We start from the raw sequence: 57,671 nt of genomic DNA on the forward strand, positions 1-57,671 counted from the left end.
TCGGCGAGGCGTGGCCCGCTGGCCGCGGGCTTTTGCGGTTTCGTGGTCACCGCCTCGTCGACCCGCCGGGCGAGCTCCTCGATCGTCGGTGCCTCGAAGATGGTCTTGATCGGCAGCGAGACCCCGAGCGCACGGGCCACGCGCGCCATGGCTTGGCCCGCGAGCAGCGAATGGCCGCCGAGGTCGAAGAAATTGTCGGTGACGCCGAGGCTCTCGATCTTCAGCAGATCGATCCAGATGTCGGACAGCACCTTTTCGGTGAAGCGGCGGGCCGGCACGGCGGCTTCCGTCGCCGCACTCTCCTGTTGCGCGGGCGCCGGCAGGGCGGAGCGATCGAGCTTGCCGTGGGCATTGAGCGGAATCTGATCCAGGAACAGGAAGGCCGACGGGATCGCATGCACAGGCAGCCGACTCTTGAGGAAGTCGCGCAGCTCGCTGGCGTTGATCCGGCTGCCCGATTTGGCTACGACATGGGCGATCAGCCTGACGTCGCCATTGGCGTCGCGGCGCGGCTCGACGATGCCGGCGCGCACGCCTGCGTGGTCGCCAAGCGCAGCCTCGATCTCCTTGAGCTCGATGCGATAGCCGCGGACCTTGACCTGAAGGTCGGCGCGGCCGAGGCATTCGATGGTCCCGTCGGCGCGGCGGCGGGCGAGGTCGCCGGTGCGGTACAGCCGGCTGCCTTGCGCGCGTGCGAACGGATCGGGGATGAAGCGCTGCCGGCTCTGGGCGGGATCGTTGATATAGCCGCGGCCGACGCCGGCGCCGCCGATGCAGAGCTCGCCGACCACGCCGACCGGCTGCGGCTCCAGATTGGGATCGAGCACATAGAGCTGGGTGTTGGGCAGCGGCGCGCCGATCGGGACATTGGTCGTCGCGGTGTCCGGCGCCCTGGTCAGCCGGTGCAGGGAGACGTCATCAGAACATTCCGAGGCGCCGTAGGCGTTGATCAGCGGCACCTTCGGGCAGCGGGCGAACCAGGCGCGGCAGAGCTCGACCGGCAGCGGCTCGCCGGTCGAGATCAGCAGCCGCAGTTTCGCAAAGGCGCGCAGCATCGGCGCCTCGTCCATCCGTTCGAGGATGACGCGGAGCAGCGAGGGGACGATCTCGAGCACCGTGATGCCCTCTCGTTCGATCTCCCGCGCCAGCAGCATCGGGTCCTGGACGACCGAATTGCCGCAGACATGGACGCGTGCGCCGACCATGGGAGCGGCGAGGAACTGCCAGACCGAGATCACAAAGCTCTGCGGTGCGGTCTGCGCGATCACGTCCTTGCTCGTGAGGCCGAGTTCGGCGATCAGCGACGCCAGATGGTTCGACAGCCCGCGCTGCTCGATCATGACGCCCTTCGGCGCACCGGAAGAGCCGGACGTATAGATGAGATAGGCAAGGCCTGCGCTTGCGCGCCGTGCTGCGCTGGCCGGCTTGGTCGATTCCAGCGCGATGGCGTCCTCGAGCTCGGCGACTTGGATGCGCGCGACCAGCGGCTCGAGCAGCGCGTCGACCATGGCGGACCGCGCCCGCGCCGTCAGCAGCACGCTTGCGCAGCTCGATCCGAGGATGGTTGCGAGCCTCGCCGTTGGCTGCTCGGGATCGAGGTTCAGGAAGGCCGCGCCCGCGCGTTGCACCGCGATCATCGCCGCGAGCAGGTCGGGCCCGCGATCGGCAAGCAGCGCGACCACGGTCTCGGTGCCGACGCCCTCGCGGGCAAGCCAGCGCGCGATCGCCTGGCTGCGGCGCGCCAGTTCGCGATAGCTCAGGGACAGAACTCCGTCGGATATCGCCACGGCGTTCGGCGTCTTCTTTGACTGCCGCTCGAAGCGTTCGCAGAGATTTCCGCGCGTGGCGAAATTGGCAGGCCGGCCTTTCGTCGGCAACAGCCGGCGTTCGGCGTCGGTGAGCAGCGGCAGACGCGAGATGCGCTGCTCGGGATTGGTGATGGCGGCCTTGAGCAGGGTCTTGAACTGACCCGCCATGCCCTCGATCGTACCTGCGTCGAACAGATCGGTGGCGTATTCGAAGAAGCCGGTGAAGCGGCCCTCGGCCTCGACCAGCTCGAGCGTGATATCGAAGCGCGCGACTTCCGGGTCGATCTCCAGCCGCCGCGTCGACAGGCCGGGGAAGCGCGCCGCCTCGATCGACGCATTCTGGAGGATGAACATGATCCGGAACAGCGGATTGCCGTCGCTCCTTCGCGCGATCTGCAACGCGCGCAGGACTTCCTCGATCGGAAGATCCTGGTTGCGATAGGCATCGAGCGTGACCCGGCGCACCCGCCGCAGCATCTCGCCAAAGGTCGGGTCGCCGCCGAAATCGTTGCGCAGGATCAGCGTACTGGCAAACAGCCCGATCAGCCGTTCGCTTTCGATCTGGTTGCGGTTCGCGATCAGCGAGCCCGTCGCGACATCCTCATGTCCGGTATGGCGGAACAGCAGGCACTGGAATACCGCGAGCAGCGCCATGAAGGGCGTCACGCCCTGGTCCTGGCTCAGTGCGCGAATGTCGGCCGAAAGGGTTCTTGAGAATTCGAAATAGTGACGGGCGCCGTGTCCGTTCCAGACTTCCGGCCGCGGCCGGTCGGTCCGCAGCGGCAGCGTGGTGACGCCGTCGAGCTGGGTTCGCCAGTAATCGAGCTGCTCCTTCGCCATCAGTGTCTGCGCCCAGCTCAGCTGCCAGCGCGCAAAGTCGCGATATTGGAAGCCGGGCGAGGGCAGCATCGTCGTGCTCCCTTTGCGAGCGGGGGAATATCCGGCGGCGAGCGCCTCCCAGAACAGCCGCTGTGACCAGCCATCGGTGACGAGGTGATGGACATTGACCACCAGCGCATGGCTGGATTTGTCGAACGAAAGCAGCGTGACCTTCAGTGGTGGCTCGCGGGCGAGGTCAAACGGATATTGCGCCAGCTTGAGCGCCTCGCGCCTGACGACCTCAGCCCGCCGGTGCGGAGGGCAGGGTCTCAGCTTGATCCGCTCGAACCGCGGCGGTGCGTCAAGCACGCGCTGCACGGGCTCGCCCTCGCGTTCGACGAAGACCGAGCGCAGTGCCTCGTGGCGCGCGCAAATCGCACCGAGGCTCGCCTGGAGCGCAGCGATATCGACCTGCCCCTTGAGCAGCGCGACCTCGACCACGTTATAATTGTAGCGCGTCGGATCGAGCCGCGAGAGCACATACATCCGCTGCTGCTGGAACGACAGCGGCGCATCTCCTTCAGAAGCCGCCGGGCGCCAAGCCGGCAGCGTCGCATCGCGATGCGCCGTGGTCTCGAGCCGGGCTGCAAGAGCGCCGACCGTGGCGCAATCGAAAATGTCCTCGAACGAGAAGTCGACGTTGAAGCGCTCGCGCAGGCGCGAGCGCATCTGCGTGACCGCGAGCGAGTCTGCGCCGAGCGCAAAGACATCCTGATCGACGCCTACTTTCGGAAGCTCCAGAAGATTGGCCCAGATCTCTGCGAGCTGGGTCTCCAGCGCGTTGCGCGGCAGCTGCGTCTCGTCGTCATCATGGGACGCCGAAATCAGGTCGGCCAGCGCGTTGCGCTTGACCTTGCCGCTGGCGCCTTTCGGCAGCGCCGCCACGCTGCGGATCAGGCTTGGCACCTTGTAGGCGGCGAGACGTTTGCGCGCGAACTGGCGCAACTGGTCGGAGGTCGCCTCGGAATTGTCCCGCAGCACCACGACGGCGGCGACGTTCTCGCCGAGTTTTGCGTGGGGAACGGCAAAGACGCCAGCTTCCAGCACCGCCGGATGGGCCAGCAGCACCTCTTCCACCTCAAGCGGCGAGACCTTCTGGCCGCCGCGGTTGATGACGTCCTTGATGCGGCCGACGATGAAGAGATAGCCGTCGGCATCGAGATAGCCGAGATCGCCGGTCCGGAACCAGCCGTCGCGAAATGCAGCTTGCGTCGCGGCCTCGTCATTATAATAGCCGCGGCTCATGTTCGCTCCGCGCAACATGATCTCGCCACGCTCGCCGCTTGCAAGCGCGCGGCCTGTCTCGTCCATGATGGCGATCTCAGGACCTGCGGCACGGCCGACCGATCCGATCTTGCGCAGCTCGAACGGATTGGCGGCAATCTGCGAGGCCGCTTCAGTCATGCCGTAGGTTTCCAGCACGGGCACGCCGAACATCGTCTCCAGCCCGTTCAGGATCGCGGGCGCAAGCGAGGACGAGGCCGAGCGGATTACGCGCAGCGATGACGCGCGGGCGCGCTCCGGGTTGGCTTCCGCGGCCGTCAGCAGGGCGCGGTGAATGGTCGGCACCGCCGTGTACCAGGTCGGTTGCAGGTCCCGCATCCAGCCGAAGAAGGACGGTGCGTCGAAACCGCCGGTCGCGATCACGCTGGAGCCCGCGGCGAGCGCGGTCAGGAGACCGGAGATCAGGCCATGGGCGTGAAACAGCGGCAAGGCATTCAGCAGGCGATCGTGCGATGTGAGCGACAGCACGCGGCCGGCATTTTGCGCCGAGAGACACACATTGCGATGCGTGAGCGGTACCATTTTGGGCCGCGCTGCTGTGCCTGACGTCAGCAGGATGAAGGCATCATCCTCGGCACTCGCGGCGCCGTTCGCGCAGGCCGGACCGATCGTCGGTCCGATGAACGCACAGCCGCCGAGATCCGTCTCAGGTCCCGGAACGAAGTCGATCATCGCGATATCAAGCGCCCTGGCGACGTCGCGACTCGGCGAGTTCATATCGGCCCGGGTGACCAGCGCCGTCAGCTTCAATTCGCTGAAATAACGTTGCAGCTCGTCCGCCGTCAGGTCCGGGTTGACGGGGACGCAGGCACAGCCTGATGCGACCGCGATGAGAGCCAGCGCGCTGTCGGCCCCGCGCGGCAGCGCAACGGCAATCCGGTCGCCAGGTGCAACGCCGAGCCCGCGCAGCGTTTGGACGAGATGCGCGATCCTGGCGCCGAGCGCGCCATAATTCAGAGGCGGCCGGCCAGGGGCGAGCAGGGCGGGCGCCGCCGGCATCGTTCGCGCATGAAAGGCGAGAAGGCCGCCGATATGGGCAAACGTATTGGTTTCGGCGCCCGCGTCTGCCGATCCCTCTCCCACCCCGGATGCAATCTCCGACAATGCCATTCCCTTTTGATCTGATTGGGCTATTCTTCCCAAGAGTTAGGGAACGCGTCCAGTCCGAGGTGAAGTTTTGGTCCCAAAATCTGTGGTTGAGGGACCTTAAGCCTTTCGGCGGGGGGAGTGTCGGGCGGGATCACCATGCTGGAGAAAGAGCCGGGGACGGATGTCGGGTTGAAGCGCTGGCTCGAAGGCATCGGTCTCGGCCACTACACCGATCTGTTCGCGCAACACCGCCTCGATCTCGATGTCATGGGGGACCTGACCGAGGCTGATCTTGCCGAGCTCGGATTGCCGCTTGGCGATCGCAAGCGGCTGCGGCGGGCGACCGCGTCGCTGTTCCAGGCCGAGGCGGCGGAGGCGCCGGTCGCGCCGACGTACCCGCCGACCCGAGCAGAGGTCGGCGCCGAGCGGCGTCAGCTCACCACCATGTTCTGCGACATGGTCGATTCCACCGCGCTCTCCGCCCAGTTCGATCCGGAAGACGTGCGCGACATGATCGCAAGCTTTCGCGAGACCTGCGTGCGCGTGGTCAAGCATTACGAGGGCTTTGCTGCCCGCTTCGTCGGCGACGGCATTCTGGTCTATTTCGGCTATCCAACCGCACATGAGGACGACGCCGAGCGCTCGGTGCGCGCCGGGCTCGAGATCGTGCGGGTGCTGTCGACGGCGCGCGCGATCGAGCCGCGCGGCGCGCTCAGCCACGCGCCCGCCGTCCGCATCGGGATCGCGACCGGCCTCGTCGTGGTCGGTGACCTCGTCGGCCAGGGCACCGAGGAGCGCGATTCCGCGGTCGGCGAAACCGTCAATCTGGCCGCGCGCCTGCAGGCGCTGGCGCCGCCCAACGGCGTGGTGATCTCCTCCTCGACGCAGTCGTTGCTGAAGGGGAAGTTCGATTACCGCAATCTCGGCGCCCACGCGCTGAAGGGCATCTCGGAGAAGACCCAGGCCTGGCACGTCGTGCGCGCCACGCGGGTGGAGACCCGCTTTGCGGCCGCCATGGGCACGCGCCTGACCCCGCTCGTCAACCGCGAGGAGGAAATCGCGCTGCTCATGGGACGCTGGCAGCAGGTCAAGGAGGGCGACGGCCAGGTCGTCGTCAAGTTCGGCGAGCCCGGCATCGGCAAGTCGCGCATCATCCAGGAGATTTTTGAGCGGATCGCGGGCGACCGCCACGGACAGGTTTCGTTCCAGTGCTCGCCTTATTACACCTCCACCGCCTTCTATCCGTTCGTCGAGCAGCTCAAGTTTTCCCTCGGCCTCGATCGCGAGGATGTGTCCGCGCTGTCGCTGGCAAGCCTGGAGAATGCAATTGCCGCCGCGCACGGCAATATCGAGCAGGTCGCTCCGCTGTTTGCCGCGCTACTGTCGATCCCGACCGGCGAGCGCTATCCGCCGCTCGACCTGTCGCCGCAGCAGCAGAAGGACGCGACCGTCGCGGCACTGGTCAATCACTTCCTGGGCCTCGCGCGCGAGATGCCGCTGGTGATGGCCTTTGAGGATCTGCACTGGATCGATCCGACCTCCCGCGAGGTGGTCGACCTCGTCGTCGACCGGGTGCAGAACCGGCCGATCCTAGCGATCATCACCGCGCGCTCCGAATTCCAGCCGAGCTGGAACGCGCATTCGCACATTACCACCCTCGTGCTGAACCGGCTCAGCCGGCCGTTGCGCGCGACGCTGGTCGAGCGTGTCGCCGGGCGCGAGCTGCCCAAGGAGGTCATCGAGGAGATCATCGTCAAGACCGACGGCGTGCCGCTGTTCCTGGAGGAGCTGACCAAGACGGTTCTCGAGTCCGATCTCCTGACCGAGCGGCATGGCCGCTACGTTCTGTCGGGCCCGTGGCGGCAACTCGCGATCCCGGCGACGCTGACGGACTCGCTGATGGCGCGTCTCGACCGGATGGGGCCGTTCAAGCGGATCGCGCAGATCGGCGCCACGATCGGCCGCGAGTTCTCCTACGAGACCCTGCATGCGGTCGCCAACACGCCTGCGGAGCAGATCGAGGCGGCGCTGACGCATCTGGAGGAGGCGGGCCTGATCATGCGGCGCGGCCATCCGCCGGACGCGCTCTACTCCTTCAAGCACGTGATGATCCAGAACGCGGCGCATGCCAGCCTCTTGCACAGCGAGCGGCGCAAGCTGCATGCCAGCATCGCCCAGGTGCTCGCCGAGATGTATCCGGAGAAGACCGAGCGCGAGCCGGAGCTGCTGGCCCACCATCTCACCGAGTCCGGCCAGAGCGAGGGCGCGGCGAGCTTCTGGCTCAAGGCCGGCAAGCAGGCGGCCAAGAGCGGCGCCAATCTCGAGGCCATCGGCCATCTGCGCCGCGGCTTGAGCGTGGTGCAGGCCAATGCCCGCATGCAGGGCGCCGACGAGATGGAGCTCGAGGTGCGCATCGCGCTCGGCAACGCGCTGATCGCCGCCAAGGGCTACGCGGTGCAAGAGGTCGAGGAGAACTACATCCGCGCCCTCGAGCTCGGCCAGCAGCTCGATGACGACGAGAAGGCTTTTGCCGCCACCCGCGGGCTCTGGGTCTGCCATTTCATCCGCGCCGATCTCACCCGCGCGCATGATCTCAGCGTCGAGCTGTTGAAATTCGCCAAGCGCGAGCGGCTCAACGAACGGGCGCAGCCGGCGCAGCAGACCGGCTATCTGATCGAGGCGCACCGGTCGATCGCGATGACCATGCTCTATCGCGGGCGCTTCGCCGCCGCGCAGCATCATCTGCACCGCTGCATCAATCTCTACAGCCCCGATTTGCACTCCGACCTAATGGAGCGGCACGGCACCGATCCCGGCGTCGTCTCGCTGTCCTACCTCGGCTATCTCCTGTGGTTCCTCGGCCAGCCTGACGCGGCGCGGCAGCACAGCGAGCAGGCGATCCTGCATGCGGAGAAGATCCGCCATCCCTTCTCGCTCGCCTTTGCGTTGGTGTTCGGCGCCTATCTCTGCCAGCATCTGCGCGATATCGAGGGCACGCGCGACCACGCCAACCGCGCCATGATCATCGCCACCGAGCACAATTTCCTGCACTGGAAGCAGCAGGCCACGATCCTGCGCGGCTGGGCGCTGGCGCAGCTCGGCGAGGCCGACGAGGGCATCAGCCAGATGCGGTTCGGCCTCGACGAATACGAGGCGATGGATTCCTGGCTCGCCGGCTGCTGGTTCCGCTGCCTGCTGGCGGAGGCCTATGCCAAGGTCGGCATGCGCGATGCCGCCTTGCGCGCGCTGGACGGTGCGCTTGCGACCGCAAGACGGACCGGCGATCACTCCTATCTGGCGGAAGTCTATCGCCTGCAAGGCGAGATCACCCTGTCGGACGGCAATCCGACTTCGGTGCAGGAGGCCGAAGATTTGTTCGAACTGTCGCTCGAGACCGCGCGCAAGCAGGGCGCGTTGTCCTGGGAGCTCAGAACTGCCGTCAGCCTCGCACGGCTGTCGCACGACGCCGGCAAGCGCGAACACGCCAGTCTGTTGCTCGTGCCGATCGTCGGCAAGTTCAACGAGGGATTCCTGACGCCGGACCTGAAGCTGGCCATGCAGCTCGTGCACGAGATCGGTGGCGACACACCGGCTCGTCAGGCCGATCCGGTGAAATGAGCGATCTGCCCGCCGCCCGTGCGCGCTACGTCGAGCTGATTGCGAAGCGGGAACGACTCTCCTCGCCGCGCCTGCTTGCAGCCCTGGCGGCGGTGCCGCGCGAAAATTTTCTGGCGAAGGGGCCCTGGCGCATCAAGAGCGAGGCGGCGCGCAAATACCGACTGACGCCCGACGCCGACCCCGTCCATCTCTACGACAATGTGCTGGTTGCGATCGACGCGCGCCGCAAGCTCGACACCGGACTGCCGAGCCTGTGGGCGCACTTCATCGATTTGCTCGGCGTCGGGGAGAAGGACCGCGTGGTCCAGATCGGTTGCGGGCTCGGCTATTTCTCGGCGATCCTCTCAGAGATCGTTGGCCCGAACGGCAGGGTGCATGCGATCGAGTGTGACGAGCGGCTCGCGGTGCGTGCCGCGGCCTGTCTTCGCGCCTATCGAAATGTCAGGGTTGTCAACGGCGACGGCTGCCGCAACATCGGCGAGGCCGCTGACGTCATCATTGTGCATGCCGGCTTCTCGCATCCGCAACCGCTCTGGCTTCAATCGCTGCGCCCGCGCGGCCGCCTGCTGGTGCCGCTGACGCAGCGGGACCGCGAAGGCGCCGCCCTCAAGATCACGCGCAAAGGCAAGGGATTCGAGGCCGAGGCTGTGCAGCAGATCCGGATCTTTCCCGGCCGGGGCCGGGGGGCGACGGCGCTTGACGATCGCGTCGCCGATTGGTGGCAGCGCGCATCGTCGCTGGCGCCGCTGCGCTTTCGCGGCATCGCGCAGGGGCTGCCGTCGGATGGCTAACGATTCGTTTCATTTTACCTTGATTACGAATCGAAGTTTCCAACGTCTCCCGTCGCTTGTATGAGTGTGTTTCGATGGCCATTTGAGCACGTATCATGCATTCCGTTGCCCTGCTGACTGCTAGCTATGCCAAGGATATCGAGCGCTTCTCGCTGCTGAGCGAGAGCATCGACACCTGGTTGACGGGTTACACGCGGCATTATGTTCTCGTTAACGATGAGGACGTGCCGCTGTTCGAGCGGTTTGCGTCCGACAAGCGCGTCATCGTTCCGGCCTCGCGTTACCTGCCGAAATGGCTGTGGGCGCTGCCGCCGTCGCTCCAGTTCATCAGCAATCGCCGTGTCTGGCTGTCGCTGCTGTCATCGCCTGTCCATGGCTGGCACATCCAGCAGATCCTGAAGATCGCCGGCGTGCTCAATGGACCCGAGCAGCGCGTCTGTATTCTTGACTCGGACAATCTGTTCTTCCGCGAGTTCGACGTCGGCCAATATGCCGGTGCGGAGAAAACGCCGCTGTTCGTCACGCGCAAGGGAATCGACGCCGACCATCCCCTGCATGTGCTGTGGCTCCGCACCGTCGATCAGCTTCTCGGTATCAAGGAGCGCGCCTTCCCGGCGGACGATTATGTCGGCAACGCGCTGGTCTGGGACAAGGACGCCGCGCGCGCGATGACCGGCGCCATCAAGTCGGCGACGGGCCTCAGCTGGGCCTTGGCGCTGTGCCGGAAGAAGAAATTCTCCGAGTACCTGCTGTATGGAAACTTCGTCGCGAACTCGCCGGAACATCTGGCGGCACACCGGGTGAGCGAAGACAGTATCGCCGTCTCGCACTGGGACGACACCCGCCTCGATCGCGCGGCGATCGAAGCCTTGATGGCCGCCGCATCGCCAGAGCAGGTCGCGCTCTGCATCCAGTCCTATTCGTCGACCTCGATCGACGACATCCGCGACGTCTTCCGCCTGAATTCGCGCGACCGCCGCGGTCCCAGCCTGTCTCCCGACCACATGGGCGACACGACCGCTTTCGAGACGCCCAAAACAGGCTAAAGCATGATCCGGAAAAGTGTGCAGCGGTTTTCCGAAAAGATCATGCTTAGGCAAAGCCTCACAGGTCCTTCGTGAACTTGCTGATGACGTCCATGAACGGCTTCGGCTTGAACTCGCCGTCGAGCGGCAGCGGGCGGTTCGGCTGCTTGTCGCTGCGGGCGAAGGTGCCGTTGATCCAGCTGTAACGATCGGAGATGCCCCAGGTCAGGATCGAGCGTGCCGGTCCGCTGGTCGCAATTGCCGTCAGCAGATCGTCGACACGCTTGGCGACGATGGCATCGCGCTCCGAAGCACTTCCCGTCAGCTTCTGATCGTCGACGTCGAGCTCGGTGACGTAGACCTCCAGGCCCCACGCGCGGAGCTCGGTGACAAACTCGGCGAGCCCATGGGTGTCGATCTCGAGCTCGGCATGCAGATGCGATTGCAGTCCGACCGCGTGCAGGGGCGCGCCCTGGTCGAGCAGATTCATGATGAGGTTGCGGTAGGCGGCGCGCTTGGCGATGAACGAGTCCTTCGCCGACTCGATATCGTATTCGTTGATCGCGAGCTTGACGTAGGGATCGGCCGCGGCCGCGGCGCGGAAGGCGAGCGGAATCCAGCGGTCGCCGAGATGCTGCGTCCAGAACGTGTTGCGCCGGTCGGTGACGCTTTTGGGATTGTCAGGGATGGGCTCGTTGACGACGTCCCACGAGGTCAGCTTGTCCTTGTAGTAGGAGACGACGGTGTTGATGTGATCGACATAGGCGCGCTCGACGCCTTTCGAATCCTTGATCTGCTTGGTCCAGTCCGGAATGTCGTGATACCAGGCGAGCGCGTGGCCGCGCATGGTCAGGTCGTTCTTCTGGGCGAAATCATAGATGGCGTCGGCACGCTCGAAGGCGAACGTGTGCGCGTCCGGCCGCAGCATCGGCCATTTCAGTTCGAGCACCGGCACCACCTGCGTACAATAGGTGCTGATGGCCTCGCCGAGCCGCGGATCAGCCTGCAGGTCCCAGAGCGTGGCGGCGGCGCCATAGCCCGGACGGCGCTGCGCAAGTTTCGACACCGGAAGTGCTGACGCCGATACGCCCGCTGCGAGCGTTGCGGCGCTGCCGAGGAGAAATTCGCGTCTGTCGAGCTTCATCACGTGGCGGCCGCCCTTTCGGAACCAACGCGCCAATGTACCAAGCGGCACCTTGCGACGCCGCGGTTTCCTGTTGTTGGGTTAACTTTCGCGAACGGTCTTGTCAGCGCGCCTGACGCTGCACCGCCTCAGCGATCCCGTAATAGTGAAGCGCGCCCTTTTCGAGTGTCAGATTGTCCATCACATAATCGCGAGGTGCGAAGTCGGCCGCGCTGACCTGCGACCAGAAGCCGCTCCAGCCGGCGACGAAACCGTTCGCGTCGATGAACGTGCGGCCGCAACGTGCGTCGAAATAGGGCACCGAGGACACGCCGCCTTCGTATCTCACCTTGTCCGGAAAATACTCCGGATCCTGCCACGGCCCGCCGCGATTCCACGCGAACACGGGCACGCCGCTCGACAGCGCCTGCTGACAGGCGATGCCCTGGCTCTCATGCTCGCAGAGGAACACCATGCTGCGGCAGCGCGCCAGCGCCGCCTTGTAGTCGTCTTCCTTGTAGTGACCGTAGCGGATCACCTCGACCGAGCGGCCGCTGGCTTCGAGATGCCGGCGGATCGGTTCGATCAGCTCGCTCCCGTAGCGCTCGTGCTCCCAGCGCACCTTGTCATAGAGCAGCACATCGACGCTCTTCTGCTCGGCGGCGGTCTCGGTCCACACATCGGTTTCGATGCCGACCGGCCAGACCTCGACATGCGGCCAGTACGGCCGGCACATCTCCGCGTACCAGTCGCAGGGCACCAAAATCGTCTTCTTGTGCAAGTCTTTCAGATGCTCCGGTGCATCCACGGGGTGGTTGTACATGGCGACCCCCAGCAAAAGCGGGTTTTGCCAGGCGAACCAGTCGAGCACGAAGGGACGCCCGATGATGCAGGCGAGCTCGCCCGGATGCTTGCGGATGTAGCCGTAGTCGTTGACGCGATAGCGGATCCCGACCCGGTCGAGCCCGGCACAGAGATTGAGGAACACGCGCCGCTGGCCGCTGATCCAGGACTTGCCGAGCAGCATCCGCCGCAGCAGCGGCCGGATGTGGCGGTCGCCCGGAAACCAGCGGTCGTCCCGCTCCTCGAAGAACAGGTTGAGCGTCATCCGCTCGTCCCGGTCGGCGGGGGCGGCCGGGACCAGAGACGCATCCGTCCCGCCATGGGGCACGGAGGCGGGGTTTGCCCGCACACGCTCGGCAACGTCCATGTCAGTCACGTCCATACTAAGAGAAAGCCGGGCGACGCCTTGAAATCATGGTTTCTTTTCGGTGATCAGGTCGGTCCGTACAAGGACAGGGCAAATTTAACGCTAACGCGCGAAACCGGGGAGGCCACCCCATTCGGCGGCCGTTCTGCAGACTTAAATGACTATCCTGGGAGATGCTGCGGCGCAGTCCGATCGTCAAGCCTTCGATCGTCAAGCCAAAGTCCAACTGATTAACGGCCGCTCGATTTCAAGGCCGCCGGTCCCGTGCACGCATGCTGAATCGCCATTTCTCCATCTATCTCGTTGCCTACATCCTGCCCGCGGCGGTGGGCTTCTTCGCGGTCACCGCCTACACGCGGCTGCTGACGCCGGCGGAGTACGGCGTCTATGTCGTCGGCATCAGCATTGCCGGCATTCTGGGGGCGATCTTCTTCGCCTGGATCAAGCTGTCGGTGTCACGCTACCAGGCGATGTCGTCGGAGGTTGATTTTCGCGGCACGGCGATGGTCGCATTCGCGCTGACGGTCGTTGCCATGTGCGCCGCGACCCCATTGGTGTTCCTGTTCCGTAGCGATGTCAGTGTCGAGCTGGTGCTCGCCAGCATGTTCGTCGCGATCATGTCGAATGCGGTCGATGTCGGCCAGGAGTTCGAGCGTGCCAAATTGCGCCCCTATCGCTTCGCGGCGATCTCGATCGTGCGCAGCGTGTCGAGCGTGGGCTTCGGCCTGCTCGGGATCTGGCTTGGCTGGGGCGGCATGGGCCTGCTCGCGGCGTTCGGCCTGGGCTCGCTGACCGGCATCATTCTCAACCTCGTTGGCGATCGCACGAAGATCGCGCGCTTTCAGCGCAGCCAGTTCATGCAGCTGGCGCGCTACGGCCTGCCGCTAACGCTGGCCGGGCTCTCGGTTGCGCTCTACTCGACCAGCGACCGGCTCATCGTCGCCTGGCTGCTCGGCAGGGACGCCGCCGGTATTTTTGGCGTCGCCGCCGATCTGCCGCGCCAGTTCATGGTCATGATCGCCTCCAGCGTCGCCGCAGCCACCGTGCCACTGGTGTTTCGTTCGTTGTCGGAAAAGAACAACGAGACGACGCGGGAGCGCTTGACCGAGAGTCTCGAGCTGCTGCTCGTCGTCGTCGCACCCGTCGCGGTCTGGCTTGCGCTCGCATCCGACCAGGTCGCGGGCACGCTCGTCGGCGTCGATTTCCGCGCCGGCGTGTCGGCACTGTTGCCGACGCTGGTGCTCGCCCGCTTCTTCGGCATCGCCAACCAATTCTACGTGCAGATCAGCTTCCAGCTCGCCGAGCGGCCGTTCATGCTGGCGGCGCAGTCGTTCCTCACCTTGGTTGTGAGTGTGGCGTTGATGATCGCACTGGTAGCGGGCTACGGCCTCTACGGTGCGGCGCTGGCGACGCTGGCGACCGAGGCAATCGGCTTCGTTGTCGCTGTCACGCTGATGCACCGCGCCCATCCCGTGCCGTTCGACCTCAACCGGCTTGCCGGCGTCGCGGCATCGGCAGCAGTGATGGCGGCTGCGATCCTCATCGCACGCGCACAGGTCGGCGGCACCGGCCTCGTGTCGCTGATCGTCGTGAGTGTTGCGGGCGGCCTCGCCTACACCGCCGCCGCGTGGCTGCTGAATGTCGCGAATGTGCGGACGTTGTCGCTCCAGTGCCTGCGGACGTTCAACCGGAAGGCGCTCGGCGTCTAGCCGCGGGCCGACGCCGCCCGCCCGCATCGTCGGAACAGGAGGGTAGCCCGCATCTGATTGCAATCGCGGTGGGCCGTACTGTCCCGGGAAATTCGGGGGTGGATGTTGGATATTGGATTGTGCAATACTGCTCGGCAGGACATTCGCGCTCGAATCAATAAGAGAGTGTTTGGAAGCGCGACCTCAGAGCCACTGCCGAAGGCGTTCGTGCGCGGGAAGCGTGCCGTCCTGGGCGGGCATTTTCAGAAAGCAGACTAGATATGGCTCAAAGGATGCCGGAAATCCGTGCATTGGCGCAACTGCTCGGCCGTTATCGCGAGCCCGACAGTACGCGCGGCGTCCTCGAACTGGCAGTCACGGCAGTGCCGTTGCTGGTCATCTGGGCCCTGACCTGGAATGCTTTTGACAATGGCTATTGGCTTGGCTTGCTGCTCGAGGTGCCCGCAGCCGGCTTGCTCGTCCGCCTCTTCATGATCCAGCACGATTGCGGACACGGCTCGTTCTTCCGCAGCCGGGTCGTGAACGACTGGGTCGGCCGGGCCATCGGTGTCGTGACACTGACGCCTTATGATTATTGGCGGCATAATCATGCGCACCATCATGCGAGCTCCGGCAATCTCGATCACAGGGGTCTTGGCGACATCGATACGTTGACCGTACGCGAGTTTCTCGCGCAATCTCGATGGCGTCGGATGCTCTATCGTCTCTACCGGCATCCCATGGTGATGTTTGGCGTCGGTCCCTCATATTTGTTCATCCTGAAGCACCGATTGCCGGTCGGGAGGATGCGCGGCGGCTGGAAGCCCTGGTTGAGCACGATGGGCACAAATGCTGCCATCGCGGTTCTCGTCGCCGCGATGATCCGCCTGGTGGGCTATGGGCCGTTCCTGCTTGTGCATCTGCCGATCATAATTCTGGCGGCGTCGATCGGTGTCTGGCTGTTCTACGTTCAGCACCAGTTCGAGGACACGTACTGGTCCCATGACGAAGGCTGGAGTTTTCACGAGGCTGCGCTGCATGGCAGTTCCCACTACCATTTGCCGACTGTCTTGCGATGGTTCACGGCCAATATCGGCATCCACCACATCCACCATCTCAGCAGCAGAATTCCCTGCTATCGACTGCCGGATGTGTTGCGGGATCATCCGCAGCTCGCTGGCGTCGGACGAATGACCCTGCTCCAGAGTCTGCGGTCTGTGCCGCTGGTCTTATGGGATGAGGAGCGCCTGCGGCTCGTCTCCTTTGCGGAGGTAAGAGCCCGGTCCATGCCCGATCTGCCCGTGATCGCGGACTGTTGTAACCTGTAGCCGGCACCCACCGGCGTTGCCGCGCGGTGCCTATTTCTCGTCACGGAAATTTCTGCAAACGCGATAAGCCACCGGCTTTTACATTTTGCGGTAGCGGCAGCCGGAGCCATGCCTTGCCGAGCTTGTCAATCAAAGCCCGTTCTGCTCAGTAGGAGTTTGAAATTGCGCAGCAATATGCGCATGCATCTATCGACTAAAGTCGAAATTCAGCGAGGAAACAAACAATGCGCAAGCTCACTTTGGCCATTGCCGTGATCGTCCCGATGCTTGGTCATGCAGCGTCGGCCGAGGACAGCCTCAAGATCGGCTACATCGATCCGCTCTCCGGCGGCGGCGCCAGTGTCGGCGAAGGTGGCTTGAAGACATTCCAGTATCTGGCCGACGAGCTCAACGTGAAGGGCGGCATCCTCGGCCACAAGATCGAGATCGTCCCGCTCGACAACAAGACCAATCCGCAAGAGAGCCTGGTTCAGGCCCAGAAGGCGATCGACGCCGGGGTTCACTACATCACCCAGGGCAACGGCTCGTCCGTGGGCGCGGCGCTGTCGGACTTCGTCACCAAGAACAACTCGCGCAATCCCGGCAAGGAAGTCCTGTACTTCAACTACGCCGCCGTCGATCCGAGCCTGACCAACGAGAAGTGCAGCTACTGGCATTTCCGCTGGGACGCGAGCTCCGACATCAAGATGGAAGCGCTGACCAACTACATGAAGGACACCGCCTCCATCAAGAAGGTGTACCTGATCAACCAGGACTATTCGTTCGGCCAGTCCGTTCGCACCGATGCGCGCAAGATGCTCGGAGCCAAGCGGCCCGACATCCAGATCGTCGGCGACGAGCTGCATCCGCTGCTGAAGGTCACGGACTTCTCGCCCTACATCGCCAAGATCAAGGCGTCCGGCGCCGATAGCGTCGTCACCGGCAATTGGGGCCAGGATTTCGCGCTGCTGCTCAAGGCCGCAGCCGATGCCGGGCTGAAGGTCAACTGGTACACTTATTATGCCGGCGGCGCCGGTGGCCCGACCGCCATCAAGCAGACCGGTCTCGATGGGCAAGTCTTCCAGATCACCGAGGGCTTTGCCAACTCCGGCAACAAGGCCGCGATGGACTACGAGAAGGCCTTCCGCGCCAAGGTGAACCTGTCGCTGTGGTATCCGCGTGCGGTCAACGAGATGCGGATGTTCAAGGCCGCGGCCGAGAAGGCCAACTCGATCGACCCCGTGAAAGTGGCGGCGGCGCTCGAGGACCTGAAGTTCGATGTCCTGGACGGTGGCCAGGGCATCATGCGCAAGGACGATCATCAGTTCTTGCAGCCGATCTACATCTCCTCGTTCGGCAAGCTGACCGAGAGCGAGCCGTTCGACGAGGAGAGCACCGGTTGGGGTTGGCATCTGGTCTCCAGGATCGACACGCCGCAGGCTATGGTCTCCACGACCTGCAAGATGGCGCGGCCGTAATCAGGGAATACGTCGCCTTTCCGCGGCCGCTATCGGTCGCGAGAAGGCGGCCGGAATGCATTTGATCGGTTGGGCGATGTTCACCGGGACCAGCGAGCCCCGGATACCCATGAGTGCGCTGTGCTTGAACTCATTGTCATTTCGACCCTGAACGGTGTGCTGTTCGGCATGCTGCTCTTCCTGTTGTCGAGCGGGCTGACTGTCATCTTCAGCATGATGGGCGTGCTAAACTTCGCCCATGCCAGCTTCTACATGCTCGGCGCCTTCTTCGGCTTCCAGCTCACGAAGTGGATCGGCTTCTGGCCGGCGCTGGTGGTAGCGCCGCTGCTGGTTGGTGCGATTGGCATGGCGGTGGAGCGCTACGGCTTGCGCAACACGCACAAGCACGGCCATGTCGCCGAGCTGCTGCTGACGTTTGGTCTCGCCTTTGCGATCGAAGAGATCGTCTCGATGATCTGGGGCAAGAGCCCGCTCGACTACCGCGTGCCGGCGCTGCTGGATTTCCCGGCCTTCACCATCTTCTCGACCAACTATCCCGCCTACAAGATCTTCATGCTGGCCGTGTCGGTCATCATTTTCGTGGCGCTGCTGATCGTGCTGAAACGCACCCGCGTCGGTCTCATCGTTCAGGCGGCGCTGACGCATCCGCACATGGTCGGGCATCTCGGCCATAATGTCGGGCGCGTCTTCATGGCGGTGTTCGGGGTCGGTAGCGCGCTCGCCGCCCTTGCCGGCGTCATTGCAGGTCCCGCCCTGGTGACCCAGTCCGACATGGCGGCCTCGCTCGGACCCATCCTGTTCGTGGTCATCGTGTTCGGCGGCCTCGGCTCCTTGCCGGGGGCCTTCATTGCGTCGCTCGTCATCGGGCTGGTGCAGACCTTTGCAGTGGCGCTCGATGGCTCGCTGGCGAGCGCCTTCGGACCGCTCGATCCGTCGGCGGGACCGTCCGTCCTCACCGACGTCTGGAACGTCACGATCGCGCAGGTCGCGCCGATCGTTCCGTACCTTCTGCTGGTGGTCATTCTGATCGTACGCCCCATGGGCCTGATGGGGACGCGCGAATCATGACCACGGCTGCGACTTCGACCGCCAAGGTGGCGGCAGATGCTGCCGGCGGAAGCCTGCGCTTCTACGGCGTCTGGCTGATCGGCATCGTCGTGCTGATCGTCCTGCCGATGATCTTCTCGTCGGGCGGCTCGCTGACATCCTTCAGCCTGATCGGCATCGCGATCGTGTTCGCGCTGTCCTACAACATCCTGCTCGGCCAGACCGGCCTGTTGTCGTTCGGTCATGCCGTGCATTACGGCCTCGGCGGCTTCGCGGCCTGCCACATGATGAATGCGGTGGTGTCGCATGGCTGGCCGATCCCGCTGCCGTTCATTCCGCTGTTCGGCGGGCTGGGCGGCCTCATGTTTGCGATGATCATCGGCTGGGTCATGACCAAGCGCGCCGGCACGGTGTTTGCGATGATCTCGCTCGGCATCGGCGAATTGGTGGCGTCCTCATCGCTGATCCTGCGCTCGGTGTTCGGCGGTGAGTCCGGCATCACCACGGATCGCACCGCGCTGCCGAAACTGCTCGGCTGGTCGTTCGGGCCGCAGCTTCAAGTCTACTATCTCATCGCCTTCTGGCTGGTGCTGTCGGCGATCGCGATGTACGCGCTGACCCGCACACCGCTCGGGCGGATCTGCAATGCGGTCCGCGACAATCCGGAGCGCGTCCAGTTCATCGGCTACGATCCGCACGTCGTCCGCTACATCGCGTTCTGCTTCGCAGGCTTCTTCGCCGGCATTGCCGGAGGTCTTGCCGCGATCAATTTCGAGATCGCGAACTCCGCCTATCTCGGCGCGATCCAGTCCGGCCTCGTGCTGTTCTCGACCTTTATCGGCGGCACCGCGTTTTTCTTCGGCCCGATCCTCGGCGCGATCCTGGTGACCTATCTCCAACTCGGGCTGACCAACCTCACCACGGCCTGGCAGCTCTATTTCGGCATCATCTTCATCGGCATCGTGATGTATGCGCCGGGCGGCATTGCCGGCCTGTTGATGATGCATCGGCCGCTGATCCGCGCCGGGACGCTATGGACGGTGATCCCGTCCTATCTCGTTGCGATCGTGCCGACGGTCGCGCTCGCTTGCGGCGTGATCCTGGCCATCGAGACCGTCGCACGTTTCTCCGGCGGCGACGCAATCAACCTGTTCGGCATCGCCTTCAATCCGACATCGCCGGTGACATGGATCGCGGCGGCGGTCCTCGTTGTCGGGGGCTTCGTCGTCGCGCGGCTGACCTGGCGGCGGATCGCGGAGGCGTGGGACCGCGCCGGCACGGTGGCGCGGGACCGGGGGTATCTCGCATGAGCGGAGCGGTATCTGGAAAGGGCGCAGCCGTCGAAGTCCGCGCTGTCGAGAAGCGTTTTGGCAATGTCGGCATCATCCGCGACCTCAATCTCAGCGTTGCCGAGGGTGAGCGTCACGCCATCATCGGCCCGAACGGCGCCGGCAAATCAACCACGTTCAACCTGATCAGCGGCCACATCGCCCCGACCTCGGGCGAGGTGAAGCTGAATGGCGATGTGATCTCCGGCCTGCGGCCATTCGAGATCAACCGCCGCGGCCTGTCGCGCTCGTTCCAGGTCACCAACGTGTTCGCGCGCATGACGGTCTGGGAGAACGTGCGCTGTGCCGTGCTGTGGGCCACGGGGCATCGCTACGCGTTCTGGAAGAACGTCGACAGCCTGCCGGAGGTGCGTGAGCGCACGGCTCGGATTCTCGACGACATCCATCTGACGCATCGGCGTGACGTGCCGGCGGGTCTTTTGACCTATGCCGAGCAGCGCGAGCTCGAGATCGGCATCACCATCGCGAGCGGCGCCACCGTCGTCATGCTGGACGAGCCGACCGCCGGCATGAGCCACGCGGAGACCGACCGCGCCGTGTCGCTGATCCGGCGGCTGACCGAGGGCAAGACGCTCGTGATCGTCGAGCACGACATGAGCGTCGTGTTCGGCCTCGCCGACCGCATCTCGGTGCTGGTCTATGGCCACATCATCGCATCGGGCACGCCGGAAGAGATCCGGCGCGATCCGAAGGTCAAGGAAGCCTATCTCGGCGAGGAAGCGCACTGATGCTCGAGGTCAGGGATCTCCACGCCTATTACGGCAAGAGCCACATTCTTCAGGGCGTCGACCTCGATGTCGGCGCCGGCGAGGTCGTGAGCCTGCTCGGCCGCAATGGCGTCGGCCGCTCCACCACGGTCAAGGCGATCATGGGTGAGGTCGCCCCGCAAGGCACGATCCGCTTCAAGGGCAAGGACATCGCGGGCCTGCCCAGCTACAAGATCGCCCACCTCGGGCTCGGCTATGTGCCCGAGCATCGCGACATCTTCCCGAGCCTGACGGTTCGCCAGAACCTGCTGCTCGGCATCAAGGACACGCGCCGTCCCGGCAAATGGCGGCTGCAGGACATGCTCGACATGTTCCCCAATCTCGCCGCGCGTGCCGATACGGCCGCGGGCGTGCTGTCCGGCGGCGAGAAGCAGATGCTGACGACGTGCCGGACGCTGATGGGCGATCCCGATCTGATCATGATCGACGAGCCCACCGAAGGCCTCGCGCCGCTGATCGTGCAGCAGGTCGGCGATCTCATCGCGCGGATAGCGCAGGCCGGCGTCGCCATCCTCCTCGTCGAGCAAAAACTGTCGATCGCGATGCGCATCTCCAGGCGCGTCTACATCATGGGCCACGGCCGCGTGGTGTTCGAAGGCACGCCGGAAGAGCTCAAGGCCAATGCCGCCGTGCGGCAGGGATGGCTCGAGGTCTGACGGCTGCAAGCCGCGCATACGCATCTGAATTCTAAGCTACATCTCACGCCTGATAATCAAGGTATCGTCCCGCCTGCCGACATCGCGAGCGATGCGGTCGATGATAACCAAAAAACGAAGCGGAGGACGTTGACCGCGGCCTTGCGAGCCCGCGCGTCGATGCACTCTGCCAGGGAAGGAGATGCCGCGCATGCCCGGCCACCAATTCAAGTTCATCGCCGGAGTCGTCGCTCTGCTTGCCGTCCTGAGCGCTGCTTCGGTCGCGACGGCCGGAAATTACGACACCGGCGCGACCGACACGGGCATCAAGCTCGGCCAGACCATGCCCTATTCGGGACCGGCCTCGGCCTATTCCGCGATCGGCCGCGCCGAGATCGCCTATTTCAAGTGCTCAACGACAAGGGCGGCATCAACGCCCGCAAGGTCGATCTTCTCAGCATGGACGACGCCTACTCGCCGGCGAAGACGGTCGAGCAGACGCGTCGTCTCGTCGAGAGCGACGAGGTTCTGGCGATGTTCTCGATGCTCGGCACCGGCCCGAACATCGCCGCGCAAAAATATCTCAACGTCAAGAAGGTGCCGCAGCTGTTCCCGTCGAGCGGCGCCAGCCGCTGGAACGATCCGCATCATTTTCCCTGGACCACCGGTTCGCAGCCGACTTACAGGACTGAAGGACGGATCTACGCCAAGTGGATTCTGGCGAACAAGCCCGACGCCAGGATCGCGGTGATCACGCCGAACGAGGATCCCGGCCGCGACTATCTCGCCGGCTTCAAGGAGGGGCTTGGCGAGCGCGTCAGCCAGATCGTATCGGAAGCGGTGTACGAGACGACGGATGCGACGGTCGACTCCCAGATCGTCAAATTCAAGGCCGCAGGCGCCGACGTTCTCTTCAACGAGTGCACGCCCAAATTCGCGGCTCAGGCGATCAAGAAGGTCGCCGAGCTCGGCTGGAAGCCGCAGATCATCGTTCCCGCCGTCTCCAATTCCGTCGGCTCCGTGCTGGCGCCGGCCGGGCTCGAGAATTCCGTCGGCATCGTCACCGGTGCCTTCCTGAAGGATCCCGGTGATCCGCGCTGGGAGAACGACGCCGGCATGAAAGCCTGGCGCGAATGGATGAAGACCTACAATTCCGGCGCTGATCCCGCCGATATCTTCAACGTCACCGGCTACACCATGGCGCAGATGATGGAGATGGTGCTGCAGCGTGCCGGCAATGATCTCACGCGCGCCAATTTGATGAAGCAGGCGCAGTCGTTCAAGGACGTCGAGCTGCCGATGCTGCTGCCCGGCATCAGGCTCAACACCTCGGCCGAGCAGGTGACGCCGATCCGCCAGTTGCAGATGGCGCGCTTCAACGGAAAATCCTGGGAGCTGTTCGGCGACGTTCTCGGCGAGTAGGCTCACCGTGAATGCTTCCTCCAACCACAGTGTAGAGACGATGGCACCGACCGGCCCCCTCTGCGGCATCCGCGTTCTCGATCTGACGAGCGTGCTGTTCGGACCCTATGCCGCGCAAATGCTCGGCGACTGGGGCGCCGACGTCATCAAGGTCGAGCCGCCGTCGGGCGACACCTGGCGCTACACCGGCGTGTTCCGGAACCGCGGCATGAGCGGCCAGTTCATGGCGGTCAACCGCAACAAGCGCAGCCTCGCGCTCGATTTGAAGCATCCGGACGGCAAGGCGGCGCTGGCGAAGCTGATCCCGACGGTCGACGCGCTCGTCACCAATGTGCGCCCCGCAGCGATGGCACGGCTCGGCTTCGGATATGGGGACTGCGCCAAGCTCAACCCGCGGCTCATTTATGCCGCCGCGACCGGTTTTGGCCAGGACGGCCCTTGGGCAGCGCGGCCCGCCTTCGACGAGATCATCCAGGCGGCCTCCGGCCTCGCATCATCGATCGGATCTGACGAGCAGCCGCAGTTCGTTCCGAGCCTGATCGGCGACAAGATCTGCGCCATGGCGATGGTCGGTGCGGTGTCGGCAGCGTTGTTCAGGCGCGAGCGCACCGGACAAGGCCAGATGGTCGAGGTACCGATGCTGGAGACGATCGCGGGTTTCAACAGCATCGAGATGCTGGGCGGACACGCGTTCGATCCGCCGATCGGCCCGGCCGGCTACAAGCGCATGAAGAACCGGCGCCCGGTGAAGACCAGGGACGGCTGGCTGACGATGCTACCTTATTCGGGCGACAATTGGTGCGCCTTCTTCGAGGCCGTCGGCCGCCCCGAATTGAGCGACGAGCTCGGCGTGCGCGATCCCGTGCTGCGCTCGCAAAACATCGACAAGATCTACGACCGCATGAGCGAGATCGGACCGACCCGCACCACGGCAGAGTGGGAAGAATTGCTGCTGCGGCTGGACGTGCCGCACACCGCGTTTGCCCGGCTCACCGAGATCGGCGATCAGCCGCACCTCGCGGCTGTCGGACTGTTCGCGGATATCGATCACCCGACTGAGGGACGGATTCGGCAGGCGCGTCCGGCGACAAAATTCTCCGAAAGCCCGGCCGGCATCCATCGCATGGCGCCGCGCCTTGGCGAGCATTCGCGCGAGGTGTTGCGCGAAGCGAGTCTGAGCGACGCCGAGATCGAAGCGCTCGTTGCGAACAAGGCAGTTGGCGCGCCGTAGAGCGGGCGGGCCAACTGACGCCGAGCGCTACCGCTTGCTGGCGGCCGTCCTGGCGCAATTCTCTGTGATTCCGGTCACATTCCCTCCTGCCGCTTCAGGTAGACATTCTGCCGCAGAGCGCGTCCGCCAGCTCCAGGCCAGCCCCGGCCGCGGACCGCCCTTCCGCCCGCGCGGGCCGTCGTATATGAGAGCTTTGTCGCCGGAACCGACCGAAAATCGCCCGATACGGAACGGATGGTGGCTGCGATTTCTTAATCTAGAGATCGCAATCTGATCGATGATCGACGCAAGCGCGGACCGGCAACCGGGGAATGGCATGAAAGACCTGATGACGACGGCGCAATCCAATGGAGCGATGCGGCGTTGGGGGCCTCCCGGAATTGTGATGTTCGCGGTAGCGGTTGCGCTGTCCGCAATGATCCCGGGCGCTATGGCGGCGAAGCAGCCGCGCCAGACCGCTGAGGCGGTGGCGCAGCGCGAGGCCGGCGAGCCGATCATGGCGATCGTGTCGATCAAGAGCCAGCAGGTCACGTTGTACGATTCCGAGGGCTGGATCCTGCGCGCGCCGGTCTCGACCGGCACGACCGGGCGCGAGACGCCCGCCGGCGTCTTCGCCGTTATCGAGAAGGACAAGGACCACCACTCTACCATGTATGACGATGCCTGGATGCCGAACATGCAGCGCATCACCTGGAACGGCATCGCGCTGCATGGCGGGCCGCTGCCCGGCTACGCGGCCTCGCACGGCTGCGTGCGGATGCCCTTCCCCTTCGCCGAAGGCCTGTTCGACAAGACCAATATCGGCATGCGGGTGATCATCTCGCCGAACGACGCCGCTCCGGTCGATTTCTCGCATCCCTCGCTGTTCGTGCCGAGCAAGGAGGTCATCGCGGCGGCACCGAATCGTGCCGACAAGCTCTCCGCCCAGGCGGAGGAAGCCGCGAGCGCGGCTGATGACGCCAAGAAGGCCGCGACGGCAGCCGCGAAGGATGCGCAATCGCTTCCGGCATCGCTGCGCAAGCTCGAGCAGCAGAAGGCGCGCGCCGACGCCGACAACGCCTATGCCGACAAGCTGGTCGCGAATGCCAAGACTGATCAGGCCAAGGCAAAGGCCGACGAGCTGAAGCAGAAGGCCGCGACCAAGGCCGCGGATGCGGCAACTCAGTTGGACGCCGCCAAGGCCGCCGCGCAACCGAAGCGCGACGCGGTTGCCGCAACAAAGGATGCTGCCAAGGCGGCCGCGGCCAAGAAGGCTGAAGCCGTGAAGGCTGCGACCGACGCAAAGCTCGCGCTAGAGCCGGTATCGGTCTACATCAGCCGCTCGACGCAAAAGCTCTACGTGCGTCGCAATACCCACAAGCCGGCGCCCGACGGCGGCGGCGAGGTGTTCGACACCAGCATCGAGGTTCCCGTCACCATCCGCAATCCCGACCAGCCGCTCGGCACGCACATCTTCACGGCGATGGCGAAGAACGACACCGGCCTGCGCTGGAGCGTCGTCACCATCGACGAGGGCGACAGCGCCAAGGATGCGCTCGACCGCGTCACCATTCCGCAGGAGGTGTGGGATCGCATCGGGCCGACCGCATTGCCGCGCTCGTCGATCATCATCTCGGACGAGCCGCTGAGCGCCGAGACCAACTACCGCACCGAGTTCGTCGCGGTCCTGAGCAACCATCCGCAAGGCGGCTTCATCACACGCAAGCCGACCGCGCCGCCGATGGAGGTGGCCACCGACGATGGCTGGGGCGGCAACGGCTTTGGCGGCAATGGCTTCTTCTTCTTTGGGCAGCGCGATCCCACCCCGCAGCCGGTCAATCCGCGCCGCCGCGGCGGCCAGTACCAGTACTATCAATCGACGCAACCGGTGCAGCGGAGCTTTTGGTAGGCGCGCGGCCGGAGCGTAGCGGCTCGCGCCGTTACGGCCGGGCCGTGATCACCAGGGCCTGAATCCTGGCTTCGACCGGTCCGGAGCCGTGGCGTTTTCGGATGGCTTGCGCAACGGCATCGGTTGCGGCCTCAAGCTTGCTCGCATCCCTGGCCTCGATCTCGCCGCGCAGTGGCGTTCCCTGGCAGTAGGCGATCGCGACATATTCCGCCGAAGGCGCGCGGCTCATTGCTGTCAGCGTCTCTATCGAGATGTCCTTGAAGCCCGCGCGTTCGAGATCGGCCTTGATGACAGCCTTGTCGTGGTAGCCGTGCGGCGTCCGCGCCATGAACAGCGGCGGATTGTCAGGAAACATCCTGCCGAGCGTGATCGTCGCGTCGTCCGCGAACACATTGTCCTCGATACGGTCCCAGACACTGAACAGGTACGCGCCATCAGGCTTCAACACCCGCTTCGTTTCCGCATAGCCCTTGCTGCGATCCGGAAAGAACATGGCGCCGAACTGGCAGCAGACGACGTCGAACGCGGCATCGTCGAAGGGCAGCGCTAGCGCATCCGCCTGTCGCCAGGACATGCGGGGGTCATCGCCCTGACGCTGCTTCGCGACCGCGAGCATCGGTTCGTTGAGGTCGGTCGAGACATATCGGACACTGGGAGGCAGCAGCGCCGCCACGGCCCGCGTGACGGCACCGGTGCCGGCGGCGATCTCGAGCAAGTCCGAGGGCAACAGCGCCGCGATGCGCCGGGCAAGGTCGTCGGCATAGAAGGAGAAGATCAGCGGCACCAGATATTCGTCGTACAGCTTTGGGACCGAGCCGGCGAAAACCTTGTCAGTGCTGGACATGGATGCCTCGCTGAAGGTTCAGCTATCACGGCCAGGATAGCACAGTCCGACCGCCCTGGCCGCTCCTATCGCTCCGGCGAGAGTGCCCGGCCGATCAAATGATCCAGCGAGACGCGCCCCGGTCCGTAGGCCATGATGCCGAGGGCCATCGCGGCCCAGGTGATGTGCACCGGCCAGCCGTCGGGCACGGTGAGCTCGACGATCACTGTCATGAACAGCAGTCCGAGGGCTGCGAACCGCGTGCCGAGGCCGAGGACCAGCAGGATCGGGAACGTGATCTCGCCGCACCCCGACAGGAAGGCCATCACCGCCGGCGCGGGATAGTGATAGGGGCCGCCCGGCAAATGCAGCATGAATTCGTCGGTGAACAGCGTCACCGCGGTGTCGTTCAGCTTGAGGAAGCCGCCCCATTTGAGGATGCCGGAGCGCCAGAACGGCACCGCCAGCGCCAGCCGCAACACCAGCTGGACCAGCGAGGGCGCAGCAATCGTCTGCACCAGACGATTGGCGTTGTCGACGAGACGCCCCAGTGGCGGCAGGCTTCCTTCGGCCGACATGCGTTGGTCCGTGATCATCATGCGTCTCCGAAGGCGATTGACGTGAATGCGCCGGCTTCGATCAGACCTGCGATGTTGGCGGCGATATCGAAGTCGGGCGAGGCGTCCAGCGCCGATGCCGCAGCCTCGCCGAGCGGCCGCCCCTCCGCCAGGGAGGTTGCGAACACCGCCCCGCCGGGAGGCAGGTGCCGCACGATGACATCGAAGCCGGGCCGCGTGATCAGCGCGTCTTCCGGTGTCGAGGCGTCGATGCGGCTCACGGGCGCGCTATCGCGGTTGGCGGCAAAGATCGTCACGGCGGAAAATTCTGCGCACACGATCTGCGCTGCCGGGTGCGGTGTGAGAACGAGGTCGGCCAGTCGCTCCGGTGCGACCGCCGCGAGTTGCGCCGGCGCCAGCGGCGTTGCGTCGCGCGCGTGGTAGGCGTCGAGCCAGGCTCGCTCGATCCGGGCGACATCGGCGAGCCAGGGCATGGTTTGCGCGTGCTCATATCGTGCAATGAAGTCCGGAAACCCGCGGCCATATTCGAACAGCAACGGCGAGGTCGGCGGGCTGCCGCGAACATGGAAGCGCGCCATCGCGCGGAAGAAGTCAGTTCCGGTGATGCGTTGCACGGCCGGATAGATCGCAGCGAGCGCGTCGATCAGGCTCACCGTGACATTGTTGCGATAGACGTCGTAGCGCTTTCCGGCGGCCTTGCCGTTCGGGCCGGTTACGATCTGAGGCGCGTCGCGCGTCGGATCGAGCAGCGCCGGCGCGAACGCCGCGGCAAACGAGATCGGCTCAGGCGGCATGACGATCCTCCGCGCGCGCGGCGGTCCCGCGGCGATCGAGGATCGCCTGTGCAGCGGCGGCTTCCGCTTGCAGAACCGGCCAATCCGGAATCCTGGAGTCCCACTCGACCAGCGTCGGCATCGGGCCGCAGCGTTCGATGACGATCTCGTAGAGCTTCCACACCGCGTCCGCGACCGGACCGTCATGGCTGTCGATCAGGAGTGGCTCGCCGTCATCGTCCGCCTGCTCGTCGTGCCCGGCAAGGTGGATTTCGCCAATGCGCGACAGCGGAAAATCAGCGAGATAGTCGAGCGCCGAAAAGCCGTGATTGGTCGCGGACACGAAGACGTTGTTGATATCGAGCAGCAGGCCGCATCCCGTGCGCTCCGCAACGCTGCGGATGAAATCGGTCTCGCTCATGGTCGTTTCCGTGAAAGCGAGATAGGTCGACGGGTTTTCCAGCAGGATCGGACGCCGGATCGCCTCCTGCATCTGGTCGATGTGAGCGCAGACGTGGCGCAGCGTCGCCTCGGTGTACGGCAGCGGCAGCAGATCGTTGAAGAAGCTGCTCTCATGCGTCGACCAGGCCAGATGTTCGGACACCATCGCCGGCTGGTACCGCGCCACCAGGCCGCGGAAGCGGGCCAGATGCGCCTTGTCAAGCGGCTGCGGCCCGCCGATCGACATGCAGACGCCATGCAGCGACAGCGGATGGTCGCGGCGGATTGCGTCCAGGGCGCGGTGCGGCGGCCCTCCCGCGCCCATGTAGTTCTCGGCATGAACTTCGAAGAAGCCGCGCTTCGGGCCGTCCGCGAGGATCGCCTTGAGATGCTCGTGCTTGAAACTGGTGCCGGCGATGCCGCCGATCGGAGACGGAAAGCGGAGGGGCGTGGGTGTGGACGGGCCGGGCCCGATCGCTAGTGTCATGTCGCTCCTCCGCTTTCCCTGTTTGGCGATGTGCTGGTGTCAGACCGGCTTGAGCGAGCCCTTCTTGCCGTTCGGCAGGTCGATGCTGGTGCACGTGCCGCCCTGCACGAACTTCCACGCATTGCCCTGGAAATCGGTGGTCGAGGTGCCCTGGCAGGTGGTGCCCGGTCCGGCCGCGCAATCGTTCTGGCCCTTCAGCGCAACGCCGAAGCACTTTTCCTTCTTGGCGGCCATCGCCGCATCGGCCTCGGCCTTGGTCAGCGGAGCAGCAGCGGCAAACGTCGCGAGCGCAGTCGACATGGCGCCGGCGAGAACGAGCGTAGTGACGGCAAGTTTGGCAGACATGGAATTCTCCTTTCGGGATAGCATCGCTTGGCAAGCGAAGAGCGCATTGTCGGGTTCGTCACGTACGCAGCTCGTGTTACGCATAGAGCTGCTCACGAGTCCGTGAGCGTGTCCGCGAGACGGTTGGTTGGAAGGCGGTGGGTGGTGCCTGCCACAGGTAACGAACGCAGGCGCGCCACGTAGAGCGATAGCAGGAGATATGGCCGGGTCGCGGCCCTGCCGGAGAACGGAACCCACGATGAACGTTGATCCCGGACGGCACTTTCACGCGCTCGCCAGGCTGACGGTCAGCATCCGCCTTGCGGTCTCGGCGCTGGTCTTGACCGCGATCCTGCTGACCGCCGCCTTGTCCAGCCTGCTGTGGTGGCGGACGGCGGAAGCAACCAGTCGGCAACTGGCCGCGACCATCAACGAGCAGATCGTGGCAGCGGTCCGCAAGGAGGTCGCGGCCATCGTCGACGAGGCACGCGCCGCCCATACCGCCATCCGCACGCTGTTTTTGCAGAACGTGCTCGACACCCGCGAGGCCGACAAGCGCGAGTTCGTGTTCCTGTCGCAACTGCAATCGCAGGCGACGATCTCCTCGGTTGCCTTCGGCTGGCCGGACGGCTCGTTCTTTGCCGCCCACAAGCTCGGCGACCGCCGTCTGGAGATGATGGAGATCTCGCTGACCGATCATCCCGGCCAGCGCCGGATCGATGAATATGACGTTGTGCCCGGCGACATCGAATTCGCCAATCGCCGCTTCGAGCCGACCGAATTTCGCGTCGCCGACCTCGCCTGGTTCAAGACCGGCCTCGCAGCGGAGGAGCCGCAATGGTTCAGGGTCTCGAACCATCCGACCGGCGAGCGGCCGTCGATTGCCTTTGCGGGTCCGATCGACGTTTACCAGGAACGGCAGGGCGTGCTTGCGATCATTATCGAATACACCAGGATCGCGCGTTTCCTCTCCCAGCTCGAGGTCGGCCGCACCGGCGCGGCTTTCATCTTCGATGGCAGTGGCGAACTCGTGGCCGCGCCGGACATGGATGCCGACGAGCTGCATTCAGCGCGTGAAGAGCAGAAGCTGTTGCCATTGGCGCGGCTGGCGCTGGCCCAGGCCGGCGACCAGGGCCGCAAGGAGGCGTGGCGAAGCCGGCTCGCCTCGCACGGCGCGGCCTACGAAGTCGCGCTGACGCCGTTGCCGTTCCCAGGCTGGTCGCTTGCAACCGTCATCCCCGAGGCCGAATTTCTCGGACCTGTCGAGACGACGCTGCGGCGGCTGATCGTCGGTCTTGCCGTCGGCGCGGTGCTTGCGGCCTTGGTGTCGGCGATGCTGGCACGTTCGGTGATTGCCGCGCCGCTGACGCGCGTGGTCGGCGAGCTCCGTCATGTCGAAGCCTTTGCGCTGGAGAAGGTTCGTCGGCACCCGTCGCGGCTCAAGGAGATCACGAGCCTGTCGGGTGCGATCGCCGAGATGGCGGCCGGTCTCTCCGCCTTTCGCAAATTCATCCCGGCAGATCTCGTTCGCTCGCTGCTACGACAGGGTGTCGAAGCGAAACCCGGCGGCACGATTCAGGAGCTCAGCGTGATGTTCATCGACATCGCCGGCTTCACCGGATTATCCGAGCGCATGGGCGATCGCATCGTGCCGCTGTTGTCGGGCTATCTCGACGCCGCCTCGGAAGTCATCGTCGCCGATGGCGGCACCATCGACAAGTTCATCGGCGACGCCGTCATGGCATTCTGGGGCGCGCCGCAGCCGCAGGCCGATCATGCGCTGCGCTGCTGTCGCGCCGCGCTCGGCTGCCGCAGCGCGATCGAGGCGTCGGGCCTTTCCGACGATTCCGGCCAGCCTCTCCAGATCCGGATCGGAATCAATTCCGGCCGCATGCTGGTCGGCAACATCGGCTCGGAGCTGCGCCTGAACTACACCGTGATCGGCGATGCCGTGAACGTCGCAAGCCGCCTTGAGGGCGCCAACAAGTCTTACGGCACGCAAATCCTGATTGGTGAGGCGACCGAACGCCTCGCACGCGGCGCCATCGTCACGCGGGAGATCGACAGCATCGCGGTTTACGGGCGGGAGGAGGGGTTCTCGGTCTATGAATTGATCGGACTTGCCGGGGAAGGCGGCGGCACGACCGGATGGATTGCGGACTATGAGCGCGGCCTCGCCAATTATCGCGCGCGCCGGTTTGCCGCCGCGCTCGCCGATTTCGAAGTCGTGCTGAACGAGCGCGGCCATGATCGCCCGGCGGAACTGATGCGGGACCGTTGCCGGCAGTTCGCGACCGTCGCGCCCGACACGTCGTGGCGGCCGGTCGCTGCGCTGACGACGAAGTAGCTGCGAGGCGAGGACCGGCGACCGTCCGAAATGCGCGCGGCTTTCGCGTTCTCCCTTCACCGGCTCCGAGATTCAGATTGCGCGCGATAGCCATTCCGCCTAATAGAATTGGACAAATGACCAAATAACATGGTCGCGCGCCGAAGGGCGCTGGTCGGGACGGGACGCAGCATGTCGCAGGACGGTTTTGGGCTGGCGGGGGTCATCGGCATGCCGGTCGCGCAGTCGCGCTCGCCGGTCATTCACAATTACTGGCTGAAGGCGCACGGCATCCGCGGCTCCTACGTCCCGCTCGCCGTGAAGCCGGAGCGGCTCGAGGATGCGCTGGACGGGCTGATCGCGCTCGGGTTCCGCGGCTGCAACGTGACCATGCCGCACAAGCAGACGGCAATGCCGATGCTCGACCGCGTCAACGAGACCGCCAGGCGCATCGGCGCCGTCAACACCATCGTCGTCGAAGCCGACGGCACGCTGTCCGGCTTCAACAATGACGGCAACGGTTTTGTCCAGAGCCTGCGCAACGCCAGGGCCGACTGGCGCGGCGATGCCGGGCCGATCCTGCTGCTGGGCGCGGGCGGCGCCTCGCGCGCGGTGGCCGTGGCGCTGCTGGAGAACGGCGCGCGCGAGATCCGCATCGCCAACCGCACGGCGGAGAAGGCGCAGGCGATCGCGACCGAATTCGGCTCCGCCGTCAGCGCCGTTCCGTGGGACGATCGCGCCGCGGCGCTCAGTGATGTCGCGCTGCTCGTCAACTGCACCGATCGCGGCATGGTCGGCAAAAGCGCGCTCGAGATCGATCTGTCGCGGCTGAAGTCAACGACACTCGCCGCCGATCTCATCTACACGCCGCTCGAGACGCCGTTCCTGGCTAATGCCCGCGCCCGCGGCTGCGTCACGGTGAACGGGCTCGGCCTGCTGCTCAACCAGGCGCGGCTCGCCTTCAAGGCCTGGTTCGGCGTCATGCCTGATGTGACGCCCGAGCTGATCAAGGCCATCGAGGCCACGTTCTGAACCGCGCGGGGAGCTTTGCGCCATGACCTTGCCGGCGGGCCCCAAGATCGACTGCCACATCCACGCCATCGATCCCGTGCGTTTTCCCTACGGCGCCGATACGCCGTATCGGCCAAGCGGGCAGGAGATCGCGCCGGCCGCGCAGCTCATCCGCGTGTTCGATGCCTTCGATGTCCGCCACGCGCTCGTCGTCGCCACCAATACCGGCTATGGCAGCGACAGCCGCATCCTGCTCGACACGCTGAGGCAGGGCGGCGGCCGCTTCAAGGGCGTCGCTGTCGTCGAGAACGACGTGGATATCCGCGAGCTGGAGCGATTGAAGGCGGCCGGCGTGGTCGGTGTCGCCTTCAACGTGCCGTTCCACGGCGCCGACTATTATCGCAATACTGCGCCGCTGCTGGAGAAGCTGACGAGCCTCGGCCTGTTCCTCCAGATCCAGGTCGAGAACGATCAGCTACTCGACCTGCTGCCGCTGATCGACAAATCGCCGGTGCGCCTGGTGTTCGATCATTGCGGCCGACCCTCGGTCGCGCAAGGCGTGCAAGGCAAGGCCTTCCAGGCGCTGCTCACGATCGGCCGCGAGCGCGACGCGCACATCAAACTCTCCGGCTATTACAAGTTCTCCGAGCTGCCACATCCTTATCAGGACATTTGGCCGTTCATCGCCGCGCTGGTCGAGGCCTTCACGCTCGATCGCTGCGTCTGGGGATCGGACTATCCGTTCCTGCGTGCGCCTGAAAGGCTCGACTACGGGCCGCTGCTGGCGGGGCTGCAAAAACTGTTTCCGGATCCGGGCGACCGGCATCGCCTGCTGTGGCGGACACCGGCGAAACTGCTCGGCTTCGACGGATCATAGAAAAGAAAGCAAAACGGGGAGGACATCATGAGACATCTTGCAGGAACGCTCGTCATCGCCCTGGCGGCATCGCTCGCGACGGGCGCGGCCTGCGCGCAGAGCACGGTCTACATCCCTGACGTGATCGAGCTCTCCGGCCCCGGCGCCGTCTCCGGCACCAACTGGCGCGACGGCGTCGCGCTCGCGGTCGACGAGATCAACGCCGCCGGCGGCATTCTGGGCCGCAAGATCCAGACCGAGCATCTCGACACCCAGAGCAATCCCGGCATCTCGCGCGCGCAGGTGCAGAAGGTGCTGGACAAGGATCCCTATGTAGTGCTCGGGCCGATCTATTCGGGTTCGGTCAAGGTCAACATGGCGCTGACCCAACAGGCCGAGATCCCGCAGATCGTCGGCGCCGAGGCCGCCGACATCACGACGCAGAGCAACCCCTGGGTGTTCCGCACCGCCTTCGGCCAGCAATTCTCCATGCCGAAGATCGCCAATTACCTGCACGACAAGCTGAAGGTGAAGAGCGTCGCGGTGGTCTGGGTCAACAATGATTTCGGCAAGGGCGGCCACGACAAGTTCGTGAAGGAGATGAAGGCGCACAATATCGCGATATCGGCCGATATCTCCACCGAGCAGGGCCAGGTCGATTTCGGCTCGGATGTCATCAAGCTCAAGAGCGCCAAGGCCGACGCCGTGTTCGTCTACACCAACGAGGAGGAGAGCGCGCGCTTCCTGATCGAGGCCAAGCGGCAGGGCCTGTCGACGCCGCTGTTCGGCGAGACGACGCTGCTCAGCCAGAAGGTGGTCGAGCTCGCCGGCCCCGCCGCCAACGGTGTGCGCGGCCATGTTGGTCTCAGTGCGGACGCGCCGGTACCGGCGATCGAGGCGTTCACCAAAAAGTTCAGCGACCGTTTCAAGTACCGGCCGGATCACAACGGCATCAAGGGCTACACCGCGGTCTATCTCGTCAAATACGTCACCGAGAAAAACGGCAAGTTCGACAGCAAGGCGTTTGGCGCGGCGATGAAGGGCCTGACGCTGACGCCCGACAAGGCGCCGGGCATGCTGATGGAAGCAAGCTGGGACCAGAACGGCGATATCGACCGCGCCAGCTTTCTCGCCGAGATCGTCGACGGCAAGCAGAAGATCGTCGAGACCTTGCCGAAGCTGAACCGCGGCAGGGCGGAGTGAGGTGCGCGGCATCTCCCTCAACGTCGTCCTGGCTTTCGCCTGGACGACGGCGCGATTTGAGGTCCGCGGCAATTGTGATATCGGTCTGCTCGCCCTTTTCGGACGAGCTGAAAAACATGAAAACCACGCTGCTGAAATCCGAAAACTATACCCGCTCGCCCTGGAAGAACGGCGGCGGCATCTTTACCGATATCGCGGATGCGCATCGGCCGGGCGCGGCGGAAGGATTGGGACAGCCTGCTGTGGCGCTTTGCCGCCACGCCGATCGTGGCGCCCGGGCCGTTCTCCCACATGGCCGGCATCGACCGCCTGCAGATGGTGGTCGGCGGGCGCGGGCTGGTGCTGAAGTCGCCCACGCAGGAGTTCGATGAGCGCGAGCCGTTCACGACCGTGCGCTTCACCGGCGAGCTCGCGATCGTCACCGCGCTCGAGGCCGGCCCGGTCGAGGTCGTCAATCTGATGGCCCGGCGCGGTGTGGCGGAGATCGAGCTTGGGGCGCTCAGGGCGCCCGGCGAGCGGCCGTTGCCCGCGGGGACGCATTTGCTTTGCGCCGCGCGCGGCGACTGCAGCATCCGTCTCGGCGGTCAGGATTTTCCGATTTCGCACGAAAACACGTTGAAGGTCGAATTGACCGAAGCCTCGACGCTCGCGCTGGTTTCGGGGCTGGCCGTGCTGGGGTCGATCGAAATCATCGGCTGAACGGCGATCCTGCCCACCAGGGCGATGCGCACAATCCGTGCAACTGGCTAGGTTGACGCGGCGGCGTCGGAACACGATATGTCCGGGACGAAGACCTCCGTCCAGAGGCAGATGAATGAGCGCGCCGCGAAACGATGAATTGATCCATTCCGGCAGCGACGCTGTCGTCGACTGGCTGACCAATGGCACGCGCGACCAGCGCTTCATCGACAATATCTTTGCCGAGATGTGCATCCGCCTCCAGCAGGCCGGCATTCCCCTCAAGCGGTCGACGCTTCATGTCATGATCCAGCACCCGCAATGGCTGGGGGCCCGTATCATGTGGTCCGACGGCATGCGCGAGGCCGAGATCACGCGGGTTGATTTCGATGTCAGGGGACGCTCCGAATATATCGGCAGCCCCGCCAACGAAATGTTCGACGGTGCAACCGAAGTGCGCGAGAATCTCGAACGGGATCCGGCGCTCGGCCGCAAGCACGCGCTCTATGACGAGATGCGGGCCAAGGGCCTGACCGATTATGTGGCCTGGCCGCTCTATCATACGCTCGGCAAGCGGCATCTCGTCACGTTCTCGACCGACCGTCCCGGTGGCTTCGACGACGCCCATGTCGCCGCACTGAGGAAGGTGTTGCCGGTGCTGGCGCTGGTCAGCGAGATCCGGGTCAAGAATCGCCTGGCGCGGACGCTGCTGGAGACCTATGTCGGCGCCCATGCCGGTGAGCTGATCCTCGCGGGCGCCACGCGACGCGGCACCGGCACGACGGTGCGCGCCGCGATCATGATCTGCGACTTGCGCGATTTCACGAAGATCTCCGACAACTGGCCGCGCGACGACGTCATCGATCTTCTCAACGATTATTTCGACGCGATGTCCGAGCCGATCGCGCGCCATGGCGGCGAGATCCTGAAATTCATCGGCGACGGCCTGCTCGCCATCTTTCCGCTTCATGAGCCCAACGCCTGCGCCAATCTGCTGCGTGCGGTGGCCGAGGCGCGCGAGGCCATGGTCGCGCTGAACGAGCGCAACAAGGCGACCAGCCGCGCGCCGCTGAACTACGGCATCGGCGTCCATGTCGGCGACGTCATGTACGGCAATATCGGCTCGACCAGCCGGCTCGACTTCACCGTGATCGGTCCCGCCGTCAACATGGCCTCGCGGCTCGAGGCGCTCACCAAGCAGATCGGCAAGCCGGTGCTGCTGTCGCGCGATTTTGCCGAGCTGGTGACGCCGGAGTTCGAGCTCGAGCGCGTCGGCCAGCACGCCGTCCGCGGTTTCAGCGAGCCGATCGAGCTGTTTGCGTTTCAGGGATGAGGATGCGCGGTGCGTTCCCTCTGTGCGGCCGAAGCGAGCTCCGGGAGTTCGACGACCGACCGTGCCGCCACAAGATGTGACCAGAGCTCCTCCGCCCGCCGGCTGAGGCGTCGCTGCGGCCGATAGATCCGGATGTCGAGATCGACATCCAGGTCCGGCAAACCCGTGCGGACGAGACGGCCGCGGAGGATGTCTTGGTGGGTCGTGGTCAGCGGCAGCCAGGCGACGCCGAGCCCGGACAACGCCATCGATCGCAGTCCATCGGCCAGCGAGTTCTCATAGATGCGATTGAGCTGGGGCAGGCCGGTCGCCTCAGTGAGCTTCTGGTCGACGGCCCAGCCGAGCGAGCACTCGCTGCTATAACCGAGATAGGAAACCGACCGACGCGGCTCCGGCGCCAGATCATGGAGGGGCTGCTTGTCGCCGTCGACGGCTGACAGCGGCACGAGCTTCTCTTGGCCAATGGTCAGCCACTGACACCGCGAGATCGACAGCGTCTTTCCGCCGGCCGAATTGAGCCCGCTGGCCTGATCCATGTAACAGACGACGAAATCGACAGCGCCGTCGTCGAAGGCGTCACAGCATCCGGGAAGATTGTCGGACAGGATTGTCAGCCGCGTCGATCCGATCGTTGCCTGGATCTGCGGCAGCCACTTTGGAAAGAACGTCACGGATAGCAGGTGAGGCGCGGCAAAGCGCACGCTCCTGGTTGCCTGATCCTGGTCTTCCCTCAGGGCGCGCCGGGTGGCGTTGAGCCGCCCGATCACGTCGTTCGCCGTGGCCAGCAATTGCGCCCCTGCATCGGTCAGCTCGATCGGGGATTTGCGGCGGTCGAGCAAGGCTGAGCCTGCCCAGTTTTCGAGCGATTGCAGTCTGCGGCTCAGTCCGGACTGACTGACATTCCGCAGCTCGGCGGCACGCGTCAGGTTCTTGGTCTCGGCCACTGCGGCCAGATCCTCAAGCCAGCGGACATCGAGCATGATTGGTGCCTTCTCGCGATCTCTCGTGGCAAGCACCATAGCCGGTTTCCGCCGCTCGGCCGATGCAAATTCCGCATCAACTCCGCGCGCATTCGCATTGGAAATGTCCGGCATCGGCGCAGTAGCGTCCTGCCGGGCAGACGGGCTGGAAGGGACATCCGATGAGACTGGGCAAATTCGGCATCGCGACAATGGCATCGATCGCGATGATAGCGTGCCTGGTCACGGCGGCTTCGGCGGAGCCGCTCCCCGTACAGCAAGGGCCCGGCAACAGCGTCATTCTCAAGCGCATCCTGGAGCGTGGTGCGATCAACATCGGCCATCGCGAGGCCTCAGTGCCGTTCTCCTACATCAGCGATGAGCAAAAGGTGGAAGGATATTCCGTCGATCTCTGCATCAAGGTGGTCGATGCCGTGAGGCAGCGGCTGAACAAGCCTGATCTCAAGGTGACGTTCACGCCGATCAACGTGACCAACCGGATCCCGCTGGTGGCCAACGGAACGATCGATCTCGAATGCGGCACCACCTCGAATTTCCTGACACGCCAGGAACAGGTCGAGTTCTCGCCGATCTTCTACGTAACAGGCACGCAGTTGCTCGTGAAAGCGGCATCCGCGACCAGGGAGATCGAAGATCTCAAGGGCAGGCGCGTTGCCGCGCTGCAGGGTTCGTCGAACGAGGCCGCGATCCGCAAGCTCAACGACGAAAAGGCGCTCGGCGTCCAGCTGGTCTATGTGAAGGATCTCCCCGAGGGTGCGCTCCTGGTCGAGAACGACCGTGTCGACGCGTTCGTCGCGGACGGTGTGCAGATCAAGGTCTATGCCGCCACCAAGGCGAAGCCGGCGGGCTCGCTCGCTGTCGTTGGTCGCCTGCTCACCTACGACCCCTATAGCGCGATGATGCAGCGTGGCGATCAGGATTTCGCCCTGCTGGTGCGCGGCGCCTTCGCCGATGCGTTCCGGTCGGGAGAGGCCGAGAAGACCTATGCCAGATGGTTCGACCCACTGGGCCTGAAAATCGAGGGCGAGCTGCTCGCCGCCTTCCGGGTTCAGGCCCTGCCGCGCTGAATAGTCCGGGCAGGCACGCGATGCAATATCGCTGGAACTGGAGCATTCTGTTCGTTGAGCCGTATTTCGGATGGCTCCTCGCCGGCGTGACATGGACGCTTCTCGTTGCGGGCGCGGCATGGATCATCGCGCTCGCAATTGGCTGCACCGTCGGCGTGCTGAGCACGCTACCGAGCCGGACCGCGCGCCTCATCGCGACGGCCTATGTGGATTTGTTCCGCAACATCCCCCTGCTGCTCCAGCTGTTCCTCTGGTACTTCGTGCTGCCGGAGCTGTTGCCGGGATCGTTCGGACTTTGGATCAAGCGCGACCTGCCGATGCCCGAATACTGGTTCTCCGTGGCTGGGCTCGGCTGCTTCACGGCTGCGCGCGTCGCCGAGCAGGTCCGCGCCGGCATCGAATCGATCGGCGCTGGGCAGCGCATGGCAGCCGCTGCGATGGGCTTCACCGTCGCGCAGGCCTATCGCTACATTCTTCTGCCCCTCGCGGCGCGCAACGTGCTGCCGCCATTGACGTCGGAAGCGCTCAACATCATCAAGAATTCGTCGCTCGCCTTGACTATCGGGGTGCTGGAGCTGACGGGCCAGAGCCGCCAGATCGAGGCGAGCACGTTCCAGGGGATCGAGGCTCTGACGGCCGCGACCGTCATCTATGTCATGCTGACGCTCTGCGTCATCGTCGTGATGCGCGCCGTCGAAAGGCGGGTCTCTATCCCCGGCACTCTGGGGCGAGGCTAACCGTGCGAAACCTCGACTGGAGCGCCGTGGTTCACGCCTTGCCATTCCTTTGGCAGGGACTGCAGACGAGCTTTGTCCTGGTGGCGCTCGCGATGGCGGGCGGCATCCTGCTCGGGACCATGATCGCGGTTGTGCGCCTGTCGGCACCACGGCCCGTTGCCGCGCTCGCTGCCGGCTATGTCAACGGGTTGCGCTCGATTCCGCTGATCATGGTGATCTTCTGGTTCTATCTGCTGGTGCCGCTGTTCATCGGGCGGCCGGTCGGAGCGTTCACGTCCGCACTCATCGCATTCACCCTGTTCGAGGCCGCCTATTATGCCGAGATCATGCGCGCCGGCATCAACGGCATCTCCCGGGGACAGATGGCCGCGGCGCTGGCGATCGGCATGACCGGGATGCAGGCCTATCGCTACGTGGTCCTGCCGCAAGCCTTGCGCCGCATGGCGCCCATCCTGCTCACGCAGAGCATTGCTCTGTTTCAGGACAGCTCGCTGGTCTACGTCATCGGTCTCCATGATTTCATGACGTCGATCGGCATCGTGGCCAACCGGGAGGCGCGCTTGATCGAATTCTATCTGTTCGCGGCCCTGGTCTACTTTGCGATCTGCTTCTCGGCATCTCGCGCGGTGAAGCGGCTTCAGCACCGGATGCTCACCGCATGACGAGCGCCCATCTGAATGCCGCGGGTGCCGGTCTGATGCCGGAGAGCGTGGTTGCGGCGATCAAGTCCCACCTCGATCTCGAGGCCCGGCGCGGCGTGCACTGGGCGGCGGCCGATGCGAGACACGCCATTGAAGAGACGCGTATCCTGGCAGGCCGTCTGACGGGCGTCGCCCCGACGCATCTTGCCTTCGGCGAGCAGGCGAGCCGACTCTGGGCACTTGCCTTTGCATCGATGCCGCTCAAGCGTGGAGATCGCATCCTGATCGCGCGGAACGATTGGGGCGGCAATATCGTGAATGCCGTGCGGCGCGCGGCTGCGGCCGGAGCGGAGGTGGTCAGGCTGCCCATGACCGGACAGGGGCGGATCGACATCGAGCAGGCCGCTGCGCTGGTCGATGAGCGTACGGTCGCGATCTGCGCATCGGCGGTTGCCAGCAGTTTTGGATTGCGCCAGCCGGTCGAAGCGCTTGGCTCGATTGCGCGGCCGGACGCCTGCCTTTATTTCATCGACGGCGCGCAAGCCGTCGGTCAGTTCGAGTTGACGCTGCCTGGGGCATCTGCCGACGTCATGGTCGCGCCGGGACGGAAGTGGCTCCGAGGTGGTCGCGGGCAGGCCATGATGGCGCTGTCGGATCGGGCGCTGCGCCGTCTGGTCGAGCCGATCATCGTCGACCAGAGCGCCGGCACCTGGTGCCCGGATGACCGCTTCCTGCCGCTGGAGGATGCGCGGCGCTTCGAGGCATGGGAGTTCTGCGCTGCCGGCCGTCTCGGCTTGCGGGCATCTTTCCAGGAGCTCGATCGTATCGGCATTGCGAACGTTCGTGCTGGCAACGACGAGAAGCTGCGCCGGTTGGGCGCGAACCTGCGTGACATCTCCGGACTCACGGTGTTCGAGGACGAAGATGCCGGCGCGGCATTCCTGACGTTCCAACATGCGTCTCTGCCCGCGAACAGGATTGTGGAGGAATTGGCCATGCGCGGCATCGCGGTCGCGTCTGTGGGTCTCGATCATGCCAGATGGGAGCTCGAGGCGCGTGGCCTCGAGAGGATCGTACGCGCGGCGCCTCACATCTACTCGTCGGAGGATGATATCGGGCGGTTCACCGAAGAGCTTGAGCGTCTTGCGGCCCGGGCAGATCTGGATCGCGGGCGTTCCGCTTGAGATAGAAAAATCTTCGATTGGGAGTCCTGTTGCCAACGCAAGAACGTCCGACTACGTTTGACACCCAGTCCGCCCAAACGGTCTTTGCATCGGCCGCACGTTCATGCCCAAATTCCTTCGCATCGGCCTGCATCAGTCGAACGTGTCAGGATACACCTCAAAAGCTTGGTGTGTGCGGCGGGTCGGCTCGGCAGTGTTCCTGAAATGGGGTGCCGTGGAGGTGCAGGGCGCCGGCAAGGGACGCAAGGTTTACTGGACGCGTCTGCCGCAGGAGAAAACGATCCGCTGCGGCACGGTCGAGCGCGCCCAGGACTATACCAAATCCGCGATCGCGCGACGGCGCAGCCACGACTATGAGCCGCTGACGGGCGCTATCTCGGCCCGGTGCAAATCCGCCAACGGGAGTGCCGATCTCAAGCAGGCGCTCGCCACGATCCTGATCGTCGACATCGTCGGCTCCACCGCAAAAGCCGCCAAGCTCGGCGATGCGCGCTGGACCAAGGTGATCGGCCTCTATTACGCGGCGGTCCGCAAAGAGCTGAAATCTTCGCGCGGCAAGGAAGTCGTGACGACCGGCGACGGCGTGCTCGCGACCTTCAAGGCACCGGCCGCCGGCATCAATTGCGCAACCGCGATTCGGGAGGCCGTGCGCACGCTCGGGCTTGATATCAGGGTGGGCTTGCACGCAGGCGAATACACGATCAGCGGCGGCGAGATGGTCGGCCTCGCCTTCCACATCTGCACCCGCGTCGCCGCCAAGGCGCGCGCCGGCGAAGTCCTGGTCTCACGTGCGGTGAAGGATCTGCTCGCGGCACAATCCCAGATCCGCCTCAGGGATCACGGCAGCCACCAGCTCAAGGGCGTGCCGGCGCGGTGGCGGCTGTATCGGGTTGAAGGTTAGGCAGGCGCGAGGGGAGGTGCCGGCGCGTCATTCGTTTTGTCGTGGCTGCGCCGCGCGGACACCAGAGCCTCCAGCTCGCCGCGAACGCCCTCCACGACCCCGGCCCAGTCGCCTCGCACCGGTTGCCTGAACAACCGCATCGACTGATACCACGGGCTGTCGTCGCGGTTGAGCAGCCAGCGCCAATCCGGGTTGAAGGGCAACATGGTCCAGACCGGCGCGCCGAGCGCGCCGGTGAGGTGAACCACGCTGGTGTCGACCGAGATCACCAGATCGAGACAAGACACCAGCGCCGCCGTCTCGCTGAAATCCGTCAGATGGTCCGTCAGGTCGATGATGTCCTTGCGCTCGTCGAGGAACGCGCGATCCTGGTCCCGCACACCCTTTTGCAAGGAGACGAACTGGACATCGCAATCCAGCAGAGGCGCAAGCGTGCGCAGGGCGATCGACCGGTTGTGATCGTTCTTGTGACCTGGATCTCCCGACCAGACCAGACCGACGCGGAAGCGCGTGCGCGGACCAAGCCGGTCTTCAAGCCGATCCTCCCACGTCGTCACGCGCGCCGCCGCCGGCGCAGGCAGGAAGCCTTGCGCGAACGGGATCGTGCCGAGCCGCGTCCCGAACGCCAGCGGCAGGCTTCCAAGCGGGCAGTGCAGGTCGAACGCCATCGACGTCACAGACGATCGATCGACACAATGTGCAACGCCGGGCAGGGCGGCCAGTAGCCGCTGCACCGCAGGCTTCACCTCCAGGATGACCTTAGCGCCGAGCGCGGCCACGAAGGGCACATAGCGCGCAAACTGAATCGAGTCGCCCAGGGCCTCGTCGGCGTGAAGCAAAATGGTCTTGCCTTCGAGCGGCTGGTCACGCAGCCAAAGGGCTTGCGAGAATCCGCGATCGGCGAGGCCGAGCGACGACGCCTTCCAGCGCGCCTCGCGTCCCGCCAGGCCCCGCGCGAAATCTCCAGTCAGCATCTGCAGCAGCGCGAGATTCCAGATCGTGTCCGCGTTGCCGGGCTCGAGGGCCATCGATTGGTGAAAGGCCGCGAAAGCCTCGTCCAGCAATTGCAGGCTCCACAGCGCCCGCGCCTTTTCGTTGAGCGCTGCGGGAAAATTCGGACGAAGCGCCAGCGCGCGATCGAAGCTCGCAAAGGCCTGCTCCATCCGGCCAAATCGCGCATGAAGCGAGCCGAGGTTCTTGTGCGTCTCGGCCTCGCTGGGGTTGAGCGCAATCGACCGCTCGAAGTCGGCCTGCGCCTCCCCGAACCGGCCCAGCCGCTGCAGGCAAAGCCCGCGCGTCTGATACAGCGGTGCGACGTCAGGATTGAGCCTCGCGAATGCGTTGAAGTAGTCCAGGGCTTCGGCATACCGGCCGAGATTGAACAGCGCCTGGCCCTGTTTCGCGGCCTCCAGACCCCTGGCGACCGCGAGGTTTTGCGGCGCGACCTTATGCGATTGCTTGGCCGCGGCCCGGCGTTCTTGGCGGTTCATGAGGTGACCAGAAAAAGCTGTGCTTGCGGGTTGACCGAGCGTGATCGGATTGCCCCATCAGCACTTTCTGGTCCGAAGCTGGTGCGAGGCTGGTGGGGCCCGAACACTCCATGACGAGGCGCCGCCTCGCACAACTCTCTCCATCGTCATTGCGAGAAGCTCGCGACAAAATTGCGTAGCAATTTTTGCGCTGATGCGACGAAGCAATCCAGAATCTTTCCGCCGAGGGACCCTGGATTGCTTCGCTTCGCTCGCAATGACGGAGCGTTTGGCACAGCCTCGCGCAACTCTCTCCACCGTCATTGCGAGGAGCTCTTGCGACGAAGCAATCCAGAATCTCCCCGCCGAGGAACTCTGGATTGGTTCGCTGCGCTCGCAATGACGGAGTGTGAGGAAGTGAGAGGCAATCCGCGATGTCACCGCACCCCCGTGCCTTTGCAGCGCTGGCACTTCACCACGTTGTCGCCCTTCCTGAGCAAACCTTTGCCCTCACAATTTTTGCATTTCTGCTTCTTCTTGATGTTCGGGCCTTTTTCACTGACCATGAAGTTCTCCTGCCGCTGGAGGGCGATCAAACCGGCGCATTGTACCGGTTGGACCCAACGAGGGTGATAATCCAGGCGGACGCCAACTTCCAATTCAAAAAAGCAGGCCGAAGCCACTGAATGCAACGGCCACCGTAAGTCTCCTGGCATTTTGGTTTCGGCCGCAACCCAATGATCGCCGATCCTGTTCTATCGGCGCTGGAGCAGCACGGCTTCCCAGAAAAACCGCGATGCTTCGGCGTGCGCTTCGTGCACGCCGATGCCGATGTCGTGGAGAAGCTCGGGCTTTTCCCTGAGATCGGCGCGCAGCTCTGTCCTGAAACGAGTGCGATGCCACCATGTGGCGGGCAGGCTGAGGATCGCGCGGATGCGGAGGCCATTATCGCCTGAGGCCAACCCCGTCGCCGGCATGACTGCTGCCAGGTCGGGAACGGCGGCTTGCGCATTTGTCTGCAAAGCTTGCAATCGCATGTCAGAAATCTCCAAATCTCATTGACGGCCGCCGCGCAATAAGCCGCCGCCGTCGTTGCCGGCGTCAGTCAGGCGTCAAAGGAGCGTTATTTTTGCTTGGAGGGCCGTGACGCACTGGCGCGACGCGGTCGGGCATGTAGTATGGAAGCGCCGGAGGGGGAGCCAAATTGGACGGAATGAGTCTTCACGATCCCCTTTTCGCCACGTATGTCGTTGCTGCCAGCCTGATGATCTTGAAGGCCGTGGCGATGTCTTGGTTGACCGTGTTCCGGATGGTCAGAGCCCAGGGGGGCTACCGTTCGCCGGAGGACATCAGGAAGACGCCACTGAATCCTGCGCCCGATCCAGCGCAGCTTCTTCCCAACGAAGGTGTCGAGCGGATCCGCCGGATCCAGATGAACGATGTCGAGAACCTGCCGTACTTCCTGGTCGCGGGCTTTCTCTACGTCCTCACGCAGCCGTCGCTGCTTCTCGCGCAATGGCTGCTCTACGGCTACGTTGCCTCACGCCTGCTCCACTTCTTGGCCTATTTCACCGCGCAAATTCACGATATTCGCGCGACTCTGTGGACCATAGGCTCGCTCATCCTGGTCTTCATGACCGTTCGCACGCTTCTCGCAGCACTCGGCGCTTGAGGCTCAGTCGGCCACCCCGGCTGCCTGCTGGGCCGAAAGATAGCGTTCAAGCACCTCGTGTTGCTTGAAAAAGCGCATGGCACGCAGATCGCGGATCGTTGTTTTTTGTGTCGCATCGCGAATCCGAGTGACCTCGCGGGCTTCTTCCAGGCGCCCGACACCGGCCAGATTGGCCGCCAACATACGATGGCCGGTGCCGTTGCTCGGATTGTGCCGAACCGACTTCCGTGCCCAGGCGATGCCCTCCTCGTATTGCCCGAGCGCAAAGTAAGATGCGGTCAATCCCGTCATCCACAAATGGAGCATCCTGTCGTCGGGACTGAGGACGAGGGATCGATGCAGGCATACGAGTGCGTTCGCATAGTCACCTCCCATGCTGTCGATCATTCCGAGCACGCCCCATGCGAAGGCCGAACTGGGGTTGAGCCTTACGGCTTCGCTGGCGTGAATACGTCCCTGATCGTTGGTGCCGGCCGGCCCAAAGAGCGCGAAGCCATAGACCGCGTGAGCGAAGGCGTCCTCAGCCTCCTGCTCGACGGCGCGACGGGCCAGACCGAGCGCCTCGGCCGCGGCATCTGGAGACGTGTTGGCGCCCAGCGGCGGGGCCATGACGAGCCCCCAGGCCAGCGCCGCCAGCGTCGCCGTTCGCTCCTGATCGAGGCCCAGAGACTGCCGAAGCAGCTCGATGGCCTTGATGACACCTTCACGGGTGCCGGTCCACAAATGGTGAAGTCCACGCAGGTAGAGATCATAGGCCGATAGATCGGTTGGCGGTTTGCGGCGTGCTCGTTCGATTTCGGCGCTCCGAACGACGTGAGCGACGACTGCAGCAACGCTACTGCTGACGTCGTCCTGCAGATCGAATACATCGACGAGGGGACGGTCATAGCGATTGGACCAGACTTGGGCTTCGCTACCGGTATGAGTGAGCTCGGCCGACACGCGAATGCGGTTGCCCGCTTTACGTATATGGCCGCTCAGGATGTATTGAACACCGAGCTGTTGCGCAATCTGCCGGCTGGTCATTCCCTTGTCCCGAAAGACAAAGCTCGATCCGGCGGCAATCACCACCAGTTCGCGAAAGCGCGATAGAGCGGTGATGATGTCTGCAGTGATGCCATCGGCAAAGTATTCCTGTTCGGTGTCACCGCCCATGTTCTGGAACGGAAGCACCGCTACGGAGGGCCTGTCGTTGCCAATCATGTGCTCGGCTTGTTCTGCCGCGATTTCCCCCATTGCCGGGGCCGTCCTCTGCTCCTGGACTTTGCGCAGCTCTGCAGCGAGCGAGTTGGTCGCAACATCGGGCCCGGTGCCAAGCTCTTGCTTCAGCAGGGCTACGACGGCCTGGTAGTATTTGAGTGCTTCGGCGTTGCGGCCAGCCGCCGACAACGCGCGCATGATCAGGCGGTGCGCATCCTCGCGCAGGCTGTTGAGCGCATTGGCACGCTGGCCGGCGAGGAGGGCATGGCCGGCACGCTCCTGTGTCAGTTCAGACTCGCCGAGGGCGACCAGGGCGCCAACAGCGAGCTCCGACAGCCGCTCGCGTTCGCCGGCCAGCCAATCGCGCCAGCCTTCCTCGCTGACGCCGATGTCATCAACGAGAGGCCCACGATAGAGATCTGTCGCCGCACTCAGCGCCTCGCGGCTGTCCTTCGCGACCAGCTCCTCAAATCGCCGTACGTCGCAGATGACCACTGCGGCGTTCAACGAGATGAACTCGCCATCGCTCCTGAGAGCGCCCTGACCAAGAACCTGGCGGAGCTTGAACAGCGCCTGCCGCAGATTTTGCTTCGCCTGCGCGTCGAAGTGAGATCCCCACAGCAGGGTCGAGAGTCTCTCCCGGTATTGAGGCTGAGGTGCCGTGCAAGCCAGATAGGCCAGCAATCCCGCGAGCTTCTTGTTGGGCAAGCTGACCACGCCATTCGGCCCGGTCAGCTCGAAACGCCCCAGTAGCGAGAGAGTAAAGCTTGGGCCGGGCGCAGACGCAGTTTCAGTCATTCCGCCTCAAAATTGAGCAGGCATGCTCGCAGGTATACATCCTACACGAGTTGCCAACTTTGCGAACAATATTAACGCCGTAATGACGATTGAATAACGCCCGCGACGACGCCGACGCGTTCAGATCGCGTCGCGACGGGATGCCGGTTGGCCTGATCGACGCAGAGCAATTTCATCCGGCAAGCCGACATGCGCGCGCATCACCTCATCATCATCGTCGTCAGCCTGTTCGTGGTCCTCGCCGGGTTCGACGCAGCGTTGAGTTCTTTCGCGCGCCCGACACTCAGGGCCGCTTCGGAGCCGGCACCTCCCGTCGCACCGCTCCTTTTCGGAGGCGACTGATCGCACCCCGAATGTCGGAATCGCCATCAACCAGGAGGTCGCATTGACCGATATCGTGCAGCTGGAAAACAAGCCGTACTATTTTCTCGCACCCGACGAGGAGCTGCGAATAATCAGTACGTGGAGACTTAGACTGATCGCATTCTATGGCTCGCTCCTCGCGCTGTTGATTGCCTTCGCTGCGACGAGCCAGGCGCCCCGAGAGCCCCAAGCGGATCTCGTCTCCGATGATTTCGTCACCCATTACATTTTTAACCCGCCGCTGCCGTAAACGATCCGCATCGGGCAACGGGGCCGCGCGGACCAAGGGTCCCCCCGCGGTCGCTACACAAGCCAGCGCAACCGTAAAGAGGGAAGCCGTGAAAAACGACGTTCATGCCGGGTCTGCAATTCGGGCCGGATCTCCAATGCCGCGTGACACAAACGCAAGCCGAGGCGGCGGGACGCGCCTGATGATCCTCGTTCTTCTGGGCTTCGGCGCCGTTCACGCGATGGCCGCGATCCTCATTCAGCGAACGTCACCCGAGCGAGGTGGCGCTCCCCTGGGCATCGATTTGCGGTGCGACTGACGGGCACGCGTGGCACATCCAACTCACCGATCTAAAAAGCAAGGCGGCAACATGACGGCAATCAAGCGCGCAATTTCCGACACGGTCCTCTCGGTCACCGGCGCAGACCTGGCCAAACACGCCCTGCTGTTCTGTGCAGCTTGCGCGTTTGTGTTCGTGCTCTCTCTGACCGACGGCCTCGATTTGAGCCCTGGATTCTTCTGACCTTGGCCGGCGTCAACCGCTGTGGTGCACACCGCACAACACGGGCCGCTATAGCCGCGCATCCGGGGCGGCATCACGCCGATGCGCATGCAAATGAGGAGGCGATATGTACGTTGGCCGGATATTGTCCACACTTGGCGGACAAGGACCGATCCTTTTGGTGATCTCGCTTTGCGCAGGCCTGTTGATCTCGCCCTTCGCGCGCTTCGGCTACGGTCTTCTGCCTTTTTCAGCATTTCTTCTGACGCTTGGTTCGTTTCTCACGGCGGGTCTTGCTCCCTCCGAAGGCAGCGTTCGTCTGCCGCTGATAGGCCTGGTGCTCGGCTGGGTCGGCCTGGTGCTGCCTTTGGCTGCTGCGATGCTGCTGTCCTTCGTCCCGCTTGATCCTGCCCTGCGGGCCGGCGTTCTGCTTTCACTGCTGGCGCCGCCGGTCGGAAGCGCGGCCGCGATTGCTGGAATGCTCGGTTTGCGACCACGTCTCGCCCTGGTCGTCTCGATTGCGCTGACCCTGGTTACGCCGATCTCGATTCCGTGCTTCGCCACGATGCTCGGACTTGGCATTGCGTTCGACATGAGCGGGCTGGCGATCCGGCTGTTCAGCATTATCGGCGCTGCCGGCTTGGTGGCCTTTTTAGCCATAAGGTTCCATCGTCATCTGAGTCTCGTTCTGCCGGATCAAAGCGCCGCCACCGGAATCGCCGTGATCGGGCTCATCATCGTGGGGCTTGCCACCTCGCAGGGCATAAGGGCGCAATGGACCAGCAACGCGCTGCGTTTCGACGTGATGCTCGCCGCGGCAGTCGTCCTCAATTTCGGCCTGTGCGGACTCGCTACGGTGACGTTCGCGAGACTGGGGCTGCAAACCGCCGGAACCATAGGCCTCGTGAGCGGAAACCGTAACGTTACTCTCGTGTGGGCGGCGGCTGGCTTCGGTCTGCCATCTCTCGCGGAGGGTTATGTCGCTGCATGCGTCATCCCGGTCCTCGCGCTTCCTCTCATCGTCAAGCTCTGTCTTGGACTACCTTCCTTCAGCCGTTTCATCCCGCAAAGCGAATGAAGAGCGCAAGGGCTGCGAGTTGCAATGCCTCACTGGCGCTTGCGACCGGAGGCATTGAGTGCCGCCACCGTAATCCCGCAACTCTCTTCATCGTCATTGCGAGGAGCCCTTGCGACGAAACAATCCAGAATCTTCCCGCAGGGAGACTCTGGATTGCTTGTCTTCGCCGCTTCGCTCGCAATGACGGAGCGTGTGGCGCCGCCTATGTTCCAACAACGCAGCAGGGGATCGGCTACGTCACGGCGCCAGCAAATGCCGCAGCGTTCGACGCGCCATGTTGAGCGGCTTAGGGCTGCGCTCGACCTTCGCTGAGAGCACCGCGCCTTCCCAAAGCGCCAGCACCGTACGCGCAAGCTCGGTGGCGGGCACGTCGGTTCGCACGCTGCCGTCGCGCTGCCCATCCGCCAGGCACTGGGAAAGTGCATCCGTCCACTGGCGCCACAGGCGCGACAAATCCTGGCGAAAGGCGTCGAGTTGCGCGAGTTCGGCCGTGAGATTGCCGATCAGGCAGCCGTCCTCGCTATAGCCGAGGGCCGCGAGGTAGCGGTCAAGCCGCTCGAGCCCGGGAAGGCCGGCGTCCCGCAACAGGGCACGCGCTTTGGCGCGGTCCTCCCAGTAACGCGCCAGCGCCGCCAGGCCGAGGGCGTCCTTGCTTTCGAAATGACTGTAGAAAGAGCCCTTCGGCACACCGGCCGACGAGACGATCTCCTGAACACCGGTTGCATGATAGCCGCGGTGATGAAACGCCGCGAGGCCCGCGTCGAGTAGTGCTTCCTTATGATTAGGCTTCGGCATGGTCAGTTCAGGGTCCAATTCTCGGCGAAGGGCCGGATGACATGATCGAACGACCACGTGGAGGGGTGTTGATGCGCGATGTGGTAAACCTCGTCGGCAATCGCATCGGGATGCGCGAAATGGTCGCCCCGCTTATCCTGCCAATCCGGCAGCGGCAACGTCTCCCTCCTCCACGGGGCATCGATCGCGGCATCGATGGTGATGTATCCAACATGCACGTGCTTCGGGCCCAAATCCTTTGCGAGGGACTGCGCGAGGATGCGCTGGGCGGCCTTCGTCGGCGCGAAGGCCGGGCGCAGCGGAATGCCCCGGAACGACGAGGTGTTTCCGGTGACCATGATGGCTCCCTCGCCGCGCTCGATCATCGCCGGCGCGAGTTTTTGTGCCAGGAAGAACAGCGACGTGGTGTTCACCTGAAAATTCCGCTCTAGATCCTCGACCGAGGCGTCGAGGATCTTGGCGAATGTTGCCGCGACGGCGTTATGGATGAGCACATGGGGTGGCCCGAGCTCGGTCTGCACGCGCTCGACAATTTCGCCGAGCCGGGCAAGGTTGGCGACGTCGCAAGGATAGCCGCGCGCACGAGGTATCTGCGTCTCCAGCTCCGCGAGCCGCTCGGCGTTGCGGGCGATCATCGCCACACGATATCCGCCTTGTGCGAAGCGCCGCGAGAGCGCAGCGCCAGTTGCGCCGCCGACACCTGCGATGAGAGCGATCCGATCAGCCATGCTTCCCTCCATGCGCCTCAAGCCGTTGCCCTTGTCAGTGCGAAGGGCGGTGCGTCTCGATATTCGGCTGCAAGCTCAGCCAGGGCGGGGATTGCGGGAAGGGCCTCCAGGTCCGGATTCGTCCGGGCGAGGTATTCCACCGCTACGATGGCGGTGATCGCTGCGGCATCCAGCGGGCTCGCCCTGAGCGGTCCGCCGTCGCGCGCGGCCTCGTCGAGCGCGCGCAAGCCTCCCAAAATCTGCGCTTTCCAGCGGTTGGCCTCGGTCTCAGGGACCTCGCGTCCACGGAACGACAGGCTGGTGGCCTGTTCATAGACGCCGTAACCGATTGCCGCGAGCTTGAGCGTCGCCCGGCGCGCGCTTGACGCGGCGGGGATCAGCGGCGCCGAAGGCGTCAGTTCATTGAGGTAGTCGAGGATGGCCGTGCTGTCGATCAGGACCTCGCCATCGTCGAGCACGAGCGAAGGTACCTTCGCCACGGGATTATAACGGCTCGCGGTCTCGAACTCCCGGTAGCCGTTCACAGGTTCATGGTCGAAGGGCAGCCCGCGGGAGATCAGGGCCGCTGCGACCCGCCTCGCGTAGGGCGACAGATAGGTGCCAATCAGCTTCATGCAAACTCTCCTCGCACTTTGGAGACTAAGACGACCGGTCGTATTTACGATACGACCGGTCGTCTATAAGGTCAAGCGCGCCGGTCCAGTGCAGGGTGGACCAGTGCCCACACGATTGTCGCGGCACCTGCGGCAAGGCGCTCGCGTGGGGGGTGACAACGTCGCGCTGGCGACTGCGCAGCGGGTCTCGCTTGTGGAATTACGATTGACCCGCAAAGCGAGATTTTGGCTGGCGCAGCAGCCCCGCGCAGTGATAGGGCTGCTATCGGTTACTGAGCGCGTCACGCATAGGCCGTCGATCCGTCTGGCCGGCGCGGCACCTTGCGCTCCCAATGAACGTAATCCTCTTTGCCGAGCACCTCCATGTCCATCTCGACGCCCCAACCCGGCCGGTCGGGCCGCAGCTCGAGATAGCCGTTCTTCGGCAGGTAGGGGTCCTTCACGTACCAGGCGCCCTGCGAGCGGTCCGGCGTGACGTTGGGGTCGCTGCTGCCGTCGCCGAAGGCGTAAACCGCACCCTGCGGCAGTCGGTATTCAAGAATTCGGAAGTTCGGCTGCGCAGCGGAGAAATGCAAATTGACGGCGGTGGCGAGCGGTCCCATCGGATTGTGTGGGGCGACCGTCACGTAGTGCGCCTCGGCAAGGGTTGCGATCCGGCGCATTTCCGAAATCCCGCCAACCACGCAAATGTCGGGCTGGATGATGTCGCAGCCCTTGACCGATAACAGCCGCAGGAATTCGAAGCGGTTGTAAAGGGACTCACCCGTCGCGAGCGTGCAGGTGAGACCCCGTTTCAGGTCGCCCCAGGCCTCGATGTTCTCAGGCCGGATCGGTTCTTCGAAGAACAGCGGATCGTAGGGCGCGAGCGCATTGCCTAGCTGGATCGCCTGTCCGACCTCGAAGATCTTGGCGTGGGCGTCGAAGGCGATCTCGTAGTCGGTGCGCACCGTCTCGCGCAGCTTGCGGAAATACTCCGCGCTGGTACGTACGACCTCGCCCCAGCGTTGCGCATGCATGTCGATCCGGTAGGGGCTGAGCTTGAAGGCCGTCAGGCCCCATTCAGCGTTGAGCCTGTCGAATTCGTCGCGGGCAATCGCTGCGTCCGGCGCTGTATAGACACCGGCGTAAATGCGGACGCGGTCGCGCACGTTGCCGCCGAGCAGCCGGTAGACCGGGACATTGAGCGCCTTGGCCGAGATGTCCCAGAGGCAATGATCGATCGCGGAGATCGCCGCAAGGCCCAGCGCGCCGGGCGGAAAGCGGCATTGCTGCAACAGATACTGGATCAGATATTCGATCCGCCGCGGATCTTCGCCGCGGATGAAAGTGAACAGATACTCGAGCAGCGGTTCCAGCGCCTTGTCGGGCCCGTGATTGTAGCACTCGCCCCAGCCGGTCAGCCCGTCGTCGGTATCGATGGCAATGATCAGGCGAGGGCGGTCCTTGTCGCGTGACATAAAGGCCCGCAGGCGGTCGATCTTCACGGGTTATCTCCATCCATTTGCTTGTTGTCGCGCCCGAAAACGGACGCCGGGATTGTCTCAGGCCGCCGTGTAGCGGTGCCGCCGGTGGATACTGCGCGCCCGCGGGTCCGGTCGTGGAATGGCTGACAGCAGCGCCTGTGTATAGGCGTGGGTCGGAGAGTTGCAGACCTGCTCGGCGGAGCCGGTTTCCACCACCCGACCGCGATACATCACCGCCACGCGATCGCACATGTAGCGGATCACGCCGATGTCGTGGCTGATGAAGACGTAGGACAGTCCGAGCTTGTCCTGCAGGCCCATCATCAGGTCGAGCATCTGCGACCGTAGCGAGACGTCGAGCGCGGACGTCGCCTCGTCGGCGACGATGACGCGCGGATTGAGGGCGATCGCGCGGGCAATGCCGATGCGCTGGCGCTGGCCGCCGGAAAAAGCGTGCGGGTAGCGCTCGCGCCAGGATGGCTCCAGACCGACCTGCTGCAGCAGATCGGCCACACGGTCGTCGAGCTGCTTGCCGGCTGCGATCCTGTTGACGAGCAGCGGCTCGCCGACAATCTGGGCCACAGTCATGCGCGGATTGAGCGAGCCGACAGGATCCTGGAAGATCATGCGAATCTCGCGCCGGCAGGCCTTCAGCGTCTCCTTGTCCGCCTTGACGAGATCGAGGGTACTGCCGTCCGGCCGGCGATAATCGATTGCGCCGGCGCTGGGATCGTAGATCCGCAGCAGGCAACGTCCCATCGTAGTTTTGCCCGATCCGGACTCACCAACAATGCCCAGCGTCTCGCCCGGCTTCACGGTCAGCGAGACATCGTCGACGGCCTTAAGCGCGTTTTTTCCCGAGCCGAACTGCATGCTGAGATTGCGGACCTGCAGCACCGGCAGCGTCTCGTCGGCGATCGGGGAGCGACGCAACCGGATCTCCGCCTTCTGCTCCAGCTTCAGCACTGAGCCGATCAGCATCCGCGTATAATCGTTCTGCGGTGAATGGAAGATGGCGTCCACCGTGCCGCTCTCCATCACCTTACCGCGATGCATCACCAGCACGTCATCGGCGATCTCGGCGACGACACCCATGTCGTGGGTGATGAACATCACGGCCATGCCGTGCTGCTGCTGCAGCCGGCGGATCAGGTCGAGGATCTCCGCCTGCGTGGTGACGTCAAGCGCGGTGGTTGGCTCGTCGGCGATCAGGAGGGAAGGGTTACAGGCCAGCGCCATCGCTATCATCACGCGCTGGCGCATGCCACCGGAGAATTCGAAAGTGTAGCGGTCGATGGCCCGCTCGACATCGGGGATCTCGACCTGCTTGAGCAGCTCGATGCAGCGCGCGCGGGCCTGCTTCTTTCCCATGTCGAGATGCAGCCGCAACACCTCCATCATCTGGTCGCCGACGGTGTGGACCGGCGATAGCGACGACATCGGTTCCTGGAAGATCATCGCGATCTCGCGGCCGCGCACCGCACGGATCTCCCGTCCGCGCGGATTGAATTTGGCGAGATCCACCGACGTTCCGTCGGCTCGATGCAGCATCATCGCGCCGGACACGATGCGCCCTGGCGCGTCCACAATCTGCAGGATCGAACGGGCAGTCACGCTTTTGCCCGAGCCGCTTTCGCCGACGATGCAGAGCGTCTTGCCACGCTCGAGCGTGAGCGACACGCCATCGACGGCCTTGACGATGCCGTTTCGTACCGGGAAGTGCGTTACGAGGTCCTTCACCTCGAGAATGAGCGAAGGGGGTGTGGCCGAGCGCGCGCCAGCATGGGTTGCGAGATCGATCAGGCTCATTTGTTGTACGGATCTGCGGCGTCGCGCAGCCCGTCTCCCAGGAAATTGAGGGCGATCACGGCGATCACCACTGCGGCGCCGGGTGCAAACAGCCATGGCGCGGTTGCGATCGATCGGATGTTCTGGGCTTCGCGCAGCAGCACGCCCCAGGAAATGGTCGGTGGCTGCAGGCCGAGGCCGAGGAAGCTGAGCGACGTTTCCGCCAGGATCATAGCCGGAATCGCCAGCGAGATCGACGCGATGATGTGGCTGGTGAAGCTCGGCAGCATGTGACGGAAGATCACCCGCCATTCGGATGCGCCGTCGAGCCGTGCCGCGGTGACGAACTCCTCGGTGCGCAGGCTAAGGAAGCGGCCGCGTACGACGCGCGCGAGCTGGGCCCAGGCGGTGAGGGAGAGGATCAGCGTGATCATAAAGTAGTTGAGCGTCGCTGGCCAATCGTGCGGCAGGGCCGCCGACAGCGCGAGCCAGATCGGAATGCTGGGCAGCGACAGCACGAAATCGATCAGCCGCTGAACCGCGAAATCGATCCGTCCGCCATAATAGCCGGAAAGGCCGCCGAGCACGATGCCGATGGTCAGCGACAGCAGCACGCCGGCGAGACCGACCGACAGCGAGATCTGAGCGCCCTGTATGATGCGGCTGTAGACGCAGCGGCCGAGCCGGTCGGCGCCGAGCAGGAACAGCGGCTCGCTCTTGTTGTCGGTGGCGATCAGGTGCGTCGTGGTGTCGAACAGGCCGAACAGCTTGTAGGCGTAGCCGGTGCCAAAGAACCGGATGTAGCTCTTGCGCGTCTCGTCCTCGCGATAGACCGCCTGCAGCGTCTGCGGGTCACGCTTGAGCGCATAGGGATGGATGTAGGGCCGGACCGACCAGCTGCCGTCGGCCGCGAGGTCGATGAAATGTACGCCCTGGGGCGGATGGTAGGCGGCGCGCGCATTCTGCTGCGATGGATCGTTGACGGCGAAGAAGCCGGGCGCTGCGGCTACGATGTAGAAGAATGCCGTGACGACGAGCCCGGCCATGGCGAGACGGTGGCGCTTGAATGCCCACCACACCAGTTGCCACTGCGATGCTACCGCGAGCTGGCGGCTGTCGACGTGTGAAATGGCGATATCGGTCATGATTCTGATCCCGGCCTATTCCAGCCTGATGCGCGGGTCGACGAGGGCGAGCAGGATGTCGCTTATGAGCGAACCGATCAGCGTCAGTGCGCAGATCAGGAGCACGAAGGCACCGGCCAGATACATGTCCTGGCTCATCAGTGACTGCAGCAGAAGCGGTCCCGCCGTCGGCAGGCTGAGCACGATGGCCACGATGATCGAGCCGGAGACGAGGTTCGGAAGCAACCAGGAGATCGTCGAAATGAAGGGATTGAGCGCCAGCCGCAGCGGGTATTTCACCAGGAGATGGAATTCCGACAGGCCTTTTGCGCGCGCGGTGGTGACATAGGGCTTGTTGAGCTCGTCGAGCATGTTCGCGCGCATGACGCGGATCAGGCTGGCGGTGCCGGAGGCCGCGAGGATGATGACTGGAATCCAGAGATGGTGCAGCAGGTCGAGGACCTTGCCGAAGCTCCAGGGCGCGTTGACATAGGCTTCCGAGAAAAGTCCGCCGACCTCCTGGCCGAATTCGACGGCGGCGATGTACATCAGCACCAGCGCGAGCAGGAAGCTTGGGATCGCGAGCCCGAGGAAACTGAGGAAAGTGACGACGTAGTCGCCGACCGAATATTTCTTGACCGCCGAGTAGACGCCGACCGGCAGCGCGATGCCCCAGGTCGCGAGCAGGGTCGAAAACGTCAGCACCAGCGTGAGCGCCATCCGTTCCCAGATCAGGTTGCTGACCGGCTGTTGCCATTCGAAGCTGAGGCCGAAATCGCCGTGCAGCAGAATGCCGCTGATCCATTTCAGATACTGGATGATCATCGGCTGATCGAGCCCGAAGCGGGCGCGAAGGTCGGCGGCGGTGGTCTGGTCGACGACCTCGTTCGACGCGGCCAGCGTCGCGATAAAGGTCGTGACGTAGTCGCCCGGCGGTAGCTGGATGAGAACGAACGCCAGGAAACTCACCACGATGAGCGAGGGCACCATCCAGAGAAGGCGCTTGGCGATGAAGCGGAGCATGGTCCTGCCTGTTCAGGGAAATAGAATCCGGTCGCACCGCGCGGCGCGGCCGGGCTCAAGGCCGATCACGTCGAGAAGAAGAATTGCTGCGGCAGGGCCGGGCCTGGATTGGGCCACGACCACGAGTTCGGATATTTCGCTGGCACGTTCGCCAGGTTGGTCTTGCAGATGCCAAAGGCGTTCACCGCAAGGCAAATGCCGATGGTCTCGAAAGCGTCGGCCGTGAGATCGAACAGCTGCTTCATGATTTCGCCGCGCTTTTGCAGGTCGGCCGTGGCACGAGCCTGATCGAACAGCTTCATGCGCTGCTTCTGGCTCTCAGGCGGCTCCTGGCCATCCTTGCCGCCGGAGACGTACCATTGCGCCCACGGCACGGCGTAGCGCGAGCCCTGTGTGTGCTGTGCGAAGAAGTCGCGCGGATCGAGCATCGGATCGAGGCCGCCCGGACCGGGCCACACCGCCGCATCGTGGTCGTTGTTGTCGCCGCGCGTGTAGTAGAGCGCGCGCTCGATGGTGTTGACCTTGATGTCGATGCCGATATCGGCCCAGTGCCGCTTCGCCAACTCGAGCGCATCGACCTCGTCCGGGTAGAGCGTCGGGATTACGTCGATGGCGAAGAAGATCTTCTGTCCGTCCGGACGTAAGCGGAAGCCGTTGGCATCCTTCTTGGCATAGCCGAGCTTGTCGAGGATGGCATTGGCCTGGGCCTGATCGAACTCGCTGAACTGCGTCGCGAGCGTGGCATGATACCAGGGATGCCCCGGCCGCGGCCCGGCCTGATAGGGCTGCGATTGTCCGAGATAGACCAGCTCGATGATCTCGCTGCGGTTCATGCCGAGCGAC

47 protein-coding genes and 2 pseudogenes (2 of these 49 running past the window's edge) are annotated in these 57,671 nt (G+C 64.3%); 29 read left to right on the forward strand and 20 right to left on the reverse strand.

Annotated elements, in window-relative coordinates; translation table 11 throughout:
* Positions 1-5,081, reverse strand: partial view of a non-ribosomal peptide synthetase gene (locus tag FXB38_RS23390; protein WP_148753324.1) — the 5' portion only. It extends 1,357 nt beyond the left edge of the window; only the first 5,081 of its 6,438 coding nucleotides appear in the window; the start codon lies at positions 5,079-5,081; its stop codon lies beyond the left edge, outside the window.
* Positions 5,082-5,216: 135 nt separating this feature from the next.
* Here FXB38_RS23390 and FXB38_RS23395 point away from each other — a divergent pair, with 135 nt between their 5' ends.
* The 3 genes from FXB38_RS23395 to FXB38_RS23405 all read left to right on the forward strand — a co-directional run bounded on the left by FXB38_RS23395 (position 5,217) and on the right by FXB38_RS23405 (position 10,515).
* Entirely contained in the window at positions 5,217-8,678 is a 3,462-nt protein-coding gene (locus FXB38_RS23395) for an ATP-binding protein (protein ID WP_148753325.1), read from the forward strand.
* Complete coding sequence (locus FXB38_RS23400) at positions 8,675-9,469, forward strand: protein-L-isoaspartate O-methyltransferase family protein (protein WP_148753326.1); 795 nt, start codon at positions 8,675-8,677, stop codon at positions 9,467-9,469. Before FXB38_RS23395 ends, FXB38_RS23400 begins: the two co-directional genes overlap by 4 nt.
* 95 nt (positions 9,470-9,564) lie before the next feature.
* Entirely contained in the window at positions 9,565-10,515 is a 951-nt protein-coding gene (locus tag FXB38_RS23405) for a DUF6492 family protein (protein ID WP_148753327.1), read from the forward strand.
* A 58-nt stretch (positions 10,516-10,573) separates the two neighbouring features.
* On the opposite strand, the gene FXB38_RS23410 is transcribed toward FXB38_RS23405, so the two are convergent.
* Positions 10,574-11,641, reverse strand: a complete 1,068-nt coding sequence (locus FXB38_RS23410) for an endo-1,4-beta-xylanase (RefSeq protein WP_148753328.1) — start codon at positions 11,639-11,641, stop codon at positions 10,574-10,576.
* A 100-nt stretch (positions 11,642-11,741) separates the two neighbouring features.
* Entirely contained in the window at positions 11,742-12,827 is a 1,086-nt protein-coding gene (locus FXB38_RS23415; protein ID WP_148753329.1) for a glycosyltransferase, read from the reverse strand.
* A gap of 272 nt (positions 12,828-13,099) precedes the next feature.
* On the opposite strand from FXB38_RS23415, the gene FXB38_RS23420 reads away from it, so the two are divergent.
* From FXB38_RS23420 to FXB38_RS23465, 10 genes and pseudogenes are all read left to right on the forward strand, one after another.
* Complete coding sequence (locus FXB38_RS23420) at positions 13,100-14,536, forward strand: lipopolysaccharide biosynthesis protein (RefSeq protein WP_148753330.1); 1,437 nt, start codon at positions 13,100-13,102, stop codon at positions 14,534-14,536.
* A 260-nt stretch (positions 14,537-14,796) separates the two neighbouring features.
* Positions 14,797-15,843, forward strand: coding sequence for a fatty acid desaturase (locus FXB38_RS23425; protein WP_148753331.1), 1,047 nt, complete (start codon positions 14,797-14,799; stop codon positions 15,841-15,843).
* Positions 15,844-16,067: 224 nt separating this feature from the next.
* On the forward strand, positions 16,068-17,300 hold the full coding sequence (locus FXB38_RS23430) for a branched-chain amino acid ABC transporter substrate-binding protein (protein WP_148753332.1): 1,233 nt from the start codon (positions 16,068-16,070) through the stop codon (positions 17,298-17,300).
* Positions 17,301-17,420: 120 nt separating this feature from the next.
* On the forward strand, positions 17,421-18,368 hold the full coding sequence (locus FXB38_RS23435) for a branched-chain amino acid ABC transporter permease (RefSeq protein WP_148753333.1): 948 nt from the start codon (positions 17,421-17,423) through the stop codon (positions 18,366-18,368).
* On the forward strand, positions 18,365-19,657 hold the full coding sequence (locus tag FXB38_RS23440; RefSeq protein WP_148753334.1) for a branched-chain amino acid ABC transporter permease: 1,293 nt from the start codon (positions 18,365-18,367) through the stop codon (positions 19,655-19,657). Before FXB38_RS23435 ends, FXB38_RS23440 begins: the two co-directional genes overlap by 4 nt.
* Positions 19,654-20,424: an ABC transporter ATP-binding protein gene (locus FXB38_RS23445; protein ID WP_148753335.1), complete on the forward strand. Its 771-nt coding sequence runs from the start codon at positions 19,654-19,656 to the stop codon at positions 20,422-20,424. Before FXB38_RS23440 ends, FXB38_RS23445 begins: the two co-directional genes overlap by 4 nt.
* Positions 20,424-21,119, forward strand: coding sequence for an ABC transporter ATP-binding protein (locus FXB38_RS23450; RefSeq protein ID WP_148753336.1), 696 nt, complete (start codon positions 20,424-20,426; stop codon positions 21,117-21,119). The genes FXB38_RS23445 and FXB38_RS23450 overlap by 1 nt, the downstream gene beginning before the upstream one ends.
* Positions 21,120-21,309: 190 nt before the next feature.
* Positions 21,310-22,520, forward strand: a pseudogene (locus FXB38_RS23455) (ABC transporter substrate-binding protein).
* Between the two features lie 40 nt (positions 22,521-22,560).
* Positions 22,561-23,751 (forward strand): CaiB/BaiF CoA transferase family protein, encoded by a 1,191-nt coding sequence (locus FXB38_RS23460; protein ID WP_148753337.1) that lies wholly within the window; start codon positions 22,561-22,563, stop codon positions 23,749-23,751.
* A 316-nt stretch (positions 23,752-24,067) separates the two neighbouring features.
* Complete coding sequence (locus FXB38_RS23465) at positions 24,068-25,639, forward strand: L,D-transpeptidase (RefSeq protein ID WP_148753338.1); 1,572 nt, start codon at positions 24,068-24,070, stop codon at positions 25,637-25,639.
* Between the two features lie 31 nt (positions 25,640-25,670).
* Here FXB38_RS23465 and FXB38_RS23470 read toward each other — a convergent pair whose 3' ends face one another.
* From FXB38_RS23470 to FXB38_RS23490, 5 genes are all read right to left on the reverse strand, one after another.
* Positions 25,671-26,483: a class I SAM-dependent methyltransferase gene (locus tag FXB38_RS23470; RefSeq protein WP_148753339.1), complete on the reverse strand. Its 813-nt coding sequence runs from the start codon at positions 26,481-26,483 to the stop codon at positions 25,671-25,673.
* A 65-nt stretch (positions 26,484-26,548) separates the two neighbouring features.
* Entirely contained in the window at positions 26,549-27,058 is a 510-nt protein-coding gene (locus tag FXB38_RS23475) for a DoxX family protein (protein WP_148753377.1), read from the reverse strand.
* Positions 27,058-27,834 (reverse strand): HvfC/BufC N-terminal domain-containing protein, encoded by a 777-nt coding sequence (locus FXB38_RS23480; RefSeq protein WP_148753340.1) that lies wholly within the window; start codon positions 27,832-27,834, stop codon positions 27,058-27,060. Before FXB38_RS23480 ends, FXB38_RS23475 begins: the two co-directional genes overlap by 1 nt.
* Positions 27,824-28,741, reverse strand: coding sequence for an MNIO family bufferin maturase (bufB, locus tag FXB38_RS23485; protein ID WP_148753341.1), 918 nt, complete (start codon positions 28,739-28,741; stop codon positions 27,824-27,826). Before bufB ends, FXB38_RS23480 begins: the two co-directional genes overlap by 11 nt.
* A gap of 39 nt (positions 28,742-28,780) precedes the next feature.
* Positions 28,781-29,086, reverse strand: coding sequence for a BufA1 family periplasmic bufferin-type metallophore (locus FXB38_RS23490; RefSeq protein ID WP_148753342.1), 306 nt, complete (start codon positions 29,084-29,086; stop codon positions 28,781-28,783).
* A gap of 238 nt (positions 29,087-29,324) precedes the next feature.
* Here FXB38_RS23490 and FXB38_RS23495 point away from each other — a divergent pair, with 238 nt between their 5' ends.
* The 6 genes and pseudogenes from FXB38_RS23495 (at position 29,325) to FXB38_RS23520 (ending at position 36,472) form a co-directional block, all read left to right on the forward strand.
* On the forward strand, positions 29,325-31,412 hold the full coding sequence (locus FXB38_RS23495) for an adenylate/guanylate cyclase domain-containing protein (RefSeq protein WP_148753343.1): 2,088 nt from the start codon (positions 29,325-29,327) through the stop codon (positions 31,410-31,412).
* A gap of 171 nt (positions 31,413-31,583) precedes the next feature.
* On the forward strand, positions 31,584-32,423 hold the full coding sequence (locus FXB38_RS23500; RefSeq protein ID WP_148753378.1) for a shikimate dehydrogenase: 840 nt from the start codon (positions 31,584-31,586) through the stop codon (positions 32,421-32,423).
* 22 nt (positions 32,424-32,445) lie between these two features.
* On the forward strand, positions 32,446-33,279 hold the full coding sequence (locus tag FXB38_RS23505; RefSeq protein WP_148753344.1) for an amidohydrolase family protein: 834 nt from the start codon (positions 32,446-32,448) through the stop codon (positions 33,277-33,279).
* Positions 33,280-33,306: 27 nt separating this feature from the next.
* Positions 33,307-34,461 carry an ABC transporter substrate-binding protein gene (locus FXB38_RS23510; RefSeq protein WP_148753345.1) on the forward strand — a complete coding sequence of 385 codons (1,155 nt, stop codon included), beginning with the start codon at positions 33,307-33,309 and terminating at the stop codon, positions 34,459-34,461.
* 116 nt (positions 34,462-34,577) lie between these two features.
* Positions 34,578-35,160 (forward strand): annotated as a pseudogene (locus tag FXB38_RS23515) (HutD/Ves family protein).
* A gap of 115 nt (positions 35,161-35,275) precedes the next feature.
* Positions 35,276-36,472, forward strand: coding sequence for an adenylate/guanylate cyclase domain-containing protein (locus FXB38_RS23520; protein ID WP_148753346.1), 1,197 nt, complete (start codon positions 35,276-35,278; stop codon positions 36,470-36,472).
* On the opposite strand, the gene FXB38_RS23525 is transcribed toward FXB38_RS23520, so the two are convergent.
* Entirely contained in the window at positions 36,463-37,491 is a 1,029-nt protein-coding gene (locus FXB38_RS23525) for a LysR family transcriptional regulator (protein WP_187435088.1), read from the reverse strand. The two genes, FXB38_RS23520 and FXB38_RS23525, sit on opposite strands and share 10 nt — an antisense overlap.
* A 122-nt stretch (positions 37,492-37,613) precedes the next feature.
* On the opposite strand from FXB38_RS23525, the gene FXB38_RS23530 reads away from it, so the two are divergent.
* From FXB38_RS23530 to FXB38_RS23550, 5 genes are all read left to right on the forward strand, one after another.
* Entirely contained in the window at positions 37,614-38,519 is a 906-nt protein-coding gene (locus FXB38_RS23530; RefSeq protein ID WP_148753348.1) for an amino acid ABC transporter substrate-binding protein, read from the forward strand.
* 20 nt (positions 38,520-38,539) lie between these two features.
* Positions 38,540-39,256 (forward strand): amino acid ABC transporter permease, encoded by a 717-nt coding sequence (locus FXB38_RS23535; protein WP_148753349.1) that lies wholly within the window; start codon positions 38,540-38,542, stop codon positions 39,254-39,256.
* A gap of 2 nt (positions 39,257-39,258) precedes the next feature.
* On the forward strand, positions 39,259-39,918 hold the full coding sequence (locus tag FXB38_RS23540) for an amino acid ABC transporter permease (protein ID WP_148753350.1): 660 nt from the start codon (positions 39,259-39,261) through the stop codon (positions 39,916-39,918).
* Positions 39,915-41,081: an aminotransferase class V-fold PLP-dependent enzyme gene (locus FXB38_RS23545; RefSeq protein ID WP_148753351.1), complete on the forward strand. Its 1,167-nt coding sequence runs from the start codon at positions 39,915-39,917 to the stop codon at positions 41,079-41,081. The genes FXB38_RS23540 and FXB38_RS23545 overlap by 4 nt, the downstream gene beginning before the upstream one ends.
* Before the next feature lie 103 nt (positions 41,082-41,184).
* Positions 41,185-41,982, forward strand: coding sequence for an adenylate/guanylate cyclase domain-containing protein (locus FXB38_RS23550; RefSeq protein WP_148753352.1), 798 nt, complete (start codon positions 41,185-41,187; stop codon positions 41,980-41,982).
* Here FXB38_RS23550 and FXB38_RS23555 read toward each other — a convergent pair.
* Positions 41,979-43,472: a tetratricopeptide repeat protein gene (locus tag FXB38_RS23555; protein ID WP_148753353.1), complete on the reverse strand. Its 1,494-nt coding sequence runs from the start codon at positions 43,470-43,472 to the stop codon at positions 41,979-41,981. The genes FXB38_RS23550 and FXB38_RS23555 overlap by 4 nt on opposite strands.
* Before the next feature lie 413 nt (positions 43,473-43,885).
* Between FXB38_RS23555 and FXB38_RS42955 the strand changes: the two genes are divergently transcribed.
* Positions 43,886-44,137 carry a hypothetical protein gene (locus FXB38_RS42955; protein ID WP_187435089.1) on the forward strand — a complete coding sequence of 84 codons (252 nt, stop codon included), beginning with the start codon at positions 43,886-43,888 and terminating at the stop codon, positions 44,135-44,137.
* Positions 44,138-44,206: 69 nt separating this feature from the next.
* Here the strand turns inward: FXB38_RS42955 and FXB38_RS23560 are convergent, their stop codons facing one another.
* Positions 44,207-44,488 carry a DUF1127 domain-containing protein gene (locus FXB38_RS23560; RefSeq protein ID WP_148753354.1) on the reverse strand — a complete coding sequence of 94 codons (282 nt, stop codon included), beginning with the start codon at positions 44,486-44,488 and terminating at the stop codon, positions 44,207-44,209.
* 176 nt (positions 44,489-44,664) lie between these two features.
* Between FXB38_RS23560 and FXB38_RS23565 the strand changes: the two genes are divergently transcribed.
* Complete coding sequence (locus tag FXB38_RS23565; RefSeq protein WP_246230070.1) at positions 44,665-45,123, forward strand: MAPEG family protein; 459 nt, start codon at positions 44,665-44,667, stop codon at positions 45,121-45,123.
* Positions 45,124-45,126: 3 nt separating this feature from the next.
* Here FXB38_RS23565 and FXB38_RS23570 read toward each other — a convergent pair whose 3' ends face one another.
* Positions 45,127-47,121, reverse strand: a complete 1,995-nt coding sequence (locus FXB38_RS23570; RefSeq protein ID WP_148753356.1) for a BTAD domain-containing putative transcriptional regulator — start codon at positions 47,119-47,121, stop codon at positions 45,127-45,129.
* Between the two features lie 385 nt (positions 47,122-47,506).
* Here FXB38_RS23570 and FXB38_RS23575 point away from each other — a divergent pair, with 385 nt between their 5' ends.
* The 3 genes from FXB38_RS23575 (at position 47,507) to FXB38_RS23580 (ending at position 49,293) form a co-directional block, all read left to right on the forward strand.
* Positions 47,507-47,734 (forward strand): hypothetical protein, encoded by a 228-nt coding sequence (locus FXB38_RS23575; protein WP_148753357.1) that lies wholly within the window; start codon positions 47,507-47,509, stop codon positions 47,732-47,734.
* Between the two features lie 349 nt (positions 47,735-48,083).
* Positions 48,084-48,236, forward strand: coding sequence for a hypothetical protein (locus FXB38_RS42960; RefSeq protein WP_187435090.1), 153 nt, complete (start codon positions 48,084-48,086; stop codon positions 48,234-48,236).
* A gap of 106 nt (positions 48,237-48,342) precedes the next feature.
* Positions 48,343-49,293, forward strand: a complete 951-nt coding sequence (locus FXB38_RS23580) for a hypothetical protein (protein ID WP_148753358.1) — start codon at positions 48,343-48,345, stop codon at positions 49,291-49,293.
* A gap of 237 nt (positions 49,294-49,530) precedes the next feature.
* On the opposite strand, the gene FXB38_RS23590 is transcribed toward FXB38_RS23580, so the two are convergent.
* From FXB38_RS23590 to FXB38_RS23625, 8 genes are all read right to left on the reverse strand, one after another.
* Complete coding sequence (locus tag FXB38_RS23590; RefSeq protein ID WP_148753360.1) at positions 49,531-50,088, reverse strand: TetR/AcrR family transcriptional regulator; 558 nt, start codon at positions 50,086-50,088, stop codon at positions 49,531-49,533.
* A 2-nt stretch (positions 50,089-50,090) separates the two neighbouring features.
* A complete protein-coding gene (locus FXB38_RS23595) occupies positions 50,091-50,816 on the reverse strand; it encodes an SDR family NAD(P)-dependent oxidoreductase (RefSeq protein ID WP_148753361.1) in 726 nt (241 codons plus the stop codon).
* Positions 50,817-50,833: 17 nt separating this feature from the next.
* Positions 50,834-51,430: a glutathione S-transferase N-terminal domain-containing protein gene (locus FXB38_RS23600; RefSeq protein ID WP_148753362.1), complete on the reverse strand. Its 597-nt coding sequence runs from the start codon at positions 51,428-51,430 to the stop codon at positions 50,834-50,836.
* 281 nt (positions 51,431-51,711) lie between these two features.
* Positions 51,712-52,914 carry a mandelate racemase/muconate lactonizing enzyme family protein gene (locus FXB38_RS23605; RefSeq protein ID WP_148753363.1) on the reverse strand — a complete coding sequence of 401 codons (1,203 nt, stop codon included), beginning with the start codon at positions 52,912-52,914 and terminating at the stop codon, positions 51,712-51,714.
* A gap of 57 nt (positions 52,915-52,971) precedes the next feature.
* Entirely contained in the window at positions 52,972-54,702 is a 1,731-nt protein-coding gene (locus FXB38_RS23610; protein ID WP_148753364.1) for an ABC transporter ATP-binding protein, read from the reverse strand.
* On the reverse strand, positions 54,699-55,826 hold the full coding sequence (locus FXB38_RS23615) for an ABC transporter permease (RefSeq protein WP_148753365.1): 1,128 nt from the start codon (positions 55,824-55,826) through the stop codon (positions 54,699-54,701). Before FXB38_RS23615 ends, FXB38_RS23610 begins: the two co-directional genes overlap by 4 nt.
* 15 nt (positions 55,827-55,841) lie before the next feature.
* A complete protein-coding gene (locus tag FXB38_RS23620; RefSeq protein ID WP_148753366.1) occupies positions 55,842-56,828 on the reverse strand; it encodes an ABC transporter permease in 987 nt (328 codons plus the stop codon).
* 65 nt (positions 56,829-56,893) lie between these two features.
* Positions 56,894-57,671: the 3' portion of an ABC transporter substrate-binding protein gene (locus tag FXB38_RS23625; protein ID WP_148753367.1), read on the reverse strand. Its footprint extends 1,181 nt past the window's final position; the window shows 778 of its 1,959 coding nt (coding positions 1,182-1,959); the start codon falls outside the window, past its right edge; it ends in the stop codon at positions 56,894-56,896.

Source organism: Bradyrhizobium cytisi (genome assembly GCF_008123515.1).
In the GTDB taxonomy this organism is placed as follows: domain Bacteria; phylum Pseudomonadota; class Alphaproteobacteria; order Rhizobiales; family Xanthobacteraceae; genus Bradyrhizobium; species Bradyrhizobium cytisi.

Excerpts from the sequence above, each read along its gene's own strand:
- FXB38_RS23430 (WP_148753332.1), top strand. The coding sequence starts at position 16,068 with ATGCGCAAGCTCACTTTGGCCATTGCCGTGATCGTCCCGATGCTTGGT.
- FXB38_RS42960 (WP_187435090.1), top strand. The coding sequence starts at position 48,084 with ATGACGGCAATCAAGCGCGCAATTTCCGACACGGTCCTCTCGGTCACC.
- FXB38_RS23580 (WP_148753358.1), top strand. The coding sequence starts at position 48,343 with ATGTACGTTGGCCGGATATTGTCCACACTTGGCGGACAAGGACCGATC.
- FXB38_RS23495 (WP_148753343.1), top strand. The coding sequence starts at position 29,325 with ATGAACGTTGATCCCGGACGGCACTTTCACGCGCTCGCCAGGCTGACG.
- FXB38_RS23560 (WP_148753354.1), bottom strand. The coding sequence starts at position 44,488 with ATGCGATTGCAAGCTTTGCAGACAAATGCGCAAGCCGCCGTTCCCGAC.
- FXB38_RS23590 (WP_148753360.1), bottom strand. The coding sequence starts at position 50,088 with ATGCCGAAGCCTAATCATAAGGAAGCACTACTCGACGCGGGCCTCGCG.
- FXB38_RS23465 (WP_148753338.1), top strand. The coding sequence starts at position 24,068 with ATGAAAGACCTGATGACGACGGCGCAATCCAATGGAGCGATGCGGCGT.
- FXB38_RS23610 (WP_148753364.1), bottom strand. The coding sequence starts at position 54,702 with ATGAGCCTGATCGATCTCGCAACCCATGCTGGCGCGCGCTCGGCCACA.
- FXB38_RS23600 (WP_148753362.1), bottom strand. The coding sequence starts at position 51,430 with ATGAAGCTGATTGGCACCTATCTGTCGCCCTACGCGAGGCGGGTCGCA.
- FXB38_RS23530 (WP_148753348.1), top strand. The coding sequence starts at position 37,614 with ATGAGACTGGGCAAATTCGGCATCGCGACAATGGCATCGATCGCGATG.
- FXB38_RS23445 (WP_148753335.1), top strand. The coding sequence starts at position 19,654 with ATGAGCGGAGCGGTATCTGGAAAGGGCGCAGCCGTCGAAGTCCGCGCT.
- FXB38_RS23555 (WP_148753353.1), bottom strand. The coding sequence starts at position 43,472 with ATGAACCGCCAAGAACGCCGGGCCGCGGCCAAGCAATCGCATAAGGTC.
- FXB38_RS23475 (WP_148753377.1), bottom strand. The coding sequence starts at position 27,058 with ATGATCACGGACCAACGCATGTCGGCCGAAGGAAGCCTGCCGCCACTG.
- bufB (WP_148753341.1), bottom strand. The coding sequence starts at position 28,741 with ATGACACTAGCGATCGGGCCCGGCCCGTCCACACCCACGCCCCTCCGC.
- FXB38_RS23460 (WP_148753337.1), top strand. The coding sequence starts at position 22,561 with ATGGCACCGACCGGCCCCCTCTGCGGCATCCGCGTTCTCGATCTGACG.
- FXB38_RS23450 (WP_148753336.1), top strand. The coding sequence starts at position 20,424 with ATGCTCGAGGTCAGGGATCTCCACGCCTATTACGGCAAGAGCCACATT.
- FXB38_RS23400 (WP_148753326.1), top strand. The coding sequence starts at position 8,675 with ATGAGCGATCTGCCCGCCGCCCGTGCGCGCTACGTCGAGCTGATTGCG.
- FXB38_RS23395 (WP_148753325.1), top strand. The coding sequence starts at position 5,217 with ATGCTGGAGAAAGAGCCGGGGACGGATGTCGGGTTGAAGCGCTGGCTC.
- FXB38_RS23595 (WP_148753361.1), bottom strand. The coding sequence starts at position 50,816 with ATGGCTGATCGGATCGCTCTCATCGCAGGTGTCGGCGGCGCAACTGGC.
- FXB38_RS23505 (WP_148753344.1), top strand. The coding sequence starts at position 32,446 with ATGACCTTGCCGGCGGGCCCCAAGATCGACTGCCACATCCACGCCATC.
- FXB38_RS23500 (WP_148753378.1), top strand. The coding sequence starts at position 31,584 with ATGTCGCAGGACGGTTTTGGGCTGGCGGGGGTCATCGGCATGCCGGTC.
- FXB38_RS23405 (WP_148753327.1), top strand. The coding sequence starts at position 9,565 with ATGCATTCCGTTGCCCTGCTGACTGCTAGCTATGCCAAGGATATCGAG.
- FXB38_RS23510 (WP_148753345.1), top strand. The coding sequence starts at position 33,307 with ATGAGACATCTTGCAGGAACGCTCGTCATCGCCCTGGCGGCATCGCTC.
- FXB38_RS23440 (WP_148753334.1), top strand. The coding sequence starts at position 18,365 with ATGACCACGGCTGCGACTTCGACCGCCAAGGTGGCGGCAGATGCTGCC.
- FXB38_RS23565 (WP_246230070.1), top strand. The coding sequence starts at position 44,665 with ATGAGTCTTCACGATCCCCTTTTCGCCACGTATGTCGTTGCTGCCAGC.
- FXB38_RS23420 (WP_148753330.1), top strand. The coding sequence starts at position 13,100 with ATGCTGAATCGCCATTTCTCCATCTATCTCGTTGCCTACATCCTGCCC.
- FXB38_RS23570 (WP_148753356.1), bottom strand. The coding sequence starts at position 47,121 with ATGACTGAAACTGCGTCTGCGCCCGGCCCAAGCTTTACTCTCTCGCTA.
- FXB38_RS23615 (WP_148753365.1), bottom strand. The coding sequence starts at position 55,826 with ATGACCGATATCGCCATTTCACACGTCGACAGCCGCCAGCTCGCGGTA.
- FXB38_RS42955 (WP_187435089.1), top strand. The coding sequence starts at position 43,886 with ATGTCACCGCACCCCCGTGCCTTTGCAGCGCTGGCACTTCACCACGTT.
- FXB38_RS23550 (WP_148753352.1), top strand. The coding sequence starts at position 41,185 with ATGCCCAAATTCCTTCGCATCGGCCTGCATCAGTCGAACGTGTCAGGA.
- FXB38_RS23425 (WP_148753331.1), top strand. The coding sequence starts at position 14,797 with ATGGCTCAAAGGATGCCGGAAATCCGTGCATTGGCGCAACTGCTCGGC.
- FXB38_RS23545 (WP_148753351.1), top strand. The coding sequence starts at position 39,915 with ATGACGAGCGCCCATCTGAATGCCGCGGGTGCCGGTCTGATGCCGGAG.
- FXB38_RS23620 (WP_148753366.1), bottom strand. The coding sequence starts at position 56,828 with ATGCTCCGCTTCATCGCCAAGCGCCTTCTCTGGATGGTGCCCTCGCTC.
- FXB38_RS23415 (WP_148753329.1), bottom strand. The coding sequence starts at position 12,827 with ATGGACGTTGCCGAGCGTGTGCGGGCAAACCCCGCCTCCGTGCCCCAT.
- FXB38_RS23490 (WP_148753342.1), bottom strand. The coding sequence starts at position 29,086 with ATGTCTGCCAAACTTGCCGTCACTACGCTCGTTCTCGCCGGCGCCATG.
- FXB38_RS23525 (WP_187435088.1), bottom strand. The coding sequence starts at position 37,491 with ATGGTGCTTGCCACGAGAGATCGCGAGAAGGCACCAATCATGCTCGAT.
- FXB38_RS23520 (WP_148753346.1), top strand. The coding sequence starts at position 35,276 with ATGAGCGCGCCGCGAAACGATGAATTGATCCATTCCGGCAGCGACGCT.
- FXB38_RS23480 (WP_148753340.1), bottom strand. The coding sequence starts at position 27,834 with ATGCCGCCTGAGCCGATCTCGTTTGCCGCGGCGTTCGCGCCGGCGCTG.
- FXB38_RS23470 (WP_148753339.1), bottom strand. The coding sequence starts at position 26,483 with ATGTCCAGCACTGACAAGGTTTTCGCCGGCTCGGTCCCAAAGCTGTAC.
- FXB38_RS23535 (WP_148753349.1), top strand. The coding sequence starts at position 38,540 with ATGCAATATCGCTGGAACTGGAGCATTCTGTTCGTTGAGCCGTATTTC.